33 protein-coding genes and 1 pseudogene are annotated in these 43725 nt (G+C 74.0%); 13 read left to right on the top strand and 21 right to left on the bottom strand.

Going from position 1 to position 43725, the window contains the following annotated elements; all coding sequences use genetic code 11:
* Nucleotides 1–45: 45 nt before the first annotated feature.
* Nucleotides 46–804, bottom strand: coding sequence for a hypothetical protein (locus tag LPA54_RS30175; protein ID WP_228983744.1), 759 nt, complete (start codon nucleotides 802–804; stop codon nucleotides 46–48).
* Nucleotides 805–957: 153 nt separating this feature from the next.
* Nucleotides 958–2475 carry a tRNA (N6-isopentenyl adenosine(37)-C2)-methylthiotransferase MiaB gene (gene miaB / locus LPA54_RS30170; RefSeq protein WP_228983742.1) on the bottom strand — a complete coding sequence of 506 codons (1518 nt, stop codon included), beginning with the start codon at nucleotides 2473–2475 and terminating at the stop codon, nucleotides 958–960.
* Nucleotides 2476–2716: 241 nt separating this feature from the next.
* Between miaB and LPA54_RS30165 the strand changes: the two genes are divergently transcribed.
* A complete protein-coding gene (locus LPA54_RS30165; protein WP_228983741.1) occupies nucleotides 2717–3733 on the top strand; it encodes a TAXI family TRAP transporter solute-binding subunit in 1017 nt (338 codons plus the stop codon).
* On the opposite strand, the gene LPA54_RS30160 is transcribed toward LPA54_RS30165, so the two are convergent.
* The gene (locus LPA54_RS30160; protein ID WP_228983740.1) at nucleotides 3712–5136 is read right to left on the bottom strand and encodes a HAMP domain-containing sensor histidine kinase; all 1425 of its coding nucleotides are present in this window, start codon (nucleotides 5134–5136) and stop codon (nucleotides 3712–3714) included. The two genes, LPA54_RS30165 and LPA54_RS30160, sit on opposite strands and share 22 nt — an antisense overlap.
* Before the next feature lie 195 nt (nucleotides 5137–5331).
* Nucleotides 5332–6048: pseudogene (locus LPA54_RS30155) on the bottom strand (response regulator transcription factor); the annotation flags it as partial.
* Between the two features lie 449 nt (nucleotides 6049–6497).
* On the opposite strand from LPA54_RS30155, the gene LPA54_RS30150 reads away from it, so the two are divergent.
* The 5 genes from LPA54_RS30150 to LPA54_RS30130 all read left to right on the top strand — a co-directional run bounded on the left by LPA54_RS30150 (nucleotide 6498) and on the right by LPA54_RS30130 (nucleotide 12011).
* A complete protein-coding gene (locus LPA54_RS30150; protein WP_306806557.1) occupies nucleotides 6498–7283 on the top strand; it encodes an amino acid ABC transporter ATP-binding protein in 786 nt (261 codons plus the stop codon).
* Between the two features lie 54 nt (nucleotides 7284–7337).
* The gene (locus LPA54_RS30145; RefSeq protein WP_228983749.1) at nucleotides 7338–8156 is read left to right on the top strand and encodes a glutamate ABC transporter substrate-binding protein; all 819 of its coding nucleotides are present in this window, start codon (nucleotides 7338–7340) and stop codon (nucleotides 8154–8156) included.
* Nucleotides 8157–8302: 146 nt separating this feature from the next.
* Complete coding sequence (locus tag LPA54_RS30140) at nucleotides 8303–8977, top strand: amino acid ABC transporter permease (RefSeq protein ID WP_228983739.1); 675 nt, start codon at nucleotides 8303–8305, stop codon at nucleotides 8975–8977.
* Nucleotides 8974–9894, top strand: a complete 921-nt coding sequence (locus tag LPA54_RS30135; protein WP_228983738.1) for an amino acid ABC transporter permease — start codon at nucleotides 8974–8976, stop codon at nucleotides 9892–9894. The genes LPA54_RS30140 and LPA54_RS30135 overlap by 4 nt, the downstream gene beginning before the upstream one ends.
* 236 nt (nucleotides 9895–10130) lie before the next feature.
* Nucleotides 10131–12011, top strand: coding sequence for an FAD-dependent monooxygenase (locus tag LPA54_RS30130; protein WP_228983736.1), 1881 nt, complete (start codon nucleotides 10131–10133; stop codon nucleotides 12009–12011).
* Between the two features lie 275 nt (nucleotides 12012–12286).
* On the opposite strand, the gene recX is transcribed toward LPA54_RS30130, so the two are convergent.
* Both recX and recA read right to left on the bottom strand, forming a co-directional pair.
* Complete coding sequence (recX, locus tag LPA54_RS30125) at nucleotides 12287–12856, bottom strand: recombination regulator RecX (protein WP_228983735.1); 570 nt, start codon at nucleotides 12854–12856, stop codon at nucleotides 12287–12289.
* A 3-nt stretch (nucleotides 12857–12859) separates the two neighbouring features.
* Nucleotides 12860–13996: a recombinase RecA gene (gene recA / locus LPA54_RS30120; RefSeq protein ID WP_228983733.1), complete on the bottom strand. Its 1137-nt coding sequence runs from the start codon at nucleotides 13994–13996 to the stop codon at nucleotides 12860–12862.
* A gap of 424 nt (nucleotides 13997–14420) precedes the next feature.
* Between recA and LPA54_RS30115 the strand changes: the two genes are divergently transcribed.
* The 4 genes from LPA54_RS30115 (at nucleotide 14421) to LPA54_RS30100 (ending at nucleotide 18682) form a co-directional block, all read left to right on the top strand.
* Nucleotides 14421–15734: a sensor histidine kinase gene (locus LPA54_RS30115; protein WP_228983732.1), complete on the top strand. Its 1314-nt coding sequence runs from the start codon at nucleotides 14421–14423 to the stop codon at nucleotides 15732–15734.
* Nucleotides 15731–16396 carry a response regulator transcription factor gene (locus LPA54_RS30110; RefSeq protein ID WP_228983729.1) on the top strand — a complete coding sequence of 222 codons (666 nt, stop codon included), beginning with the start codon at nucleotides 15731–15733 and terminating at the stop codon, nucleotides 16394–16396. The genes LPA54_RS30115 and LPA54_RS30110 overlap by 4 nt, the downstream gene beginning before the upstream one ends.
* Before the next feature lie 118 nt (nucleotides 16397–16514).
* The gene (locus LPA54_RS30105) at nucleotides 16515–17864 is read left to right on the top strand and encodes a cytochrome ubiquinol oxidase subunit I (RefSeq protein WP_228983728.1); all 1350 of its coding nucleotides are present in this window, start codon (nucleotides 16515–16517) and stop codon (nucleotides 17862–17864) included.
* A gap of 26 nt (nucleotides 17865–17890) precedes the next feature.
* Nucleotides 17891–18682: a cytochrome d ubiquinol oxidase subunit II gene (locus LPA54_RS30100; RefSeq protein ID WP_228983724.1), complete on the top strand. Its 792-nt coding sequence runs from the start codon at nucleotides 17891–17893 to the stop codon at nucleotides 18680–18682.
* Between the two features lie 69 nt (nucleotides 18683–18751).
* On the opposite strand, the gene LPA54_RS30095 is transcribed toward LPA54_RS30100, so the two are convergent.
* Nucleotides 18752–19891 (bottom strand): AI-2E family transporter, encoded by a 1140-nt coding sequence (locus tag LPA54_RS30095; RefSeq protein WP_306806558.1) that lies wholly within the window; start codon nucleotides 19889–19891, stop codon nucleotides 18752–18754.
* A gap of 391 nt (nucleotides 19892–20282) precedes the next feature.
* A complete protein-coding gene (locus LPA54_RS30090; RefSeq protein ID WP_228983722.1) occupies nucleotides 20283–20477 on the bottom strand; it encodes a DUF3046 domain-containing protein in 195 nt (64 codons plus the stop codon).
* Between the two features lie 91 nt (nucleotides 20478–20568).
* Here LPA54_RS30090 and LPA54_RS30085 point away from each other — a divergent pair, with 91 nt between their 5' ends.
* A complete protein-coding gene (locus tag LPA54_RS30085) occupies nucleotides 20569–21483 on the top strand; it encodes a hypothetical protein (RefSeq protein WP_228983721.1) in 915 nt (304 codons plus the stop codon).
* A 162-nt stretch (nucleotides 21484–21645) separates the two neighbouring features.
* Here LPA54_RS30085 and LPA54_RS30080 read toward each other — a convergent pair whose 3' ends face one another.
* From LPA54_RS30080 to LPA54_RS30070, 3 genes are all read right to left on the bottom strand, one after another.
* Entirely contained in the window at nucleotides 21646–21963 is a 318-nt protein-coding gene (locus tag LPA54_RS30080) for an AzlD domain-containing protein (protein WP_228983718.1), read from the bottom strand.
* Nucleotides 21960–22679 carry an AzlC family ABC transporter permease gene (locus LPA54_RS30075; RefSeq protein WP_228983746.1) on the bottom strand — a complete coding sequence of 240 codons (720 nt, stop codon included), beginning with the start codon at nucleotides 22677–22679 and terminating at the stop codon, nucleotides 21960–21962. The genes LPA54_RS30080 and LPA54_RS30075 overlap by 4 nt, the downstream gene beginning before the upstream one ends.
* Before the next feature lie 106 nt (nucleotides 22680–22785).
* Complete coding sequence (locus LPA54_RS30070; RefSeq protein WP_228983717.1) at nucleotides 22786–23658, bottom strand: AraC family transcriptional regulator; 873 nt, start codon at nucleotides 23656–23658, stop codon at nucleotides 22786–22788.
* A 108-nt stretch (nucleotides 23659–23766) separates the two neighbouring features.
* On the opposite strand from LPA54_RS30070, the gene LPA54_RS30065 reads away from it, so the two are divergent.
* A complete protein-coding gene (locus tag LPA54_RS30065; protein ID WP_228983715.1) occupies nucleotides 23767–28416 on the top strand; it encodes a DEAD/DEAH box helicase in 4650 nt (1549 codons plus the stop codon).
* A gap of 28 nt (nucleotides 28417–28444) precedes the next feature.
* Nucleotides 28445–29251, top strand: coding sequence for a DNA-formamidopyrimidine glycosylase family protein (locus LPA54_RS30060; protein WP_228983714.1), 807 nt, complete (start codon nucleotides 28445–28447; stop codon nucleotides 29249–29251).
* Between the two features lie 85 nt (nucleotides 29252–29336).
* Here the strand turns inward: LPA54_RS30060 and LPA54_RS30055 are convergent, their stop codons facing one another.
* The 10 genes from LPA54_RS30055 to LPA54_RS30010 form a co-directional block, all read right to left on the bottom strand.
* Nucleotides 29337–29810 (bottom strand): hypothetical protein, encoded by a 474-nt coding sequence (locus LPA54_RS30055; protein ID WP_228983753.1) that lies wholly within the window; start codon nucleotides 29808–29810, stop codon nucleotides 29337–29339.
* Nucleotides 29811–29994: 184 nt separating this feature from the next.
* Nucleotides 29995–30465, bottom strand: coding sequence for a Dps family protein (locus LPA54_RS30050; protein ID WP_228983713.1), 471 nt, complete (start codon nucleotides 30463–30465; stop codon nucleotides 29995–29997).
* 170 nt (nucleotides 30466–30635) lie between these two features.
* Nucleotides 30636–31019 carry a helix-turn-helix domain-containing protein gene (locus LPA54_RS30045; protein ID WP_019889909.1) on the bottom strand — a complete coding sequence of 128 codons (384 nt, stop codon included), beginning with the start codon at nucleotides 31017–31019 and terminating at the stop codon, nucleotides 30636–30638.
* A gap of 109 nt (nucleotides 31020–31128) precedes the next feature.
* Nucleotides 31129–31632: a CinA family protein gene (locus LPA54_RS30040; RefSeq protein ID WP_228983708.1), complete on the bottom strand. Its 504-nt coding sequence runs from the start codon at nucleotides 31630–31632 to the stop codon at nucleotides 31129–31131.
* A gap of 86 nt (nucleotides 31633–31718) precedes the next feature.
* Nucleotides 31719–32573: a CDP-diacylglycerol--glycerol-3-phosphate 3-phosphatidyltransferase gene (gene pgsA, locus LPA54_RS30035; protein WP_228983706.1), complete on the bottom strand. Its 855-nt coding sequence runs from the start codon at nucleotides 32571–32573 to the stop codon at nucleotides 31719–31721.
* Nucleotides 32570–34078, bottom strand: coding sequence for a 30S ribosomal protein S12 methylthiotransferase RimO (gene rimO, locus LPA54_RS30030; RefSeq protein WP_228983705.1), 1509 nt, complete (start codon nucleotides 34076–34078; stop codon nucleotides 32570–32572). Before rimO ends, pgsA begins: the two co-directional genes overlap by 4 nt.
* Before the next feature lie 227 nt (nucleotides 34079–34305).
* Nucleotides 34306–35145, bottom strand: coding sequence for a helix-turn-helix domain-containing protein (locus LPA54_RS30025; protein WP_228983703.1), 840 nt, complete (start codon nucleotides 35143–35145; stop codon nucleotides 34306–34308).
* Nucleotides 35146–35361: 216 nt separating this feature from the next.
* On the bottom strand, nucleotides 35362–38196 hold the full coding sequence (locus LPA54_RS30020) for a DNA translocase FtsK (RefSeq protein WP_228983700.1): 2835 nt from the start codon (nucleotides 38194–38196) through the stop codon (nucleotides 35362–35364).
* A 303-nt stretch (nucleotides 38197–38499) separates the two neighbouring features.
* Nucleotides 38500–39171, bottom strand: a complete 672-nt coding sequence (locus LPA54_RS30015) for a two-component system response regulator (protein ID WP_228983698.1) — start codon at nucleotides 39169–39171, stop codon at nucleotides 38500–38502.
* Between the two features lie 244 nt (nucleotides 39172–39415).
* A partial coding sequence (locus LPA54_RS30010; RefSeq protein ID WP_228983695.1) for a HAMP domain-containing protein occupies nucleotides 39416–43725 on the bottom strand: 4310 nt, incomplete at its 5' end.

The raw sequence follows: 43725 nt of genomic DNA, 5'->3' as shown, positions 1-43725 counted from the left end.
CCCCCGCCGTGTGTCATGCCCGTGTGTCAGGTCGCAGGACGCGGGTCACGACCAGGTGGCGACGGTGTAGCCGACGCCGTAGGGGGCGCCCTCGTACAGCAGGCGCCCCTCCGGACCGCCCTCCCCGCGCGCGGTGGCCTCGGTCCACCCCGCCGCCGCCCCGGCGAGCACCTGCCAGGGGGCGCGGCCGGCCGCCTTCAGTTCGTGGGCGAGGTCGGCGTCGAGCGCGGCCAGGGCGGCGGCGTCGGCGGAGCCCAGCGCGCGCGTGGCGGCCGCGTCGAAGCCCTCGGCCCGGTCGTCCAGGTACCCGGGCGCCTTGACGCTGCGGCAGGCGCTGCCGTCGCCCATCACCAGCAGGGCGACGCGCGGCGCCCCCGCGGCGAGCCCACCGCCGACCTCCGCGCAGCGCGCGGGCGCCAGCCGTTCGGCCACGCCGAGGCCCTCGACGGGGGCGTCGGCCCAGTCGGCGCGCTGGAGCAGCCAGGCGGCCACGGTCAGTGAGGGCGGCAGGAGCCGGGAGGCGGTGTCGTCGGCTTCGCCGGGCCCGAGCCGTACGTCGAGGTCCACGCCGAAGCCGCGGAGGTCGCCGGTGGCGCCGTGCGGGTACACCAGGGTGCCGCCCTGCGCGGGGTCGGCGTACGGGTCGGGGCCGACGACGACGAGCCGGTCGGGCCGCGACGCGGCCAGGACGCCCAGGGCGTCGAGGCACGCCGTGCGCGCGTCGTCCAGCTCGGGCGCGGCGCCGGCGGCGACGGCGGGGACGAGGAGCGGCGGACAGGGGCAGACGGCTGCGGCGACAAGCATGATCCGCAGCGTAACCGCCCGGGAGCGCCGGAGCGGCGCCGTCCGGCGCGTCGACCACACCGCCCCGGGCACGCGGACCGCGCTCGACGGCCACCCGCGCGCGGGTGGCCGTCAGGGCGGAGGGAGGGGCGGAGCCGCTCGGGCGGGGCGTCGTCAGTTGACGGCGCAGCCGTTCGCGGCGGGCGGCAGCGGGGCCGGGACGCCGATCTGGGGCAGGCCGAGCAGGACGCCCGACGGCGCGGGCGCCTGGGCGGTCGTACGGCGCTCCCACGCGTCGCCGGCGCGCGTGCGGCGGACCGCCGTGACCGGGCCCTCGGCGAGCAGGTGGTGCGGGGCCGCGTACGTGATCTCCACGGTGACCACGTCACCGGGGCGGACCGCCTCGTCGGGCCGGGTGAAGTGGACGAGCCGGTTGTCGGGGGCCCGGCCCGACAGGCGGCGGGTGGCGTCGTCCTTGCGGCCCTCGCCCTCCGCGACCATGACCTCCAGGGTCCGGCCGACCTGCTTCTTGTTCTCGTCCCAGGAGATCTCCTCCTGGAGGGCGACCAGGCGCTCGTAGCGCTCCTGGACGACCTCCTTGGGGATCTGGCCGTCCATCTCCGCCGCGGGGGTGCCGGGACGCTTGGAGTACTGGAAGGTGAACGCCTGCGCGAAGCGGGCCTCGCGCACGACGTGGAGGGTCTGCTCGAAGTCCTCCTCCGTCTCGCCGGGGAAGCCCACGATGATGTCGGTGGAGATCGCCGCGTGCGGGATGGCGGCGCGGACCTTCTCGATGATGCCGAGGAAGCGCTCCTGGCGGTACGAGCGGCGCATCGCCTTCAGGACGGTGTCCGAGCCGGACTGGAGGGGCATGTGCAGCTGCGGCATGACGTTGGGCGTCTCCGCCATCGCCGCGATGACGTCGTCGGTGAAGTCACGCGGGTGGGGCGAGGTGAAACGGACGCGCTCCAGCCCCTCCACGCGGCCGCAGGCGCGCAGCAGCTTGCCGAACGCCTCGCGGTCGCCGATGTCGGAGCCGTACGCGTTGACGTTCTGGCCGAGCAGGGTGATCTCGCTGACGCCCTCGGCGACGAGCGCCTCCACCTCGGCGAGGATGTCGCCGGGCCGGCGGTCCTTCTCCTTGCCGCGCAGCGCCGGGACGATGCAGAAGGTGCAGGTGTTGTTGCAGCCCACGGAGATGGAGACCCACGCGGCGTACGCCGACTCCCGGCGGGTGGGAAGGGTGGACGGGAACGCCTCCAGCGACTCGGCGATCTCGACCTGGGCCTCCTCCTGGACGCGGGCGCGCTCCAGGAGGACCGGCAGCTTGCCGATGTTGTGGGTGCCGAAGACGACGTCGACCCACGGCGCCCGCTTGACGATGGTGTCGCGGTCCTTCTGGGCGAGGCAGCCGCCGACGGCGATCTGCATCCCCGGCCGCTCGGTCTTCCTCGGGGCGAGGCGGCCGAGGTTGCCGTACAGCTTGTTGTCGGCGTTCTCACGGACCGCGCAGGTGTTGAAGACCACGACGTCGGCGTCGCCGTCGGCGCCCTCGGGGGCGCGGACGTAGCCGGCGTCCTCCAGCAGGCCGGAGAGGCGCTCGGAGTCGTGGACGTTCATCTGACACCCGTAGGTGCGCACTTCGTAGGTTCGCTTGACGTCCACTGCCTGGCTCCGGTCGCTGCTGGTCATGGGACAAGGGTAGGCGGTGCCGGGACCGCCTCCGCCCCGGAGCCGGGAACCCGGGGACCGGGCGCGGGCGGCGCCCGGGGCGGGGTGCGCGGAAGCGCCGGGACCGGCCGCGCACCCCGCACGGGACCGGCTGCGGGGCGCCGACCCCGCGCCGGGTGCGCGGTGCCCGCCGGCGGGCCGTCGCGGTCCGCGCCGCCGCCCGCGGTTCCCCCGGCGGGGGCGCGGCTGGCAGGATCGCCGTATGCCTGCCTCCCCGAACCGGTCCGCCCGCGTGCTCCGCGCCGGCCGCCGCCGCGCCCTGCCGCTCGCGGCGGCGCTGCTGGCGCTGGTCGGGGGGCTGCTGTGGTGGCTGCTGCCGTTCGGGCAGCGGCAGCCGAGCGGGGAGATCACCTTCAGCACGGGCGTGCGGACCGGGGTCTACCAGCGGTACGGCCAGCTCCTCCAGGAGGCGCTCGACCGGCGGCTGCCCGACGTGTCGACCACGCTGCGCGACAGCGAGGGCTCCCAGCAGAACCTCTCCCGCGTGGCGTCCGGTGAGGCGGACTTCACCATCGCCACGGCCGACGCCGTCGCCACGTACGTGCAGGAGGGCCGGCCCGGCGCCGCGGGCCTGCGGGGCTGCACGCGGCTGTACGACGACTACGTCCAGCTCGTCGTGCCCCGGGGCTCCGCCGTGCGGTCCGCGCGCGACCTGGCCGGGCTGCGGGTCGGCGTCGGCCAGCCCGGCTCGGGCGTGCGGCTGCTCGCGGACCGGCTGCTGGGCGCGGCGGGGCTGGACCCGGAGAAGGACATACGGGCCGTGTCGGCCGGCATCGACACCATGCCGGCGCTGATGGAGCAGGACCGGCTGGACGCGTTCTTCTGGTCGGGCGGCCTGCCCACCAACGCCGTCCTGCGGCTCTCCGAACGCTTCCCGATCCGGCTGGTGCCGCTGGAGCAGGAACTCGTCGACACCGTCCACGCGGAGGGCGGCCCGAGCCGGTACTACCGCTCCGCCGTGATCCCGGCGGACGCCTACCCGCTGGCCCAGGACGGCGAGCCGGTGCAGACGGTGGCGGTGGCGAACCTCCTGGTCACGACCGACCGCATCGACGCCGCGCTGACCGAGGGCGTCACGCGGACGGTCATCGGCAGCAGGGACCGCATCGGCCGGGAGGTGCACCCCGCGCAGGTCGTCGACCTGCGGACGGCGCTCTACACCGACCCGCTGCCCCTGCACGAGGGCGCCCGCCGCTACTACCGGTCGGTCAAGCCGTAGGCACCGGCGGCGGTCGCCGGCTCGGTGCGCGGCAGACAGACCGTCACGCGCAGGCCGTGCGGGTCGTTCCGGGCGAAGTCGAGGGAGCCGCCGCCGGCGGCGAGCAGGGCCCGGGTGATGGACAGGCCGAGGCCCGAGCCCTGGACGTTCTGGTGCCGGCCGCTGCGCCAGAAGCGGTCGCCGACGCGGCCGAGTTCCTCGTCGGTGAGTCCGGGGCCGTTGTCGCTGACCACGACGGTGGTGGTGTCGCCCCGCGCGGCGACCTCGACCGTGACCTCCTCGCCGCGCGGAGTGAACTTCAGCGCGTTGTCGATCACCGCGTCGAGCGCGCTCGACAGCGCGACGGGGTCGGCCCAGGCCGTGACGGCGGGTCCCGTCCCCGTCAGCCGTACGCCCCGCTCGTCGGCGAGGGGCCGCCAGGCGGCGATCCGCTCGGCGGCCAGCTCCTTGATGTCGGTGAGCCGCAGGTCGGCGGAGGCGTGCTCGGCCAGCGCCAGGCCCAGCAGGTCGTCCAGGACCCGGGCCAGGCGCTTGCCCTCCGCCTGGACGGAGGCGATCTCCTCGTTGCCGTCGGGCAGCTCCAGCGCGAGCAGCTCGATGCGCAGCAGGAGCGCGGCGAGCGGGTTGCGCAGCTGGTGCGAGGCGTCGGCGACGAAGGCACGCTGCTGCTCCAGCACCTGTTCGACGTTGTCGGCCATCTCGTTGAAGGAGCGGGCCAGGCGGCGGAGCTCCGGCGGCCCGCCGGCGGCGGCGACGCGGGAGTTCATGCGGCCGGTGGCGATGTCGTGGGTGGCCGCGTCCAGCACGCGGACGGGCCGCAGGACCCAGCCGGTGAGGCGGAAGGCCGCGCCGACGGCCAGCAGCATGGCCGCGCACTCGCCGGCCGCGATGACCAGCCAGCCGCGCAGGGTCCGCGCGCGCAGCTGCCCGGTCGGCGAGTCGGTGACCACGACCGCGACGACGTCCCCGTCGCGTACGACCGGCGAGGCGACCGCCAGGCGGGCGTCCGGCTGCCAGGGCCACACCTGGGGCGGGTCGTGCGAGCGGCGGCCGAGCCGGGCCTCGACGAGGGCGCGCCGCAGCTCGCCCTCGTCCGGTACCCGCCACCCCTCGGGGGCTGCGGCCATGGCGCTGCCGTCGCGGTAGAAGACGCCCGCGTGGATGCCGTACACGTCCTGGTAGCGGAGCAGCTCGCCCTGGAGGGTGGCCTTCCGCTCGTCTATGCCGGGGCCGCTCTCGGTGACGTACTGGGCGAGGGCCGCGAACCGGGCCGTGTCGTCGATGCGGTCGACGACGACGGTCTGCTGGTACGCCGAGGCCATGCTCACGGCGAGCGGGAAGCCCAGGGCGAGCAGGACGCCGGCCATGAGGACGATGAGGAGCGGGAGGAGTCGGGTGCGCACGGTCGCCGGTCGTTCCGGGGCCCGGCGCTAGGCGCCCGGAGGCGCGGCGGGCGGCGCGGCCGGGGGCACGGCGGGCGGCGCGAGCGGAGACGCCACGGGGGGCGCGGGCGGGGTGGTCGGGGTCGCGCCGGGGGGCGCGGGGGCCGTGTGCGGGGGCGTGACGGGGGGCGCGGGCGGGGCGCCGGGGGTCGTCGTCGGGGCGACGAGGCGGTAGCCGACGCCGCGCACGGTCTCGATGAGCGCCGGCATCCGCAGCTTCGCGCGCAGGGACGCCACGTGCACCTCCAGGGTCCGGCCGGTCCCCTCCCAGCTGGTGCGCCACACCTCGCTGATGATCTGCTCGCGGCGGAACACCACCCCGGGCCGCTGGGCGAGCAGGGCCAGCAGGTCGAACTCCTTGCGGGTGAGCGGGACGAGCGTGCCGTCGACGCTGACCCGGCGGGTGGGCAGTTCCACGACGACGGGGCCGAGGCGCAGCGGCTCGGCCGGGCTGCCGATCACGGGCAGGGAGCCGGTGTCCTCGGGGTCGCCGGCGCCGGTGGCGCGCCGGCTGACGGCGTGGATGCGGGCGAGCAGCTCACCGGTGTCGTACGGCTTGACGACGTAGTCGTCGGCGCCGAGGTTGAGGCCGTGGATGCGGGAGCGCACGTCGGCACGGGCGGTCACCATGATCACCGGCGTCGAGGTGAGCTTCCGCAGCTTGCCGCAGACCTGGTAGCCGTCCTGGTCGGGCAGGCCCAGGTCGAGGAGGATCACGCCGAAGGGCGCCCTGCCGGGCTCGTCGGAGGGGAGGACGGCCTTGAGCGCCTCCTCGCCGTTCCTGGCGTGCGTGACGGCGAAGCCGTGCTTCTTGAGGACGGCGGACAGAGCGGCGGCGACGTGGTCGTCGTCCTCGACCAGCAGCAGTCTCATTTCGGGCCCCCCTCCGGAAGCGGTCCTGGGCGTACGGCGTGCGAGCGTACGCGCATGCCGACGCGTACGCCGTCACCCGTGCGGGTGGGGCCGGTACGGCCTGCGCGCGGGCCGTACGGGTCCGTGCGGGTGCTCGTACGGGTGTACGGCGTCGGTGCGGTGTCTCGGGTGCAGCGTCTTCGGTGCACCTGAATGGTGCCAGGGCATGGCGGTGCCCGGGCGCCGTTCCGTACACCGCATGAACTCCGATGACGACGGCGCGAGTCAAGTGCGGCGACCAGGTGCGCCGCGTTCCGTTACGCAGCCGGTATTACGGCTCACCGCCCTGTTCACGCGGTGTGTCCGGTTGCGGCCGGATCGTTATGCTCAATTTCCGCTCAGATGTGATGACGCTGCTCGTCAGCCGTGCTTAATGTCCTCTGCAACCGAGCAGGACGGAGCGAGAGGCGATGAGCGGAGTGTCAGTCACCAAGGGCGCAGCGGACGCCGCACCGACGGCGGGCGACCTGGTCGTACTGAGCAACGTCAACAAGCACTTCGGCGCGCTGCACGTGCTCCAGGACATCGACCTGACGATCGCCCGCGGCGAGGTCGTGGTCGTGATCGGACCGTCCGGATCCGGCAAGTCCACGCTGTGCCGCACCATCAACCGCCTGGAGACCATCGACTCCGGCACGATCACCATCGACGGCCGGCCGCTGCCCGACGAGGGCAGGGAGCTGGCACGGCTGCGGGCCGACGTCGGCATGGTCTTCCAGTCCTTCAACCTCTTCGCGCACAAGACGGTGCTCGAGAACGTGATGCTGGGCCAGCTCAAGGTCCGCAAGACCGAGAAGCAGGCCGCCGAGCGCAACGCCCGGTCGCTCCTCGACCGGGTGGGCGTCGGCTCGCAGGCGGACAAGTACCCCGCGCAGCTCTCCGGCGGCCAGCAGCAGCGCGTGGCCATCGCGCGGGCGCTGGCCATGGACCCGAAGGTGATGCTCTTCGACGAGCCGACCTCGGCGCTCGACCCGGAGATGATCAACGAGGTCCTCGAGGTCATGCAGCAGCTCGCGCGGGAGGGCATGACGATGGTCGTCGTCACGCACGAGATGGGCTTCGCGCGGTCCGCCGCCAACCGGGTCGTCTTCATGGCCGACGGCAGGATCGTCGAGGAGGCGTCGCCGGAGGAGTTCTTCAGCAACCCGCGCAGCGACCGGGCGAAGGACTTCCTGTCGAAGATCCTCCACCACTGACCCACCCCGATGCCGCACCACCACGGCCGGACCACGACACAAGGGATGTTCACCATGCAGTTCCGCAAGACCAGTGCGGCCCTCGCCGCGGTCGCCACCCTCTCGCTCACGGCGACGGCCTGTGGCTCCGGCAGTGGCGGCGACGGCGACAAGATCGTCATCGGCATCAAGTACGACCAGCCCGGTCTCGGCCTGAAGACACCGGACGGCAAGTTCACCGGCTTCGACGTCGACGTCGCCACGTACGTCGCCAAGGAGCTCGGCTACGGCGCCGACAAGATCGAGTTCAAGCAGGCGCCCAGCGGTGAGCGCGAGAACCTGATCCGCAACGGTGACGTGAAGTTCATCGTCGCCAGCTACTCGATCAACGACAAGCGCAAGGCCGTGGTGGACTTCGCCGGTCCCTACTTCCTCGCCCACCAGGACCTGCTGGTCCGCGCGGACGACAACTCGGTCAAGCAGGCCTCGGACCTCAACTCCAAGAAGCTCTGCTCGGTCACCGGCTCGACCTCGGCGCAGAACGTCAAGGAGAAGCTGGCCCCCAAGGCCGACCTCCAGGAGTTCGGCGGCTACTCCGAGTGCCTCACCGGCCTGGAGAACGGCGCGGTCGACGCCCTGACCACGGACGACTCCATCCTGGCCGGCTACGCCGCGCAGAAGGAGCACCAGGGCAAGTTCAAGCTGGTCGGCCTGAAGCTGAGCGACGAGAACTACGGCATCGGCCTCAAGAAGGGCGACAAGGAGCTCCGCGACAAGATCAACGCCGCGCTCGAGAAGATGAAGTCGGACGGCTCGTGGGAGAAGGCCGTCAAGAAGAACTTCGGCCCGGCCAACTACAAGAACGAGCCCGCGCCGGCGATCGCCGAGAAGTGAGCCGGCCCCGCCGCGCCTGAGCGGCGGCGGTCCCGCCGCCCCGAGGCGGCGGACGGAGCACACCCAGCAGCAGCGGAGAGGCGCCGTCGGCCCCGGCCGGGCCGGCGGCGCCCTCACGATCCAACCAGGGGAGAGCGCGGGTCATCGTGTTCGACTTTCTAGATAATCCGCAGTACGACCTGCTCGGCGCGTTCTGGGTGACGGTCCAGCTCGCCCTCTACTCGGCGCTGGGGTCCCTGATCCTGGGCACGCTCCTGGTGGGGATGCGGGTCAGCCCCGTGCCGCTGATGCGGGGCTTCGCCACCACGTATGTCAACGCGGTGCGCAACACGCCGCTGACCATCGTGCTCATCGGCTGCTCGCTCGTGCTCTACCAGACGCTGGGGATGACGCTCGCCGGAGACGACTCCAAGACCATCGGCTTCCGCATGGCGGTCCTCGGCCTGGCGGCGTACACCGGCACCTTCGTCTGCGAGGCCCTGCGCTCCGGCATCAACACGGTGCCCGTGGGCCAGGCGGAGGCGGCGCGGGCACTGGGCCTCAGCTTCTTCCAGGTGCTGACGCTGATCGTGCTGCCGCAGGCGTTCCGCTCGGTGATCGCCCCGCTCGCCAACGTCCTGATCGCGCTGACGAAGAACACCACCGTCGCCGCGGCGATCGGCGTCGCGGAAGCCTCCCTCCTCATGAAGGAAATGGTCGAGAACGAGGCCGACGCGCTGCTCGCCGTGTTCGGCGTCATCGCCTTCGGGTTCGTTCTCCTCACCCTCCCCACCGGCCTGCTCCTGGGCTGGGTGGCCAAGCGCATGGCGGTGAAGCGATGAGTTCCGTGCTGTACGACACCCCGGGACCCCGGGCCAAGCGGCGGAACCTCCTCTACTCCGCGCTCTTCCTCGTCCTGCTGGCGGCCGGCGTCTGGTGGGCGCTGTCGATGATGGCCGAGAAGAACCAGCTGACCGCCCAGAAGTGGTCACCCTTCGTGACCGACCCCGCCATCTGGACCACCTTCCTGCTCCCCGGCCTCGGGGGGACGCTCAAGGCGGCGGGGCTCGCGCTGGTCATCGCGCTTCCGCTGGGGGCCCTGCTCGGCATCGGGCGGCTCTCCGACCACGCCTGGGTACGGGTGCCGATCGGCGCGGTGGTGGAGTTCTTCCGCGCCATCCCGGTCCTGGTGATGATGGTCTTCGCCAGCGCCATGTTCGTGCAGTTCACCACCATCGAGTCGGAGGTCCGGCCGCTGTACGCGGTGGTCACCGGGCTCGTCCTGTACAACGCCTCCGTCATCGCGGAGATCGTCCGCGCCGGCATCCTCTCCCTGCCCGCCGGGCAGACGGACGCCGCCAAGGCGATCGGCATGCGCAAGGGCCAGACCATGCGGTACGTGCTCCTGCCGCAGGCCGTGACGGCGATGCTGCCGGCCCTGGTCAGCCAGCTCGTGGTCATCGTGAAGGACACCGCTCTCGGCGGCGCGCTCCTCGGCTTCTCCGAGTTGCTCTTCCAGATCCGCTCGATCACCGCCAACTACGGCGCCAACACGATCGCCGCGTTCACCGTCGTCGCGCTGCTCTTCATCGCGGTCAACGGTGTGCTCACCCGGTTCGCCGGCTGGCTGGAGCGCCGGCTGCGGCAGGGCGGGAAGAGCTCGGGCGCGACGGTCGACATCACGGACATCGACACGGAGCTCGGCGGCGGGGTCGCCGAGGAGGTGGCCGTCCGCAAGGACCACGGCACCGGAACCTGACGGCCGGGGAGCGCCGACGGCGCGGGCGGAGGTCCGCGACGTCACGTGAAGGGGTGGTGGCGAGCAGCCGCCACCCCTTCACGCGTTCGTGCGCCACTGCCTCGTCACTTGACGCAAGCACGCGCAGTGGGTTGCATACGTTCTGTGATCAATCACCGGGTTCCCGTCGCACTCCCACGCGTTTCCCCTGCTCGCCGCATGGCCACCGAGGTCGCAGGAGCCACAGGAGTCACGCCGTGGATCCGGTGATCGTCGTCGGCGCGGGGCCGGTCGGTCTCGCGCTCGCCCTCGCCCTGGCCGCGCAGGACGTGCCGTCGGTCGTCCTGGACGAGGGGGCCGGGGAGGACGAGTACCGCCCGGCCAGGACCGCCGTGCTGCGCCCGGACATCGCCGCGTTCGTCGAACGGCTGGGCTGCGCCGACACCCTGCGTGAGGAGGGCGCCCGCTGGACGGGGTGGCGGTCGATGCGCCGCAGGCAGGTCGTCCGGCACGTGGCCTTCGCCGGCGCGCGTGGCGGCGGGGCGGGTGGCGTGGGCGGCCGCGGGCCTGGTGACGGGCCCGGTGAGGGGTACGACGAGAGGCGCGGCGGGGTGACGGCCCGGGAGGCGCCGGGCCGGGGCGGACAGCAGCCAGGGCGGAGCGACGGGCCGGCGTACGGACCGGCGTACGGGCCGGCGCAGGGACCGGCGTACGGGCCTGGCGACGGGCGGGAGCGCGGGCTCGGCGCCGGGCCGGCGTACAGGCTCGGAGACGAGCCGGGCGTGGAGTCGCCGCTGCACGTCCCGCAGCACGCGCTGACCCTCGCGCTGCGCCAGGCCATCGCGGCGCCGGGGACCCGGGGCCTCGTGCAGCTCGTCGGGGAGAGCCGCCTGGACGCGCTCGACCAGGACGCGACCGGTGTCGCCGCGCACACCCGCGGGCCCCGCTCGGCGTGGTGGCGGGGCAGCCATCTGGTGGGCTGCGACGGCGCCCGCTCCACGGTGCGCAAGCTGCTGGGGATCCGCTTCCCGGGGCGCACGGCCGTGGAGCGCCACGCCGTGGCCATGCTCCGCGCCGAACTGCCCTGGCCGGGTGAGGCGGTCCTGCACCGTCAGCCGCCGTGGCACGGCGGCGGGGACGAGGTGACGGCGCGTCCACTCCCGGCGGGCGGCTGGCGGCTGGACTGGCTGCTGCCGCCGCGCGGCGACCTGGTGACGCCGGAGGCGCTGGTGGGACGGATCCGCGAGACCCTGGCGGGGTGGTGCGCGGACGTGCCGCCGTACGACCTGGTCGACACCGGTGTGTACACGCTGCACCACCGGCTCGCGCGGAGCTGGCGCGTGGACCGGGCGTTCCTGGCGGGGGACGCGGCGCACCTGCTGGGCGCGCTGGGCACCCAGGGCCTGGACGAGGGGCTGCGGGACGTGGAGAACCTCGCGTGGAAGCTGGCCGCGGCCTGGCACGACGGCCCGTCCGAGGCGCTGCTCGACAGTTACGAGGCGGAGCGGCGCACGGCGGTGGCCGCGCGGCTGCGGGCGGCGGACCAGTCGCTGCCGGTGCTGCGCGGCGGGGGCGGGCTGCGGACGTACCTGGGCGGCTCGCGGCAGCACGACGCCCTGCTGACCGACGGGCACCTGGGCCTCGGCCCGCTGGGCGCCCCGCCGTCGTACGTCCACTCGCCCCTGGCACCGCTCGACGGCGAGGCGCGGGTGGACGTGGGTACGGAGCCGGGCGCGCCGGTCGACGACGTGCCGGTGACCTCGCCGGACGGCGCGACGGGGCGGCTGCGGGACCGGCTGGGGCGGGGCGTGCTGGTGGTGCTGGTGGCCCCCGGGACCGGGGTGTGGGACCGGCGCCACTGGGTGAGCGCGGGGGTGATGCCACGCTTGGCGGAGGCGGTACGGGCGCTGCCCGTGCGGGGGGAGCTGCTGGTCACGGAGGCGTACCCGGGCGCGGCCGCGCACACCGTGCTGCTGGTGCGGCCCGACGGGCACCTGGCGGCGGCCTTCGCGGGGGTGCGGCCGGCGGAGCTGCGCGCGGCGGCCGAGGCGCTGCGGGGCGGATCGGCGCAGGACCCGGACGGCGAGGACGGCGAGGACGGCGGGGTACGCGCCGAGGAGACGGCGGACGTCCACTGACGGCCCACCGCCGGCCCTGTTGACGCCCGCGCGGACCACCGGGGCGAACGGGCCCGCCCTGCCCCCGGGCCCCGGGCTGCCCTGCCCCCGGGCCGGCCCGGATCACGCCTGGCCGGCCCGGATCACCCGGGTGGCCAGGGTCACGCGGATTGTCCGGGTCCCTCGGGTTGCCCGGGTCCCTCGGATTGCCCGGGTCGCTCGGGTCGCTCGGATTGCCCGAGGCGCTCAAGACGGTCGGGGCGCTCAGGTTGCCGCCGGCACCCGTGCGTCGGGCGTCAGGTGGTGTCGAAGTCCAGGTCCTCGGTGTCCTCGCCCTCTTCCTCCAGGGCGCGGCGGACGACGCGGAGAGCCAGGCCCTCCGCGTAGCCCTTGCGGGCGAGCATGCCGGCCAGGCGGCGGAGCCGGCGGTCTCGGTCGAGGCCCCGGGTGGAGCGGAGCTTGCGTTGGACGAGCTCCCGGGCGGTCTCCTCCTCCTGTTCGGCGTCGAGCCGGCCGACGGCCTCGTCGATCACGGCGGAGTCGACCCCCTTGGTGCGCAGTTCCCGGGCCAGGGCGCGGCGGGCCAGGCCGCGGCCGTGGTGCCGGGACTCCACCCACGCCCCGGCGAACGCGGCGTCGTCGATCAGACCGACGTCCTCGAAGCGGGAGAGGACGTCGTCGGCGACCTCCTCGGGGATCCCCTTCTTGTGCAGCGCGTCCGCGAGCTGTTTGCGGGTGCGCGGGTTCCCGGTGAGCAGGCGCAGGCAGATCGCCCGCGCCTGCTCAGCCGGGTCCTGGGGCGGCAGCTCCTTCTCGGCCCTCGACGAGTCGGGGCTGCCGCCCGGCCATTCGGTGCGCCGGGCCATGGATTACCCCTTGGCCACTGCGGCCTTGGTCGCCTTGGTCGTCTTGGTCACCGGTGCGGGGACCGACTTGGCGGCGTCGCCCGCGGCGTCCGCCGGGGCCGCCGCCGGGTCGACCACGCCCGGCTCCGCGGCCGGCGCCTCGGGCCGGACGCCGACGCCCAGCTTCTCCTTGATCTTCCTCTCGATCTCGTTGGCGAGGTCGGGGTTGTCCTTGAGGAAGTTGCGGGCGTTCTCCTTGCCCTGGCCGAGCTGGTCGCCCTCGTACGTGTACCAGGCGCCCGCCTTGCGGATGAAGCCGTGCTCCACGCCCATGTCGATCAGGCCGCCCTCGCGGCTGATGCCCTCGCCGTAGAGGATGTCGAACTCGGCCTGCTTGAACGGCGGGGCGACCTTGTTCTTGACGACCTTGCACCGGGTGCGGTTGCCGACCGCGTCCGTGCCGTCCTTCAGGGTCTCGATGCGGCGGATGTCGATGCGCACCGAGGCGTAGAACTTCAGGGCGCGGCCACCGGTCGTGGTCTCCGGCGAGCCGAACATCACGCCGATCTTCTCGCGGAGCTGGTTGATGAAGATCGCGGTGGTCTTGGACTGGTTGAGCGCGCTGGTGATCTTCCGGAGCGCCTGGCTCATCAGGCGGGCCTGGAGGCCGACGTGCGAGTCGCCCATCTCGCCCTCGATCTCCGCGCGCGGCACGAGCGCGGCGACGGAGTCGATGACGATCAGGTCGAGCGCGCCGGAGCGCACCAGCATGTCGACGATCTCCAGGGCCTGCTCGCCGTTGTCCGGCTGGGACAGGATGAGGTTGTCGATGTCGACGCCGAGCTTCCTGGCGTACTCGGGGTCGAGGGCGTGCTCGGCGTCGACGAAGGCGACCTGGCCGCCCGCCTTCTGCGCGTTGGCCACGGCGTGCAGGGTCAGGGTCGTCTTGCCGGAGGACTCCGGGCCGTAGACCTCCACCACGCGGCCGCGCGGCAGGCCACCGACGCCGAGGGCGACGTCGAGCGCGGTCGAGCCGGTCGGGATGACCTCGATGGGCTCGTTCGTCCGGTCGCCCATGCGCATCACGGCGCCCTTGCCGAATTGCCGTTCAATCTGTGCGAGCGCGGCGTCGAGCGCCTTCTCGCGGTCGGTTCCTGCCATGGGTTCCACCCGGTTTGCTTGAGTCGATCGCTTCACGTCAAAGACGCTAACCCCTGCCACTGACAACGCGCCTCGACGGACCTCCCGGCCTGTGGAAAACCTCCCGCCGCAGAGGCGGGGGGCCAGACCACGCCCCCATCAGAATGGATGTTCGATTTTGGTGTCAAGCGAGCCACACCGACTGTGGACGGAGGGTCTCGCAAGGCCCTGACCCCACCGGTGCGCGCCACCGGTGCGCCCCACCCGTCTCCCCCACTCGGGCCCGCCGACACCCCGCGCAACCCGCGCGTGACTCTTCCGGGCCGGTGGACGGTCGGTGAGCGACGCCGAGGAGGCGACCGACCCGCCCGTGGCAGCGCCCTTTGCAGCGCCCTCCGCGTCCGTCCCCGCGTGCGTGTCGCCGCCGGCGCCTATCCTTCCTGGCATGCCCCTCCGCTCCCCCGTCCGCCGCGGTCGGCCGTCCGCGCGGGCGGCCTCGCCGTCGGGCCTCCCGCCGGATGCCGTGGCCGCCGCGGCCGCCGCGGTGCCCGCCGTGCGGAAGGCCGACCTGGCACTGACCGCGGTCGTCACCCTCTTCGTCGTCGGCTGGACCGCCGCGTCGGTGACCGCGGGCGGGGAGAGCGAGGCGCCGGGCCGTACCGCGCTCGGCTGGGCGCTCGTGGCGGTCGGCTGCGGGTCGCTCGCCGTGCGGCGCCGCGCGCCGGTCGCCGTCGCCGCCCTGACCCTCGCCGCCTGCGCGGTCTACTACCCGACGAGCACGTACGACGGCCCCCTCATGGTCACCTTCGCGCTGGCCCTGTACACGGCCGCCGCCGAGGGCCGGTTCGCCGCCGCCGTCGCCCTGGCCTCCGTCACGCTGCTCGCCGTCGGGCTCGGGGAGATCCGCCAGGGACCGGGCCGCCGCCAGATCGACGACACCTCCCTCGTGATGCTGGCGGGTTGGCTGGTCAGCCTGGTGGCCGTGGGACGCGCGCAGCGCACCCGGCTGGCGTACCTCCACGAGGTGGAGCAGCGGGCGCTGGCCGCCGAGCGCGAGCAGGAGGCCAGGGCGCGGCAGAGCGCCACGGAGGAGCGGCTGCGCATCGCGCGCGAGGTGCACGACGTCCTCGGCCACAGCATCTCGCTGATCAACGTCCAGTCCGGCGCCGCCCTGCACCGGCTGGCCAAGGGCCCCGACGCGGCCGAAGCCCTGCTCGTCGCCACGGAGGCCCTGGAGGCCGTCAAGGCGACCAGCAAGGACGCGCTGCGGGAGCTGCGCGGCACGCTCGTCGCGCTGCGCCGGGCCGACGAGCCGGCACCGACCTCGCCCGTGTCCGGGCTGGACCGCCTCCAGGAGCTGGCCGAGCGGGCGCGCGCGGCCGGACTGACGGTCGTGACCCGGGCCGAGGGCACCCCCCGGCCCCTGCCCCCGGCCCTGGACCTCGCCGCGTACCGGATCGTGCAGGAGTCCCTGACGAACGTGACCCGGCACGCCCGCGCGAGGACCGCCGTGGTGACCTTGTCGTGGGCGGCGGACGAGCTGCGGCTGTGCGTCGAGGACGACGGCGAGGGAGCGCCCGACGGGCCGGCCCCGGGCGGCAGCGGCGTCCAGGGCATGGCCGAGCGGGCGAGGGCCTTCGGGGGCGACCTCACCGCCGGTGGCACCGGCCGGGGGTTCCGGGTCTCGGCCCGACTGCCGCTCACGACCAGCACCGGCACCGACACCACCGGCACCACCACCACCAGGGGGACCGCATGATCCGCGTCGTGCTCGCCGACGACCAGACACTCGTACGGGCCGGGTTCCGGTCGATCCTCGACGGCGAGGCGGACATCCAGGTCGTGGGCGAGGCCGCCGACGGCGACCAGGCTGTCGCCCTCGCCCGCGAGCTGCTCCCGGACGTCGTTCTGATGGACATCCGGATGCCGGGCACGGACGGCCTGGAGGCCACGCGCCGCGTCACCGCCGACCCGCGCCTGGCGGACGTGCGCGTGGTCATCCTGACGACCTTCGACGTCGACGACCACGTGTACGGGGCGCTGCGCGCGGGGGCGTCCGGCTTCCTGGTGAAGGACACCGAGCCGATGGAGCTCCTGCACGGCGTGCGCGTGGTGGCGCGCGGCGACGCGCTGATCGCCCCCGCCGTGACCCGCCGTCTGATCGCCGAGTTCGCGGGCCGGGCCCGGCAGCCGGATCCGAGCCCCCGGCTGAACGCCCTGACCGAGCGGGAGCGGGAGGTCATGGGCCTGGTCGGCGCGGGCCTGTCGAACGACGAGATCGCCCGGCGGCTGGTCCTCTCGCCCGCCACCGCCAAGACGCACGTCAGCCGGATCATGACGAAGCTCGCCGTCCGCGACCGGGCGCAGCTGGTGGTCCTCGCCTACGAGTCGGGGATGATCACGCCCGGCTGGCTCGCCTGACCCCCCCGGACCACGACCAGGGGGGTACGCGCGCGGGGCGGGGCGCAACCAGTGGGGTACGGCGACCGACGACCGGGGGGTGACGACCGGGCCGGTGTCCCGCACCGAGGGTGGCGGTGTGGAACCAGACGTCTCGGAAGTCCTCGATCTCGCCCGCCTGCAGTTCGCGCTGACGGCCGGCGGCCACTTCCTGTTCGTCGCCCTCACGCTGGGCCTCGCGACCGTCGTCGCGTGCCTGCAGACGAGGGCGACGATCGGGGGCCGGGACCCGGACGCGCGCCTGGTGCGGTTCTGGGGGCAGCTGTACGTCGTCAACTACGCCGTCGGGATCGTCACGGGCCTCGTGATGGAGTTCCAGTTCGGGCTGAGCTGGAGCGGTCTGACGCACCACGCGGGCAACGTCCTCGGGGCGTCCCTCGCCGTGGAGACGATCGTCGCGTTCTTCGTCGAGTCGACCTTCCTCGGCCTGTGGATCTTCGGCTGGCACCGGTTGGGCCGCTGGACCCACCTCGCGGCGATCTGGATCGTCACCCTCACCGCGTACGCCTCGGCCTACTGGATCCTCGTCACGAACGGCTTCCTCAACAACCCGGTGGGCCACCGCGTGGAGGACGGGCGGCTGGTGCTCGACGATCCGGTCGCGGTGCTGACCAATCCCAGCACGCTGCTCGCGTTCGGCCACATCGCGGCCGGGGCGCTGGTCACGGCGGGCTTCTTCATGGCGGGCGTGAGCGCCTACCACCTGTTCCGGCGGACGTCCGAGTGGGAGTTCTTCGGTCGCAGCCTCCGCCTGGGGGTGTTCCTGTCGTTCCCCGCCCTGCTGGCGACGGCGGTCTTCGGCGGGCTCCAGCTGTCGTCACTCGCCACGCTCCAGCCCGTGAAGTCCGCGGTGTTCCGGGGCGAGCGGGCGGAGATCGCCCGTTTGCAGGCGGAGCTGACGGCGGCCTTCGGGCCCGGTGACTACGTCCCGTCGGAGGCGTGGACCCGGGGCGGCGCCCTGGTGATGCTGCTCGTCTTCGCGCTGATGCTGTACTTCACGTTCGCCGGGTTCGTCCTGGCCTTCTTCCGGCAGGCCGTCTTCCGCTTCCGGGTGTGGCATGTGGCGCTGATCGCCGCCGTTCCCCTGCCGTACGTGGCGATGACCAGCGGCTGGGTGTTCCGCGAGGCGGGCCGCCAGCCGTGGGTGGTGTACGGGCTGCTGAAGACGGAGGACGCGGTCTCCGACCTCTCCCCCACCGCGATGCGCGCCTCCCTGGTCCTCTTCACGTCCCTCTTCGTGCTGCTCACCGCCGTCAACGCCTGGCTGCTCGTACGGCTCGCCCGCCGCGGCCCGGCCGATGTCGGCCTGGGCCGTGACGAGCGCGCCGCCGGCCCGGCCGCGGACGGGACCGCCGACGACCCGGGCGGCCGGGGCGGCCCCGAGGGCTCCGACGACCCGGCCGACACCCTCCCCGCCCCGCGCTACTGACCCCCACCCACCACAAGGAGCCGTCCGTGGGCACCGACACCCTGGCCATCCTCCTGCTCGGCTTCTACGCCGCCGGTTACTTCGTCCTCGCGGGTGCGGACATCGGCACCGGGATGCTCCTGCCCCATCTGGGCCGCTCGGACGACGAGCGCCGGCTGGTCGTCGCGTCCTTCGCGCCGTTCCTCCTCGGCAACGAGGTGTGGCTGGTCGCCACCGCCGGCGTGTTCGTCGGCTGCTTCCCGGTGCTGGAGGGCGAGGTGCTCAGCGGCCAGTTCACCGTGGTCGTCCCGCTGCTGGCCGGGTGGATGGTCCGGGACGCGGGGCTGTGGTCGCGCGGGCGTGTGACGGGCCGGGCCGGGGCCGTCTGGCGGGCCGTGTGCGACGGAGCGACCGTGTGCGGCAGCTGGGCGGTGGCCCTGTCCTGGGGCCGGCTGCTGGCGGGGCTGCTCACCGGTACGCCCCACGTGCCCGCGAGCGGCGCGGCGGCGGTGGTCGCGGCCTTCGCCGTGGCCGCGCTGTTCGCGGCGCACGGGGCCGGCTTCGCCGCCGTCCGCCTGACCGGCCCGCCCTTCGAGCGGGCCCGGCGGCTCGTCGGGCGGGCCCGCCCCTGGCAGTCGTTCGCGCTCACGGCCGTCCTCATGGCGGCCCTGCCGGTGGCCGCCGGGTCGTCGCTGCCGCTGGCCCGGTCGGCGGCGGACGGCGCCACGCTCGCCCTGCTCGTCCCCGCGCTGCTCGTCGTGACGCCGCTGCTCGTCACCGTCCAGGCGTGGACCTGGTACGCCTTCCGTCGGCGCGTGACCGGGCCGTCGTACCTGTGAGGCCGCACGTCCCCGCCCGCCGGGCACGTCCCCGCCGCCCCGGCTCGGCGTACGTACGCGGGCGCCGGGTCAGGCGCCGCCGCTCGGTGGCGTCCCGTCCCGGCCGCTGGTGCGCAGCGCCCGCTGCACCCGGGCCAGGACCATCTCGCCGTGCCTGCGGTGCCCGTGGACGCGCGGGTCCTCCGTGACGGCGTACCGCTTGACGTAGGCGCCGAGGAACGCCTGGAGGGTGGCGACCGCGGGGATCGCGATCAACGCGCCGACGGCGCCCAGCAGGGCGGTGCCCGCCACGACCGATCCGAAGGCGACCGCCGGGTGGATGTCCACCGTCCTGGCGGTCAGCTTCGGCTGCAGCAGGTAGTTCTCGAACTGCTGGTACACGACGACGAACGCCAGGACCCACAGGGCGTACCAGGGGGCGACGGTGAACGCGATGAGCATCGGCAGGGCGCCCGCCAGATAGGTGCCGATGGTGGGCAGGAACTGCGAGACGAGGCCGACCCACACGGCGAGCGCCGGCGCGTAGGGCACACCGAGGAACTCCAGCAGGACGAAGTGGGCCAGGCCGGAGAAGAGCGCCATCAGCCCGCGCGAGTAGATGTAGCCGCCGGTCTTGTCGACGGCGATCTCCCAGGCGCGCAGGACCTCCGCCTGCTTGGCCGGGGGCAGCACGGAGCACAGGGCCCGGCGCAACCGGGGGCCGTCGGCGGCGAAGTAGAACGAGAACAGGAAGATCGTCAGGAGCTTGAAGAGGCCGCCGAGGACGGTGGTGGAGACGTCCAGCACGCCGCTCGCGCTGTTCTCGACGTACTGCCGCAGCCACTCCGAGCGCAGCAGGCTGTCCTGGACGGCGACCCTGGACAGCCGGGTGTCGAAGGTCTGGTTGCTCCAGTTGATCAGCGAGTCGAGGTACTTGGGGAGGTCGTCGACCATGCTGACGATCTGCCCCGCGAGCATCGACCCGAGCAGGACGACGAACCCCACGCCCACCGCGAGGACGCTCAGGAACACCAGGAACGTGGCCAGGCCCCGGCGCATGCCCCGGGCCGCCATACGGCCCACGGCGGGCTCGACGGCGAGGGCGAGGAAGAACGCGATCAGGATGTTGAGGAGCAGCCCGATGAGCTGGTGAAAGGCCCAGCTGCCCAACTGGAAGCAGGCGTACAGGGCCAGCGCGAGCACCATGGCGCGGGGCAGCCAGCGGGGCATGCGCGCCACGGCGGGGGCGGACAGCGCGGCCGGGGCGCCCGGGGCGGGGGCGCCGGCGGCCGGGGCGCCGGCTGTCGCGCCGACCGCGGTGGCGGGGGCGGCTGCGGGGTCGGGTCGGGGAGCCCCGCTGGGGGACGGGTCGGGGTCGGGGCTGGGGTTCTGGGTCTCGTCAGTCGGGGCCACGGGGCAAGTGTCGCTCACCGCTGCGACAGCCTGCCGGGGCCCTGTGGACAACCGGCCGGGGACGGCCGGTGGACGGACGGCGGACGGCGGGTGGCGGACCAGGACGGAGGACGGAGGACGGAGGACGGAGGACGGAGGACGGAGGACGGAGGACGGAGGCCAGCGGAGGGACGGGCCGGGACGGCCGCGGCGGACCGGATGGTTCCGGTCAGCGCTTGTCGGCCGGGACGTCGACGGCCGCGCAGACGGCCCGCCACACGTCCTTCGCCTCCCAGCCGGCGTCCAGCGCCCCGTACACCGTCCGGCCGCCCAGTTCGGACATCACGTGGTCGCGGGCGAACGACTCGGCGTACGCCGCGCCGAAGTGGTCCGCCATCCGCTCCCAGAAAATCGTCAACCGCATGCCTCCAGTATCGCGCTCCTGAGAGTGCCGCCCGGCCCACGGGACCCGACGGGAGCCGTCCACGCCCTACGGTCGGGACATGGGTCGACACATGGCTGAAACTCCCCTTGCGCGGGCCGAGCGGTTCATCTGGCTCACGGCTCGCGTCCTCGAACAGCGCCGGTTCGCCTACCACTTCCTCGGCGGGGGCGCCGACGCCGTCGAGACCGCTCTCGCCCCGTACGCCAATGCCGACGGCGGCTACGGGTACGCCCTGGAGCCGGACGTACGGGGACCGGTCAGCCAGCCGCTGCACACCGCCCACGCGCTGCGGGTCCTCGACTCGATCGGCCGGTGCGGCGGGACGCGCGTGGAGCGGGTCTGCCGGTACCTGACCTCCGTGTCGACGTACGACGGGGCGCTGCCGGCCGTTCACCCGTCCGTGCGGGGCTATCCCGTCGCTCCGTTCGTCCCGGTCGTCGACGACCCGCCGAGCGACCTGCTGGCCACCGGGCCCGTGGTGGGGCTGCTCCACCGCAACCAGGTGTGGCACGCCTGGCTGTTCCGGGCGACCGACTTCTGCTGGGCGGCCGTGGAGTCGATCGTCGAGGCGGGGCGGTCCCACCCGTACGAGGTGGAGGCGGCCGTGGCGTTCCTCGATGGCGTCCCGGACCGGGCCCGGGCCGGGGCCGCGGCGGACCGGCTCGGACGCGTGGTGCGGGAGCGGCGGCTCGCGGTGCTGGAGCCGGATCGCGCCGACGCCTACCCGACGGCACCCGGGTACGCGCCGGGCGAGCACCACTTCCCGCACGACTACGCGCGCGTGCCGGGCTCCCTGGCCCGGGCGTGGTTCACCGACGAGGAGATGGCCCGCTCCCTGGACCACCTGGCGGGCCTGCAGGACGAGGACGGGGGGTGGCCGGTCACCTGGCGCCAGTGGGCCCCCGGTACGGCCCTGGAAGCCCGCCCGGCCGTCACGATCGAGGCCCTGCGCACGCTGCGGGCCCACGGCCGCCCCATCGACTGACCGCCCCGGCACCGGCCAGGCTCCTGCCCCGCACCCGGCCGCGAGCGCGGTCCGGGACGGCGGGGGCCCGGCACGGCGGGGGCCCGGGACGGCGGGACGGCGGGGCCCGGGGCAGCGGGGCCGGGAACGGCGGGGCCGGGACAGCCTCCCGGTACGGAGCGGTCAGCCGCCCAGCGCCCGGGCCCCCGCCGTCACCACGACGGCCGCGGCGACGACCACCAGGAACGGCGCGCGCAGCAGCAGGGCCAGCGCGGCCGCCGCGACGCCGGCCGCGCGGGCGTCGACGACCAGGGCGCCCCCGGAGGCGAACGTCTGCTGGGCGGTGAGCGCGGCGAGCAGGGCCACCGGCAGCAGCGCCGACAGGCGCCGTACCAGCGGACGCTCCAGGGTCTCGGCCGGTACCAGCAGGCCACCGAGCTTGAGCAGATAGCAGCCGACGGCCGTCAGGCCGATCGCGATCCAGATCCCGGCCCCGCTCACCGCCCGCCCTCCCCGCGTCCCTTGAGCCACAGCACGACGGGGGCGGCCGCCGCCGCCACGAGCACGGGCACACCGGCGGGCAGCACCGGCAGGAAGCCGAGCCCGAGGAGGACCGCGAGCCCGGCCACGGCCCGCTCCGTAGCCGTGCGCAGCATCGGGGCGAGCAGGGCGAGGAAGACGGCGGGCCCGGCCGCGTCCAGGCCCCAGGCGGCCGTGTCGCCGATGGCCTCGGCGCCGAGCGCGCCGAGGAGGGTGGTGAGGTTCCACAGCACGTAGAGGGTCACGCCGGTGACCGTGAACCCGACGCGCGCGGTCCGGCGGTCCGGCTGGGCCAGGGAGACCGCGGCGGTCTCGTCGATCACCCAGTGCGCGGCGAACGGGCGCACCGCGCGCGGGAGCGCAAGCAATTGCGAGAGGCGCAACCCGTAGAAGGCGTTGCGCGTGCCGAGGAAGAACGCTCCCGCGGCGGCGGTGAAGGGGTTGCCTCCGGCGGCGAGCGCGCCGACGAGGGCGAACTGCGAGGCGCCGGTGAAGACGAGCAGGCTGAGCGCGCAGGTCTGGAGGAGGTCCAGGCCGGCGCCGACCGAGGTCACGCCGAAGGCGAAGCCGGAGAGGCCGACGGCGACGCCCACGCCGAGGGAGTCCCGCACGACGGCCCTGCCGGGCTCCGCCGCGGCCGGCTCCACCGCCTCCGGCACCGCCGCGTCCGGCGCCACCGCGCCGCTCGGCCCCGCGGGCGGAGCGGCGGACGGCGTGCCGGGCCGACCGGGCGGCGCGGCGGGGTGTGCTGCTGCTGTGTCTCGTTCTGCCACGCCCCGGACGCTACGGCGGCCCCTCCCGGCCGGTCTTGTACGTTCTTGCGCGCTCACGCTGGTACGCACCGGGCGGCACCCCGACGATCCGGGTGAAGTGCCGGTTCAGGTGGGGCTGGTCGCTGAAGCCGACCGCCGCGGCCGCCGCGGCGGGTGCCGTGCCGGCCTCCAGCAGGCGGCGGGCGGCCCGTACGCGCGCGTTGGTGAGCCACGTGTGGGGCGGCATCCCGTACGCCGCCTTGAAGGCGCGCAGCAGGGCGAAGGGGCTGGTGTCCAGCTCCCGGGCGAGCTGCTCCAGGGAGGGCGGCGCGGCCATCCGGTCGAGGAGCGCCTCGCGCGCGGCGGCGGCCGCGCGGGCCCCGGCGACGACGGGCGTGCGGGGCGGGGCGCTGCGGCCGTGGCGGCGCAGGAGGCGGGCGACGGCGACGCGCAGCACGGTGTCGGCGGCCAGGGCGTTGCCCTCCTCGGCGGCCCGGTGCACGGCCCGGACCAGCCGCGCGGTGCTCTCGTCCTCGACGATCGTCTCGGCGAAGGCGACGGTGCCGCGCAGGGTGGTCTCCTCCTCGGCGATGCCCGCCACCAGGTGCGACGAGGGGTAGAGCGTGGCGTAGGACCAGCCTTCGGGGACCCCGGCGTGCGCGGAGTGCGGCACCTCCGGGTTGATCATCACGACGGTGCCGGGTCGGGCCTGGATCGTGCCGTCCGGCAGCACCACGTCCTCGACGCCCCGGCGGACCGCGCCGAGGACGTACCCCTCGTGGCTGTGGCGGGAGAAGGAGTGGCGGACGTAACGGGCGCGCAGCAGGTCCAGGCCGGGCACGCCCGGGTACTGCCAGTGCCTGGCCCACTCGTCGGTCCGGTCGCCGCCCGGGTCGCTCCCCATGGCTCCATTCTGCGTCGGGCTCCGTCCGGGGGCCGCGCCCACCCCCGCTGACCTGCGTGTCCGTCGGGCGCACGGTCTTTGTCAGTGGCGCGGTGCACGATGGTGGGCATGGCCGGGACCGCACTCGACTCCTTCTCCCCCGCGACGCGCGGCTGGTTCACGGGGGCGTTCGACGCGCCCACGCCCGCCCAGGAGGGGGCCTGGCGGGCGATCGGCGCCGGGTCGAACGTGCTCGTCGTGGCGCCGACCGGCTCGGGCAAGACGCTCGCCGCGTTCCTGGCGGCCCTGGACCGGCTCGCGTCGGAGCCGCCGCCCGCCGACGCGAAGAAGCGCTGCCGCGTGCTGTACATGTCACCGCTCAAGGCCCTCGCCGTCGACGTCGAGCGCAACCTCCGCAGTCCGCTGACGGGCATCCGGCAGGAGGCCGTGCGGCTGGGGATGCCGGAGCCGCAGGTGCGGGTCGGCATCCGCTCCGGCGACACACCGGCCGCCGAGCGGCGCTCGTTGGCGACGCGCCCGCCGGACATCCTGATCACCACGCCCGAGTCGCTCTTCCTCATGCTGACCTCGGCCGCCAGGGACGCGCTGGCGGGCGTGGAGACGGTCATCCTCGACGAGGTGCACGCCGTCGCGGGCACCAAGCGCGGCGCCCACCTCGCGCTCTCCCTGGAGCGGCTGGACGGGCTCCTGCCCCGCCCCGCGCGCCGCATCGGCCTGTCGGCGACGGTCCGGCCGGTGGACGAGGTGGCGCGGTTCCTCTCGCCGCAGCGGCGGGTCGAGGTGGTGCAGCCCCCTTCGGGCAAGGAGTTCGACCTGTCCGTGGTGGTGCCCGTCGAGGACCTCGGCGAGCTCGGCGGCGCCCCCGCCGCAGACGGCGGCGGGGGCGGGGGCGGGCCCGCCGAGAAGGCGTCGATCTGGCCGCACGTGGAGGAGCGGATCGCGGACCTGGTCCAGGCGCACCGCTCGACGATCGTCTTCGCCAACTCCCGGCGGCTCGCGGAGCGCCTGTGCAACCGGCTCAACGAGATCGCCTACGAGCGGGCGACGGGCGAGCCGCTGCCGGCCGACGCCTCCCCCGCGGAGCTGATGGCCCAGTCGGGTGCCGCCAAGGGCGCTCCCCCGCTGCTGGCGCGGGCGCACCACGGCTCGGTCTCCAAAGAGCAGCGGGCACTGGTCGAGGAGGACCTGAAGGCGGGCCGGCTGCCGGCCGTGGTGGCGACGTCCAGTCTGGAGCTGGGCATCGACATGGGCGCGGTGGACCTCGTCGTCCAGGTCGAGTCGCCGCCGTCGGTCGCGTCGGGGCTGCAGCGCGTGGGCCGGGCCGGGCACCAGGTGGGCGCCGTGTCGCGGGGCGTGGTGTTCCCCAAGTACCGGGGCGACCTGGTGCAGTCGGCAGTGGTCACGGAGCGGATGCGCCAGGGCGCCATCGAGTCGCTGCGGGTCCCCGCCAATCCGCTGGACGTGCTCGCCCAGCAGCTGGTCGCGATGGTCGCGCTGGACACGTGGAGCTACGACGACCTGCTGGCCCTGGTCCGGCGGGCCGCCCCGTTCGCCTCGCTGCCCGAGTCGGCGTTCACGGCCGTCCTGGACATGCTCGCCGGCCGCTACCCGTCGGACGCGTTCGCGGAGCTGCGGCCGCGCGTGGTGTGGGACCGGATCACCGGCGCGATCACCGGGCGGCCCGGCGCCCAGCGGCTCGCGGTCACCTCCGGCGGCACCATTCCCGACCGGGGCCTGTTCGGGGTGTTCCTGGCCGGCGCCGACCCCAAGCGGGGCGGCGGCCGGGTCGGCGAGCTCGACGAGGAGATGGTGTACGAGTCGCGCGTCGGCGACGTGTTCACGCTCGGCACGTCGTCGTGGCGGATCGAGGACATCACCCGCGACCGGGTGCTGGTCTCGCCCGCGCCGGGCGTGCCGGGCCGGTTGCCGTTCTGGAAGGGCGACCAGCTGGGCCGCCCGCTCGAACTGGGCCGGGCCCTCGGGGCGTTCCTGCGCGAGATCGGCGCCCTGCCGCCGGAGGACGCCCGACTGCGGCTGGTCGCCGCCGGGCTCGACGCGTGGGCCGCGGAGAACGTCCTCGCGTACCTCGACGAGCAGCGCCGCGCGTGCGGGCACGTCCCGGACGACCGGACGATCCTCGTCGAGCGGTTCCGCGACGAGCTGGGCGACTGGCGCGTCGTCGTGCACTCGCCGTTCGGGGCGCAGGTGCACGCCCCGTGGGCGCTCGCGCTCGGCGCCCGCCTCGCCGAGCGGTACGGCATGGACGCGCAGGTCATGCACGCCGACGACGGCATCGTGCTGCGCCTGCCGGACGCCGACCTGATGGGTCTGGACTTCCTGGACGACGACCCGGCCGCGCCCGCCGCACCGGGCGGCGGCCCGGAGTACGACAGCGAGCAGTCGCCCGTCGGCGCCGCCGACGTCGTCTTCGACCGCGGCGAGGTCGACCGGATCGTCACCGAACAGGTGGGCGGTTCGGCGCTGTTCGCCTCCCGCTTCCGGGAGTGCGCGGCCCGCGCGCTGCTGCTGCCCCGGCGTACGCCGGGTCGGCGCACGCCCCTGTGGCAGCAGCGCCAGCGGGCGGCGCAACTGCTGGAGGTGGCGAGCGAGTTCGGCTCCTTCCCCATCGTCCTGGAGGCCGTCCGCGAGTGCCTGCAGGACGTGTTCGACGTGCCGGGCCTCCAGGAGCTGATGGGCGACCTGGAGGCGCGGCGCGTGCGGCTGGTGGAGGTGACCACGCCGGAGCCGTCGCCGTTCGCCCGCTCGCTCCTCTTCGGGTACGTGGCGCAGTTCCTGTACGAGGGGGACTCGCCGCTCGCCGAGCGCCGCGCCGCCGCGCTGTCGCTGGACTCGCGGCTGCTGTCGGAGCTGCTGGGCCAGGCGGAGCTGCGCGAGCTGCTCGACCCCGAGGTGCTGGCCGAGCTGGAGCGGGAGCTGCGGTGGCGCACGGACGACCGGCGGCTCAAGGACGCCGAGGCGGTCGCGGACGCGCTGCGCGTGCTGGGCCCGCTCACGGACGGCGAGCTGGCCGAGCGGGGCGCCGACCCGGCGTGGGCGGCCGAGCTCGCCGCGACCCGCCGGGCGATCCGCGTGCGGATCGCGGGCGCCGACCACTGGGCCGCCGTCGAGGACGCGGGCCGGCTGCGCGACGCGCTGGGCACGGCTCTGCCGGTGGGTGTCCCCGAGGCGTTCACCGAACCGGTGAAGGACCCGCTGGGCGACCTCCTGGCGCGCTTCGCCCGCACCCACGGCCCGTTCACCTCCGCCGACGCCGCCGCCCGGTTCGGTCTCGGCACGGCCGTCACGGACGGCGCCCTGCACCGGCTCGCCGCGGGCGGCCGCGTCGTCCAGGGCGAGTTCCACCCCTCCGGCATCGGCCAGGAGTGGTGCGACGCGACCGTCCTGCGCCGGCTGCGGCGCCGCTCCCTGGCCGCGCTGCGCCAGGAGCTGGAACCGGTCCCGCCCGCCGCCCTCGCCACGTTCCTGCCCCAGTGGCAGCACGTGGGCGGCAGCAGCCTGCGCGGCCTCGACGGGCTCGCCCGCGCGGTGGAGCAGCTGCAGGGCGCCCCGGTGCCCGCCTCGGCGCTGGAGCGGCTGGTCCTGCCCTCCCGCGTCCGCGGCTACACCCCCGCGCTCCTCGACGAGCTGACGACCACCGGAGAGGTCCTCTGGGCGGGAGCGGGCTCCCTGCCCGGCAAGGACGGCTGGGTGTCGCTGTACCTCGCCGACGCCGCGCCCCTGCTCCTCCCCGCGCCCCACCCGCTGGAGACCACCGCCCTGCACGAGTCGGTGCTGACGGCCCTGTCCGGCGGGTACGGGTTGTTCTTCCGCCAGATCGCCGACCAGGTCCGCGCCACCACCCACCCGGAGGCGACGGACCCGGCCCTCGCCGACGCCGTGTGGGACCTGGCCTGGTCGGGGCGGCTGACCAACGACACCCTGGCCCCCCTGCGCGCCATGCTCGGCTCGGGCCGCACGGCGGGCTCCACCGCGCACCGCGCGCGGCGCCCGGTCCCCCGCGGCCGGTACGGCACGCTCACGGCGGCGGCGCGGCCCGCGTCGCGCTCCGGTCCGCCCACGGTGAGTGGCCGCTGGTCCCTGCTGCCGCCCGCCGAGCCCGACCCCACGCACCGCGCGCACGCCCTGGCGCGCACGCTGCTCGACCGGCACGGCGTCGTCACGCGCGGAGCGGTGGCCGCCGAGGGCGTCGAGGGAGGCTTCTCCGCCACCTACCGCGTCCTGTCCGCGTTCGAGGACAGCGGCCAGGCACGGCGCGGGTACGTCGTGGAGGGGCTGGGTGCCGCGCAGTTCGCGATGGACGGGGCCGTGGACAGGCTGCGGGCCGCCGCGACGGCCCGGGACCGCGCCGACGGCACCGCCGACCCGCAGGCGGTGGTCCTCGCCGCCGCCGACCCGGCCAACGCGTACGGCGCCGCCCTGCCGTGGCCCGAGCCGCCGGCCGGGGCCTCGCACAAACCGGGCCGCAAGGCCGGCTCCCTGGTGGTGCTGGTCGACGGCGAGCTGACGCTGTACGTGGAGCGCGGCGGCAAGACGCTGCTGTCATGGGCCGCCGACCCGGACGCCCCCGCCCTCCAGGCCGCGGCGGGTGAGCTCGCGGCGGCGGCCCGGGCCGGCGCGCTGGGCACGGTCACGGTGGAGCGGATCAACGGCACCGCGGCCCTGACCTCGCCGTTCTCCCGCGCCCTGGAGGCCGCGGGCTTCCACGCGACGCCGAGAGGACTGCGCCTGCGGGCGTAGACCCGCCGAGCCCGAGCATCATGGACCCATGCCCGAAGGAGACACGATCTGGCTCACCGCCCACCGGCTCCACGGCGCCCTCGCCGGCCACCTCCTGACCCGCTCCGACCTGCGGGTGCCGAAGCTCGCGACGGTGGACCTGGCGGGGCGGGTGGTCATCGACGTCACGCCGCGCGGGAAGCACCTGCTGGCGCGGATCGAGGGTGGTCTGACGCTCCACTCGCACCTGCGGATGGACGGCTCCTGGCGGCTGTTCGCGGCGGGTGAGCGCTGGCGCGGCGGCCCCGACCACCAGATCCGGGCGGTCCTGGGCACCGCGGAGCGGACCGCCGTCGGGTACCGGCTGCCGGTGCTGGACCTGCTGCGGACGGTCGACGAGCCGTCCGTCGTCGGCCACCTCGGACCGGATCTGCTGGGCCCGGACTGGGACTTCGAGGAGGCGGTGCGCCGCGTCGTCGCCGATCTGGCCCGCCCGCTCGGCGAGGCCCTGCTCGACCAGCGCAATCTCGCCGGCATCGGCAACGTCTACAAGTGCGAGCTCGCCTTCCTGGCGCGGGTGACGCCGTGGCTGCCCGTCGGCGAGCTGGGGCCCGGCGTGCCCGAGCGGCTCGTCGCCACGGCGCACCGCCTCCTGGAGGCGAACAAGCACCGCTTCGACCGCCGCACCATGCCGGGTGACCGCCCCGACCGCCGCCTGTACGTCTACGGTCGGCTGCGCCGGTCCTGCTACCGGTGCGGCACCCCGATCCGCAAGCACGGTGCGGACGACGACCCCCGCGACCGGGTGTCCTACTGGTGCCCCGGCTGCCAGACCGGGCCCGCGCCCACCGACTGACGGGGCGCCGGCGACCGCCGACTGCTGACGCGGCGCCACACGACCCTGACGCGGCGCCACCGCCTGTTCCAGGGTCCGCCGTTCGCTACCCGCCGCCCGCGGGCCCGCCACGCCATTCGCCGGGCCCTTCCACGCCCTCACCGCGGGCGCTGGTCCGCTCCTCGCGCGCGGCGCGGCACTCCAGCGCCCCCGCGCGGTCACCGTGCTCCGCGTCCTCCCCGTGCTCCGCGTACTCCCCGTGCCCCGCGCGGGGCTTGCGCGGCCCGCCCCGGCCGACGGCCCGTACGACGTCCCACACGAGGCCGCGCAGGGCCTCGGGGAACGACTCGCGCACGAGGGTCCGCCACCGGGGGCGCCGGCCGGCCCCGCGGGCGGGCCCCGGAGCGCCGGTGACGTGCACGGGGAGCAGGCTCAGGCCCCAGCCGCTCGCGGCGGCGGCCTGTTCGACGATCCCGGCCTGTTCGGGTACGAGCGCCAGGCGCAGCACGGCCCACCACCACAGCCCGCCCAGTACGAGAGCCGACACGAGCGCCGGCAGCGGGACCCGTCGCCCTACCATGGCCGCCTCCTCCGGTCGACGCTAGACCGGGCCGATCACCAGGCGGCAGGGCGCACCGGAGCGATCACCGGCGCGTCCGGCGCCCGGAGCCCCGCCCGCGGTGCCGCGGCCCCTCGGCGCGGCACCCCGGGCGTCACGCCCGGGGTGCCCGCGTCGGGACGGCTCCCTGCCCTGGTGGCACGCATCAGGCGTTCTCGGCCTGGAACATCCACGCGTGCTTCTCGAGCTCGCCGGTCAGTCCGATCAGCAGGTCCTGGGTCACCGGGTCGGGCTCCTCGGTCACCGCGACGCGCTCACGCATGCGCTCGATGACGGTGACGAGCGCGTCCACCAGGATCCGCACGGCGTCGCCGTCCTGGATCCAGCCGGTCGGAACGGTCGCGATGGCGCTGCCCGAGGCGACGGTGGCGGCCCGGCCGTCGGGGTTGATGCCGAGGGCGGAGGCGCGTTCGGCCATGACGTCGGAGTGCGTCCGCGCGGCCGTCACGACCTCGTCCAGCTGCAGGTGGATCGACCGGAAACGGGGGCCGACGACGTTCCAGTGGACCTGCTTCGCGACCAGCGACAGGTCGACGAGGTCCACCAGCGCGCCCTGCAGGGCCTCACCGACCACCTTGCGGTCGGCCTCGGACAGCGAACTCTTGACGACAGCCATGCCAATCCTCCATTCCGTGCGCACGTTCACCATGACACACAGTGCACAAAACAGGCATTCGCTGCAAAGGATGCAAAGCGAAAGCCCCGGTCAGTACGCGGGTACCGACCAGGGCCTGGCTTCAAACGTCGATCCTGCGAATCCGGACTGGTCCGGGGCGGGATCGGGGGTCAGGCGGCGACGACGTCGACCGCCTCGGCGGGTGCCTTGATGGTCACCCGCTCCGTCGGCACACCCGCCACCGACGTCACGGACACAGAATTGAGCATCGGGCGTACTGGCGCGGGCACCGGCTCACTGGCCGCTGCCGATTCCGCCAGCTCCGCCAGCGACAGCTCGTCGCTCACTTCTCGCATGAGCTCGGACATCCGTACGTCCAGCGCGTCGCAGATAGCGGAGAGCAGCTCGGAGGAAGCCTCCTTCTGCCCCCGCTCCACCTCGGAAAGATAGCCGAGCGATACTCGGGCGGACGAGGAGACTTCGCGCAGAGTACGGCCCTGGCGCTGGCGCTGCCGACGCAGCACGTCACCCAGCAGGCGACGGAGCAGAATCATCGGTGGCTCCCTCCTCGGACCGCGTAGCCGCATCCTTCACGCCCCACCGTACCGCCTCGTGCTGCGGCCGTGCGGGGAGCGATGTCGTGTTCACTCAGGGCTGCAAACATCAATTCTCCCCGTTCTGTTCCGTATCCTTTGCCCGCGCATTCTCCGAGAGTTCGCCCATGAGGAGCTCCAGCACGCTCCGTACGCTCTCCCTACGGATTTCCGTCCGGTCGCCGTTCAACCGCAGTGCGGCCACTTTCCCGCTCGCGGCGCCGCTCCCGGGTGGCCCCCAGACGGCGACGAACACCGTGCCCACGGGCTGTCCGTCCTGCGGTTCCGGGCCCGCCACACCTGTCGTCGCGGCCCCCCACCCGGCGCCCAGCCGGCTGCGGACACCCCGTGCCATCTGCAGCGCCACGTCCGCGTCGACCGCGCCGCGCCGCTCCAGCAGCCCGGCGTCCACGCCCAGCAGGTCCCGCTTCAGCGGGGTGGCGTACGCCGTGACGGACCCGCGGAAGGCGCGGGAGGCACCGGGCACGGCCGTCAGTCCGGCGGCGACAAGACCACCCGTGAGTGATTCCGCCACCGCGAGTGTCTCGTCACGCTCGGCGAGCAGATCCAGCACGCGCGCCGCCGCGCACTCCGCCCCCGGGCCGCCGGCCGGACGTCCGGCCGCGGCCCGTGCCGCCCCTTCCTCGCGTACCGCCCGTCTCACCTGGGCGGCTCCGGGGCACTCGACGCGGCAGGCCCGGCGGGCGCGGCGGGGTCCGCGGACGCGGCCGGACCCACGGCGGGACCGGCGGGCGCGGCGGGACCGCCCGGCGCCTCGGTCGCGGGCCCGCCCGGCACCGCGGGCGCCGATGCCGCGGGCGCCCCCGGACCCGACGGGCCCGCCGGATCCGCGGCCGCGGCGCTCGCGAGGGCGCGCTCGGCGGCGAGTCCCCGGCGCCGCAGTACGACGGCCTGGCGTACGTAGTCGAGTCCCGTCACCACGGTGAGGGCGACGGCGAGGGCCATCACCCACCAGCGGAGGGTGGCCAGCGGACCGGTGAGCGCCAGCACGTACATGCCCACGGCGGTGCCCTGGGCCAGCGTCTTCATCTTGCCGCCGCGGCTGGCCGGGATGACGCCGTGCCGGATGACCCAGAACCGCAGCAGGGTGATGCCCAGCTCGCGGAAGAGGATCACCCCGGTCACCCACCAGGGCAGGTCGCCGAGGGCGGACAGGCAGATGAGCCCGGCCGCCATGATCGCCTTGTCCGCGATCGGGTCGGCGATCTTCCCGAAGTCCGTGACGAGGTCGTACGTGCGGGCCAGGTGGCCGTCGAAGATGTCCGTGATCATGGCGACGGCGAACGCCGCCCAGGCCCAGGCGCGCCAGGCCGGGTCGTACCCGCCGTCCTGGAACAGCAGCACCACGAACGCCGGGACGAGGACCAGTCGGATCATGGTCAGGATGTTGGCGATGTTCCACAGGCTTGCCTGGTTGACGGCCGCCGCTCCCAGCTTCCCGCCGGGCGCCCTCCTCCCCGAGCCGCCTGCGGCGGACGCCGGGACTCCGGTCATCTGCCCGCCTCCTCGATTACCTCGGCCACCAGGTCGACGCCTTCCGTGCCGACGACCTCGGCCTTGACCATACGGCCCACGGCGAGCCCGTCGCCCCGGGCGAAGAGCACCTGGCCGTCCGTCTCGGGCGCCTGGTGCGCCGCGCGGCCGGCCGCGGCGTACTCGTCGTCGTCGAGGTCGACCGTCTGGACCGACTCGACCAGTACCTCCAGGGTCTCTCCGATCCGCTCCTCCGCGCGCTGGGCGGTGAGCTCCTCGGCGAGCCGGGACAGGTGGGCGAGGCGCTCGTCCACGACCTCCTGGTCCAGCTTGGCGTCGTACGTCGCGGCCTCGGTGCCGTCCTCGTCGGAGTAGCCGAAGACGCCGATGGCGTCCAGGCGTGCGTGGACGAGGAAGCGCTCCAGCTCGGCGAAGTCGGCCTCGCTCTCGCCGGGGAAGCCGACGATGAAGTTGGACCGCACGCCCGCCTGCGGGGCCTTGCCGCGGATGGTGTCCAGCAGCTCCAGGAACCGGTCGGTGTCGCCGAAGCGCCGCATGGCGCGCAGCACGGCGGGGGCGGAGTGCTGGAACGACAGGTCGAAGTACGGCACGACCTTGTCGGTGGAGGTCAGCACGTCGATGAGGCCCGGGCGCATCTCGGCCGGCTGGAGGTAGCTGACGCGGACCCGCTCGATGCCGTCGACGGCGGCGAGCTCCGGCAGCAGCGTCTCCAGGAGGCGGATGTCGCCGAGGTCCTTGCCGTACGAGGTGTTGTTCTCGGAGACCAGCATGACCTCCTTGACGCCCTGCTCGGCGAGCCAGCGGGTCTCGCCCAGCACGTCGCCGGGGCGGCGGGAGACGAAGGAGCCGCGGAACGAGGGGATCGCGCAGAACGAGCAGCGGCGGTCGCAGCCGGAGGCCAGCTTCACGGAGGCGACGGGGCTGGTGTCCAGGCGCCGGCGCAGCGGCGCGCGCGGACCGGACGCGGGCGCGAGGCCCTCGGGCAGGTCGGCGGGGGCCTCGGACACCCCGGGCGCCTCGGTGAGGGGCTCGGCGCCGTGGCCGGGCAGGGCGACGGCCGTGGCGGCGCTCTGGCGCTCCACGGGGCTGAGCGGCAGCAGCTTGCGCCGGTCGCGGGGGGTGTGGGAGGCGTGGGAGCCGCCGCTGAGGATGGTCTGGAGGCGGTCGGAGATGTCGGCGTAGTCGTCGAAGCCGAGCACGCCGTCGGCCTCGGGCAGGGCCTCGGCGAGCTCCTTGCCGTACCGCTCGGCCATGCAGCCGACGGCGACGACGGCCTGGGTCCTGCCGTGGTCCTTCAGGTCGTTCGCTTCGAGGAGGGCGTCGACGGAGTCCTTCTTCGCGGCCTCGACGAAGCCGCAGGTGTTGACGACGGCGACATCGGCGTTCGCGGCGTCCTCGACGAGCTGCCAGCCGTCCGCTGCCAGGCGGCCTGCGAGCTCCTCCGAGTCCACCTCGTTACGGGCGCAGCCAAGAGTGACAAGGGCGACGGTACGGCGTTCGGGCATGGGCTCAAGACTACTTCGTCCCCGGAGCCCCTCCCGCGCACAGGTCCGGGCCCCCTCCCGACCACCGCAGGCCCCGCCCCCGCCCCCGGTGGCCGGGGGTGGGGGCGGGGCCTGCGACGGGTCGCGTCCGGGGGCCGCGAGGGCCCGGGGCGGCGGCTCCGGGGCGCGGGCGCGGCCCGGGACCGAGGGGTCCGGACCGGAAGGGTCCGGGCGGGGCGGCCGCGGGCTCAGCCGACCTGCGGGTCGCCCTTGCTGTAGGACAGCCGCTCGACCTGGCCGGCGGCGAACTCGTCCTCGACCTTCTTGCCGTTGACGAAGAGCTCGATCGCCCCGGCGTTGCCGAGGATCAGGTCGAGCCGCTCGTCGTCCTGGAAGGTCTTGGTGTCGCCCTTCAGGAGCAGCCCGTCGAAGAGCAGCTTGCCGTCCCGGGCCTTCGCCGAGATCCAGCTCTTGTCGTCGACGGCGGTGAGCTTGACCGTGACCTTGTCCCGGGGGACGGCCGCGATCGCGCTGTCGGAGGCGGCCGGCGTCGGCTTGGGCTTGACCGGCTTGGGGGCCTGGGTGGCGGAGCGGGACGGGGCCGGGCCCTCCGCGACGTTCTGGGTGCCGTTGCCGGCGTCGCCGCGGCTGAAGAGGGTGAAGCCGACGAACCCGACCACCGCGACGATCGCGGCGACCATGGCGGCGGTCCAGTTGGGCCGGCGCCGCTCGGGGCGGATCCGCTCCGCCTCGAACATGGGGCCGGCGGGGGTGGGGGCGGGGCGGCCGCCGTGCTCCGCGTCGTACTGCGCGACCAGGGCGGACGGGTCCAGCCCGACGGCCCGTGCGAGCGTGCGCACGTGTCCGCGGGCGTAGACGTCGCCGCCGCAGCGCGAGAAGTCGTCCTCCTCGATGGCGTGCACGATGGGGACGCGCACCCGTGTGGAGTTGCTGACCTCTTCGACGGTCAGGCCGGCGTCGACGCGGGCCTGGTGGAGCGTGCGGCCGATCGATGGCCCGTCACTCGCGGGGGGCGAGGGGCGGTCGTCTTCGGGTGAGTTGCCGTCGGGGGCGTTGCCGATGGACACGAGAGCGCCTTTCGAGCGTGTAACCACCTGCTGGAGGTTCAGTCTATGGGTGGTGCGAAAGGGTGGAGCAACCGGGCGGGCGCCGTTTGTACGCCATCGGAATGGCCGTCGCCCCGGGATGCGGGGACTCACATTGTCCGCCAGTTCCCTCAACTTGACGTGCGGCCGGGGGAAACGGTTGCTCACGGTTCTCTTACGGGTGAGACACGGTCGGGCTCATGAGCCGGTCTCACCGCGGATGGAGGCCAGTACACCGTCCAGGTCGTCCGGTTTCACCAGAACGTCCCGTGCCTTGGACCCCTCGCTGGGTCCGACGATGTTCCGCGACTCCATCAGGTCCATCAGCCGGCCGGCCTTGGCGAAGCCGACGCGCAGCTTGCGCTGGAGCATCGACGTCGAGCCGAACTGGGTCGACACGACCAGTTCGGCCGCCTGGCACAGCAGGTCCAGGTCGTCACCGATCTCCTCGTCGATCTCCTTCTTCTGCTTGCTGCCGGTCGTGACGTCGTCCCGGAAGACCGGCGCCATCTGGTCCTTGCAGTGGCGTACGACGGCCGCCACCTCGTCCTCGGTGACGAAGGCGCCCTGGAGGCGGACCGGCTTGTTCGCGCCCATCGGCAGGAAGAGGCCGTCGCCCTTGCCGATCAGCTTCTCGGCACCCGGCTGGTCGAGGATGACCCGGCTGTCGGCGAGCGAGGAGGTCGCGAAGGCGAGGCGGGAGGGGACGTTCGCCTTGATCAGACCGGTGACGACGTCGACGGAGGGCCGCTGGGTGGCGAGCACCAGGTGGATGCCGGCGGCGCGGGCCAGCTGGGTGATGCGGACGATGGCGTCCTCGACGTCACGCGGCGCGACCATCATCAGGTCCGCCAGCTCGTCGACGATGACGAGCAGGTACGGGTAGGGCTGGAGCTCCCGTTCGCTGCCGGGGGGCGTGGTGAGCTTGCCGCTGCGCACCGCGGCGTTGAAGTCGTCGATGTGCCGGTAGCCGAAGGCGGCGAGGTCGTCGTAGCGCAGGTCCATCTCGCGCACGACCCACTGGAGCGCCTCGGCGGCCCGCTTGGGGTTGGTGATGATCGGCGTGATGAGGTGCGGGATGCCCTCGTAGGCGGTGAGTTCGACCCGCTTGGGGTCGACGAGCACCATCCGCACGTCCTCGGGGGTCGCCCTTATCATCACCGAGGTGATCAGGCAGTTGATGCAGGAGGACTTGCCCGAGCCGGTGGCTCCGGCGACCAGGACGTGCGGCATCTTCGCGAGGTTGGCCATCACGTAGCCGCCCTCGACGTCCTTGCCGAGCGCCACGAGCATCGGGTGGTCGTCCTCGGCGGCGTCCGCGAGCCGCAGCACGTCGCCGAGCTTGACCATCTCGCGGTCGGTGTTGGGGATCTCGATGCCGACGGCGGACTTGCCGGGGATCGGGGAGATGATCCGCACGTCGGGGCTGGCCACGGCGTACGCGATGTTCTTGGTCAGCGCGGTGATCCGCTCGACCTTGACGGCGGGGCCGAGCTCCACCTCGTAGCGGGTGACCGTCGGGCCCCGGGTGAAGCCGGTGACGTCCGCGTCGACCTTGAACTCGGAGAAGACGTTCCGCAGCGACGCGGCGATGGCGTCGTTGGCGGCGGTGCGCGTCTTGCCGGGCCCGCCGCGCTCCAGCAGGTCGAGCGCGGGCAGGGCGTACGTGATGTCCCCGGCGAGCTGGAGCTGCTCGACCCGTGCGGGCATGACGTCGGACGCCTCGCGCACGGGCACGGGCTTGGTGAGGTCCGGTACGAGCCCGGCGCCCTCCCCGGCGGCGCCGGCGTCCTCGCGCGCGGGGGGTGCGGCGGCGGGCGCGGCGGCACTGTCGCGGGTCCGGCCGCGGCCGGACCCGCCGGTGTCGTGGCCGGTGCGGGCGGGGTCGCGGTCGGTGGTGACGTCCCGGGTGAGGTCGGCGACGAGGGGCGAGGGCGGCATGCCGTTCAGGACGGCGCCGTCGAGGTCGGCGGCGGCCGCCGCGGCGAGGTCGACGGCGTCCCGCGGCCGGTCGAACCCGGACCGGGCGGCGGGCGACCTGCGGCCGCGCGTCCTGCCGCGCCGGGCGAGCGCCTCCTCCTCGGCGAGGTCCGGGTCGGTATCGGCGGGCCCGCGCGGGCCGGCGGCGCGGCGGCGCGTGGGGCCCTCCGGCAGTCCCTCGCGCCACTGCTCGTCGTACCGCCGGTCGTCCTCGCCCCACTCCTGGTACGGCTCGATGACGCCCAGCCGCTCGCCGAGCGCCCTGAGCCGGCGCGGGATGGCGTTGACGGGCGTCGCCGTGACGACGAGCAGCCCGAAGACGGTGAGGAGCACGAGGAGGGGGACGGCGAGGACCTCGCCCATCATGAAGACCAGCGGCTTGGACGCGGCCCAGCCGATGAGGCCGCCCGCGTCCTGGAGGGCCTGGGCGCCCGCGTCGCGGCCCGGGGAGCCGCAGGCGATGTGGACCTGGCCGAGGACGCCGACGACGAGGGCGGAGAGGCCGATGACGATGCGGCCGTTCGCCTCGGGCCGCTCCGGGTGCAGGATCAGCCGGACCGCCATGGTGCCGACGAGCAGCGGTACGAGCAGGTCGAGCCGGCCGAACGCGCCGGTGACGAGCATGTCGACGAGGTCGCCGACCGGCCCGTGCAGGCCGGCCCAGGTGCCGGCGGCGACGATCAGCGCGAGGCCGAGCAGCAGCAGGGCGAGCCCGTCCTTGCGGTGGGCGGGGTCGAGCCCCTTGGCGCCGCGCCCTATGCCCCGGAACATGGCGCCGACGGCGTGGGCCAGACCGAGCCACAGGGCGCGCACGAGGCGGTAGACGCCTCCGGTGGGGGACGGCGCGGTCCTGGCCGCCGCCTTCTTCGCGGGGGCCTTGCGGGCGGGGGCCTTCTTCACCGCGCCCTTGCGCGCGGGCGGCTTGGCGGCGGTCTTCCTGGCGGGCGGCTTGCCGGGGACCGCCTTCTGCGCGGCGCCCGTGGTACGGCCGGCGCGCGGCTTCGCGGTGCCCGCCGTGCCCTGGGAGCCCTTGCCGGACGTACGTGAGGCCATGGGGGTGAGGTTACCGGTGTGGGGGGCGAGGAACACGCGTCCACCCGCTTCACCCGTTCGTGTCGCACCGGTGGAGTCACCGTGCTGACGCACCCTCAGGGCGGCGCGCGGGGAGCGGCTGCCGCCACCGCCGGGAGCGGGCCGACCGACCGAGCAAGCGGGCGGTCGACGGCGGCCGACCGGCAGGAGGCACGGGGCCTGGTCCGGGACCGACCCGCAGGGCCGTGGGCGGCGGCCGACCGGGAGGAGGCCCGGGGCCGGATCCGTGGTGGAGCGGAGCGGAGGCGGAAGGCCCCCGGCGGGTCAGCCGGGGAGGCCGCCGCCGGGCGTACCGGGCTCCAGGGCGTCCAGTGCCCGGCGGAGCCCTGTCAGCTTCCGCTCCAGGTGGGCGGCTGTGGCGACGGCCGCGGCGTCCGCGGACTCGTCGTCCAGCTGTTTGGAGAGCGCCTCGGCCTGCTCCTCGACGGCGGCGAGCCGCGCGGACAGTTCGGCGAGGAGGCCCGCGGACTCCTTGGCGGCGACGCCCGCCTGACCGCCGCTCCCCTCCAGCTGGAGGCGCAGGAGCGCGGCCTGCTCGCGGAGCTGACAGTTCTTCATGTACAGCTCGACGAAGACGGAGACCTTGGCCCGCAGGACCCACGGGTCGAACGGCTTGGAGATGTAGTCCACCGCGCCCGCGGCGTAGCCCCGGAAGGTGTGGTGGGGGCCGTGGTTGATGGCGGTCAGGAAGATGATCGGGATGTCGCGGGTGCGTTCGCGGCGCTTGATGTGCGCGGCGGTCTCGAAACCGTCCATCCCCGGCATCTGGACATCCAGCAGGATGACCGCGAAGTCGTCCGTCAGCAGCGCCTTGAGCGCTTCCTCCCCTGACGATGCCCGCACCAGCGTCTGATCGAGCGCGGAGAGGATGGCCTCCAGCGCCAGCAGATTCTCCGGCCGGTCATCGACCAGGAGGATCTTGGCCTTCTGCACCATGGCCCGTCCTCCTCGTCCCGGCAGTTGGCCGGGCGCCGCCCCAGGGGACGACTCCCTTGTGCCGTCCGTCCTTGTGCCGGTCATCGTAGCCGCACCCCGCCCGTCGCCACACCCTGTCACCGCGATGTCACTGTGCACGTACCGGAAACGCGGTGGGAGACCAGAAAGTTCCCCGGAAACCGGCCTCCCACACGCTTCCGACCATGACCCGACGGCACGTTATGAAAACTTATTCAATATTCGATCATTTACCGTTCATCCACTGGTCCATGACGGACAGCAGGTGGTCCGGGTCGACGGGCTTCGTCACGTAGTCCGAGGCTCCCGACTCGATCGCCTTCTCCCGGTCGCCCTTCATCGCCTTCGCCGTCAGCGCGATGATCGGCAGCCCGGCGAACTGCGGCATCCTGCGGATCGCCGTCGTCGTGGCGTAGCCGTCCAGCTCGGGCATCATGATGTCCATCAGGACGACCGCCGCGTCGTCGTGCTGCTCCAGCACCTCGATGCCCTCCCGGCCGTTCTCCGCGTACAGCACCGACAGGCCGTGCTGCTCCAGCACGCTGGTCAGCGCGAAGACGTTGCGGATGTCGTCGTCGACGATCAGGACCTTCTCGCCGTCGAACCGGAAGGTGCGGCGCGGCGCCTGCCCCTCCTGCCCGCCGGGCGTCTCCGCCCCCCGGGCGCCCGGCTGGCCGGCCTGGCCGGGCAGGGCGGGCCGGGACTCCGCGGCGGCGGGCGCCTTGCGGCGGTGGCGGAACAGCGCGCCCGACCCGGCCGGCCGCGCCTCCCCGGCCCCGCCGGCCACCGCTCCCCCGGCCGGCGGCGCCATCGGCGCCGACGCGGGCGACGGCGCGGACGCCCCGCCGGCCCCGCCGGTACCGCCCGCCCCGTCGTACGCGGCCTCCTCGGCGGACCCCGCGTCGGCCTCCTGCCCCGGCCCGTACCCGTGCGGGGGCAGCTCGTTGACGTGGAGCGGCAGGTACAGGGTGAACGTCGAGCCGCGGCCCGGCTCGCTCGCCGCGTGGATCTCGCCGCCCAGCAGCCGGGCGATCTCCCGGCTGATGGACAGGCCGAGGCCGGTACCGCCGTACTTGCGGCTCGTCGTGCCGTCCGCCTGCTTGAACGCCTCGAAGATGACGCGCATCTTGCCGGCGGCGATGCCGATGCCGGTGTCGGTGACCGAGAAGGCGATCAGGTCCGCGTCCGGGTCGCGCAGCGAACCCGCCTCCAGCAGCTGCTCCCGGATCGAGGTCGGCACGTCGGCCTTCGCCGGCCGGATCACCAGCTCCACCGCGCCCGTGTCGGTGAACTTCACGGCGTTGGACAGCAGGTTGCGCAGCACCTGGAGCAGCCGCTGCTCGTCGGTGTGGAGCGTCGCGGGCAGCTCGGGGGAGACCCGTACGGAGAAGTCGAGGCCCTTCTCGGCGGTCAGCGGGCGGAACGTCGCCTCGACGTAGTCGACCAGCTGCACCAGCGCGATCCGCGTCGGGCTGACGTCCATCTTGCCCGCCTCGACCTTCGACAGGTCGAGGATGTCGTTGATCAGCTGGAGCAGGTCGGAGCCCGCGCCGTGGATGGTCTCGGCGAACTCCACCTGCTTCGGCGAGAGGTTGCCGGCGGCGTTGTCGGCGAGCAGCTTGGCGAGGATCAGCAGCGAGTTGAGCGGGGTGCGCAGCTCGTGCGACATGTTCGCGAGGAACTCGGACTTGTAGCGCATGGAGACGGCGAGCTGCTCGGCCCGCTCCTCCAGCACCTGCCGGGCCTCCTCGATCTCGGTGTTCTTCACCTCGATGTCGCGGTTCTGCTGGGCCAGCAGCTCGGCCTTCTCCTCCAGCTCGGCGTTGGAGTCCTGCAGCGCCTTCTGCCGGTTCTCCAGCTCGGCGGACCGCTCGCGCAGCTGCTCGGTGAGCTCCTGCGACTGCTTCAGCAGCACCTCGGTCTTGCTGTTCACGCTGATGGTGTTGACGCTCGTCGCGATCATCTCGGCGATCTGGTTGAGGAAGTCCCGCTGGATCTGCGTGAACGGCTGGAACGACGCCAGCTCGATCACGCCGAGGACCTTCCCCTCGAACAGCACCGGCAGCACGATCACGTGCGCGGGCGCCGCCTCGCCGAGCCCCGACGAAATCTTCAGGTACCCCGGCGGCACGTTGACCTGGATGGTCCGCTTCTCCTCGGCGGCCGTCCCGATCAGCGTCTCGCCCGGCCGGAACGACGTCGGCATGGACCCGGCGGAGTAGCCGTAGCTCGCCCGCATCCGCAGCTCGTACGCGCTGTCGTCGACGCCGCCCGGCTCGACCGCGCCGCCGCCCGTGGGTACGGCCAGGAAGAACGCGCCGTGCTGCGCCGAGACGACCGGCGTCAGCTCGCTCATGATCAGCGAGGCGACGTCGTCGAGGTCCCGGCGGCCCTGCATCAGACCGGAGATACGGGCGAGGTTGCCCTTCAGCCAGTCCTGCTCCTCGTTGGCGAGGGTGGTGTCGCGCAGGTTGGCGATCATGGTGTTGATGTTGTCCTGGAGGACTTGGATCTCACCGGAGGCGTCCACGTCGATCTTCAGGTTGAGGTCGCCGCGGGTCACCGCGGTGGCGACGGCCGCGATGGCGCGCACCTGCCGGGTGAGGTTGCCGGCCATCTCGTTCACCGACTCGGTCAGGTCGCGCCACGTGCCGTCGACGTCGCGGACGCGGGCCTGGCCGCCGAGGATCCCCTCGGTGCCCACCTCGCGGGCGACGCGGGTGACCTCCTCGGCGAAGGACGACAGCTGGTCGACCATCGTGTTGATGGTGTTCTTCAGCTCCTGGATCTCGCCCCGCGCGTCGATGTCGATCTTCTTGGTGAGGTCGCCCTTGGCGATGGCGGTGGTGACGGCGGCGATCTGCCGCACCTGGCCCGTGAGGTTCGACGCCATCGAGTTCACCGACTCGGTGAGGTCCTTCCAGGTGCCGGAGACACCGGGCACCCGCGCCTGGCCGCCCAGCTCGCCCTCGGTGCCCACCTCGCGGGCGACGCGGGTCACCTCGTCGGCGAACGACGACAGCGTCGTCACCATCGTGTTGACCGTGTCGGCCAGCTCGGCGACCTCGCCGCGCGCCTCGACGGTCACCTTCTTCGTCAGGTCGCCGTTGGCGACCGCCGACGAGACCCGCGAGATGTTCCGCACCTGCGAGGTGAGGTTGTTCGCCATCACGTTGACGTTGTCGCTGAGGTCCTTCCAGATGCCGGTGACGCCCCGCACCCGGGCCTGACCGCCGAGGATGCCCTCGGTGCCCACCTCGCGGGCCACCCGCGTCACCTCGTCGGCGAAGTTCGACAGCTGGTCGACCATCGTGTTGACGGTGGTGACGAGGTCGAGGATCTCGCCCCGCGCGTCGACCGTGATCTTCTTCGACAGGTCGCCCTTGGCGACGGCGGTCGTCACCTGTGCGATCTGGCGCACCTGCGAGGTCAGGTTGCTCGCCATGAAGTTGACGGACTGCGTCAGGTCCTTCCAGGTGCCGGAGACGCCCTGCACCTCGGCCTGGCCGCCGAGGATGCCCTCGGTACCCACCTCACGGGCGACGCGCGTGACCTGCTCGGCGAAGTTCGACAGCTGGTCCACCATCGTGTTGAGGGTGTTCTTCAGCTCCTGGATCTCGCCGCGGGCGTCCACGTCGATCTTCTGCGACAGGTCGCCGCGGGCGACCGCGGTGGCCACCTGCGCGATGTTGCGCACCTGCGCGGTGAGGTTCCCGGCCATGCTGTTCACGGAGTCCGTCAGGTCCCGCCACACCCCGGCGACGCCCGGGACCTGCGCCTGACCGCCCAGCCGCCCCTCCGTGCCCACCTCGCGGGCCACCCGGGTCACCTGCTCGGCGAAGGCGGAGAGCTGGTCGACCATCGTGTTGATGGTGTTCTTCAACTCCAGGATCTCGCCGCGGGCGTCCACGTCGATCTTCTGCGACAGGTCACCGCGCGCCACGGCCGTCGTCACCTGGGCGATCTGCCGCACCTGCGAGGTGAGGTTGCCGGCCATGAAGTTGACGGAGTCCGTCAGCTCCTTCCAGGTACCGGACACCCCGTCGACCCGCGCCTGACCGCCCAGCCGGCCCTCGGTGCCCACGTCCCGCGCCATCCGCGTCACCTGGTCGGCGAACGACGACAGCTGCGCCACCATGGTGTTGACGGTGTTCTTCAGCTCCAGCATCTCGCCGGCCACGTCCACGGTGACCTTCTGCGACAGGTCGCCGTTGGCCACCGCCGTGGTGACCTGCGCGATGTCCCGCACCTGACCCGTCAGGTTCCGGAACGCCGTGTTGACCGAATCCGTCAGGTCCTTCCACGTGCCCGCCGCACCCGGCACCCCGGCCTGACCGCCGAGCCGCCCCTCGACACCGACCTCCCGCGCGACCCGCGTCACCTCGGAGCCGAACGCGGAGAGCTGGTCGACCATGGTGTTGACGGTGTTCTTCAGCTCCAGCATCTCGCCGGCCACGTCCACGGTGACCTTCTGCGACAGGTCGCCGTTGGCCACCGCCGTGGTGACCTGCGCGATGTCCCGCACCTGACCCGTCA

Origin of the sequence: Streptomyces sp. DH12 (genome assembly GCF_020873895.1) — a bacterium.
Lineage (GTDB): Bacteria > Actinomycetota > Actinomycetes > Streptomycetales > Streptomycetaceae > Streptomyces.
Note: the sequence above shows the minus strand (reverse complement) of the source record. Positions and strands in the feature narration are given on the sequence as shown.

Coding starts and splice junctions, on each gene's coding strand:
- LPA54_RS30175 (WP_228983744.1), bottom strand. CDS start 804: ATGCTTGTCGCCGCAGCCGTCTGCCCCTGTCCGCCGCTCCTCGTCCCC.
- miaB (WP_228983742.1), bottom strand. CDS start 2,475: ATGACCAGCAGCGACCGGAGCCAGGCAGTGGACGTCAAGCGAACCTAC.
- LPA54_RS30165 (WP_228983741.1), top strand. CDS start 2,717: ATGCCTGCCTCCCCGAACCGGTCCGCCCGCGTGCTCCGCGCCGGCCGC.
- LPA54_RS30150 (WP_306806557.1), top strand. CDS start 6,498: ATGAGCGGAGTGTCAGTCACCAAGGGCGCAGCGGACGCCGCACCGACG.
- LPA54_RS30145 (WP_228983749.1), top strand. CDS start 7,338: ATGCAGTTCCGCAAGACCAGTGCGGCCCTCGCCGCGGTCGCCACCCTC.
- LPA54_RS30135 (WP_228983738.1), top strand. CDS start 8,974: ATGAGTTCCGTGCTGTACGACACCCCGGGACCCCGGGCCAAGCGGCGG.
- recX (WP_228983735.1), bottom strand. CDS start 12,856: ATGGCCCGGCGCACCGAATGGCCGGGCGGCAGCCCCGACTCGTCGAGG.
- recA (WP_228983733.1), bottom strand. CDS start 13,996: ATGGCAGGAACCGACCGCGAGAAGGCGCTCGACGCCGCGCTCGCACAG.
- LPA54_RS30115 (WP_228983732.1), top strand. CDS start 14,421: ATGCCCCTCCGCTCCCCCGTCCGCCGCGGTCGGCCGTCCGCGCGGGCG.
- LPA54_RS30110 (WP_228983729.1), top strand. CDS start 15,731: ATGATCCGCGTCGTGCTCGCCGACGACCAGACACTCGTACGGGCCGGG.
- LPA54_RS30095 (WP_306806558.1), bottom strand. CDS start 19,891: ATGCCCCGCTGGCTGCCCCGCGCCATGGTGCTCGCGCTGGCCCTGTAC.
- LPA54_RS30090 (WP_228983722.1), bottom strand. CDS start 20,477: ATGCGGTTGACGATTTTCTGGGAGCGGATGGCGGACCACTTCGGCGCG.
- LPA54_RS30085 (WP_228983721.1), top strand. CDS start 20,569: ATGGCTGAAACTCCCCTTGCGCGGGCCGAGCGGTTCATCTGGCTCACG.
- LPA54_RS30070 (WP_228983717.1), bottom strand. CDS start 23,658: ATGGGGAGCGACCCGGGCGGCGACCGGACCGACGAGTGGGCCAGGCAC.
- LPA54_RS30065 (WP_228983715.1), top strand. CDS start 23,767: ATGGCCGGGACCGCACTCGACTCCTTCTCCCCCGCGACGCGCGGCTGG.
- LPA54_RS30060 (WP_228983714.1), top strand. CDS start 28,445: ATGCCCGAAGGAGACACGATCTGGCTCACCGCCCACCGGCTCCACGGC.
- LPA54_RS30055 (WP_228983753.1), bottom strand. CDS start 29,810: ATGGTAGGGCGACGGGTCCCGCTGCCGGCGCTCGTGTCGGCTCTCGTA.
- LPA54_RS30050 (WP_228983713.1), bottom strand. CDS start 30,465: ATGGCTGTCGTCAAGAGTTCGCTGTCCGAGGCCGACCGCAAGGTGGTC.
- LPA54_RS30045 (WP_019889909.1), bottom strand. CDS start 31,019: ATGATTCTGCTCCGTCGCCTGCTGGGTGACGTGCTGCGTCGGCAGCGC.
- pgsA (WP_228983706.1), bottom strand. CDS start 32,573: ATGACCGGAGTCCCGGCGTCCGCCGCAGGCGGCTCGGGGAGGAGGGCG.
- rimO (WP_228983705.1), bottom strand. CDS start 34,078: ATGCCCGAACGCCGTACCGTCGCCCTTGTCACTCTTGGCTGCGCCCGT.
- LPA54_RS30020 (WP_228983700.1), bottom strand. CDS start 38,196: ATGGCCTCACGTACGTCCGGCAAGGGCTCCCAGGGCACGGCGGGCACC.
- LPA54_RS30015 (WP_228983698.1), bottom strand. CDS start 39,171: ATGGTGCAGAAGGCCAAGATCCTCCTGGTCGATGACCGGCCGGAGAAT.